Source organism: Dactylosporangium sp. CA-139114 (genome assembly GCF_050955725.1).
Taxonomy (GTDB): domain Bacteria; phylum Actinomycetota; class Actinomycetes; order Mycobacteriales; family Micromonosporaceae; genus Dactylosporangium.
Genome location: NZ_CP192080.1, coordinates 798,123 through 852,271, shown reverse-complemented (window position 1 = coordinate 852,271; position 54,149 = coordinate 798,123). Strand labels below are relative to the sequence as shown.

General features: G+C 72.5%; 61 protein-coding genes (2 of these 61 cut by a window edge). 34 read left to right on the top strand and 27 right to left on the bottom strand.

The features are described from left to right. On the top strand, nucleotides 1-474 hold the 3' portion of the coding sequence (locus tag ACQP2P_RS03955) for a 5-formyltetrahydrofolate cyclo-ligase (RefSeq protein WP_433613364.1). Its footprint begins 192 nt before the window's first position; the window shows 474 of its 666 coding nt (coding positions 193-666); its start codon lies off the left edge, out of view; the stop codon is at nucleotides 472-474. Nucleotides 475-477: 3 nt separating this feature from the next. Continuing rightward, nucleotides 478-813: an FmdB family zinc ribbon protein gene (locus ACQP2P_RS03950; RefSeq protein WP_433613362.1), complete on the top strand. Its 336-nt coding sequence runs from the start codon at nucleotides 478-480 to the stop codon at nucleotides 811-813. Nucleotides 814-946: 133 nt separating this feature from the next. Here the strand turns inward: ACQP2P_RS03950 and ACQP2P_RS03945 are convergent, their stop codons facing one another. After that, nucleotides 947-1,129, bottom strand: coding sequence for a hypothetical protein (locus ACQP2P_RS03945; RefSeq protein ID WP_433613360.1), 183 nt, complete (start codon nucleotides 1,127-1,129; stop codon nucleotides 947-949). Nucleotides 1,130-1,215: 86 nt separating this feature from the next. Between ACQP2P_RS03945 and ACQP2P_RS03940 the strand changes: the two genes are divergently transcribed. Continuing rightward, nucleotides 1,216-1,359 carry a hypothetical protein gene (locus tag ACQP2P_RS03940; RefSeq protein ID WP_433083132.1) on the top strand — a complete coding sequence of 48 codons (144 nt, stop codon included), beginning with the start codon at nucleotides 1,216-1,218 and terminating at the stop codon, nucleotides 1,357-1,359. Nucleotides 1,360-1,421: 62 nt separating this feature from the next. Then, on the top strand, nucleotides 1,422-1,724 hold the full coding sequence (locus ACQP2P_RS03935) for a translation initiation factor 2 (RefSeq protein ID WP_433613358.1): 303 nt from the start codon (nucleotides 1,422-1,424) through the stop codon (nucleotides 1,722-1,724). 10 nt (nucleotides 1,725-1,734) lie between these two features. Here ACQP2P_RS03935 and ACQP2P_RS03930 read toward each other — a convergent pair whose 3' ends face one another. Beyond that, nucleotides 1,735-2,217 (bottom strand): DUF2231 domain-containing protein, encoded by a 483-nt coding sequence (locus ACQP2P_RS03930; RefSeq protein ID WP_433613356.1) that lies wholly within the window; start codon nucleotides 2,215-2,217, stop codon nucleotides 1,735-1,737. Nucleotides 2,218-2,331: 114 nt separating this feature from the next. Between ACQP2P_RS03930 and ACQP2P_RS03925 the strand changes: the two genes are divergently transcribed. From ACQP2P_RS03925 to ACQP2P_RS03915, 3 genes are read left to right on the top strand one after another with little or no spacing between them, the layout of a single operon-like run. Then, complete coding sequence (locus tag ACQP2P_RS03925) at nucleotides 2,332-2,766, top strand: Fur family transcriptional regulator (RefSeq protein ID WP_433613354.1); 435 nt, start codon at nucleotides 2,332-2,334, stop codon at nucleotides 2,764-2,766. 56 nt (nucleotides 2,767-2,822) lie between these two features. Next, nucleotides 2,823-3,578: an oxygenase MpaB family protein gene (locus tag ACQP2P_RS03920; protein ID WP_433618958.1), complete on the top strand. Its 756-nt coding sequence runs from the start codon at nucleotides 2,823-2,825 to the stop codon at nucleotides 3,576-3,578. Nucleotides 3,579-3,605: 27 nt separating this feature from the next. Further along, nucleotides 3,606-5,609 (top strand): hypothetical protein, encoded by a 2,004-nt coding sequence (locus ACQP2P_RS03915; RefSeq protein ID WP_433613352.1) that lies wholly within the window; start codon nucleotides 3,606-3,608, stop codon nucleotides 5,607-5,609. Here ACQP2P_RS03915 and ACQP2P_RS03910 read toward each other — a convergent pair. Together ACQP2P_RS03910 and ACQP2P_RS03905 are read right to left on the bottom strand one after the other, a co-directional pair. Then, a complete protein-coding gene (locus tag ACQP2P_RS03910) occupies nucleotides 5,590-8,406 on the bottom strand; it encodes a glycoside hydrolase family 9 protein (RefSeq protein ID WP_433613350.1) in 2,817 nt (938 codons plus the stop codon). The genes ACQP2P_RS03915 and ACQP2P_RS03910 overlap by 20 nt on opposite strands. Before the next feature lie 82 nt (nucleotides 8,407-8,488). Further along, entirely contained in the window at nucleotides 8,489-8,734 is a 246-nt protein-coding gene (locus ACQP2P_RS03905) for a hypothetical protein (RefSeq protein WP_433613348.1), read from the bottom strand. A 148-nt stretch (nucleotides 8,735-8,882) separates the two neighbouring features. Here ACQP2P_RS03905 and ACQP2P_RS03900 point away from each other — a divergent pair, with 148 nt between their 5' ends. Continuing rightward, entirely contained in the window at nucleotides 8,883-9,458 is a 576-nt protein-coding gene (locus tag ACQP2P_RS03900) for a TetR family transcriptional regulator (RefSeq protein ID WP_433613346.1), read from the top strand. Nucleotides 9,459-9,604: 146 nt separating this feature from the next. On the opposite strand, the gene ACQP2P_RS03895 is transcribed toward ACQP2P_RS03900, so the two are convergent. Further along, the gene (locus ACQP2P_RS03895; RefSeq protein ID WP_433613344.1) at nucleotides 9,605-10,003 is read right to left on the bottom strand and encodes a thiol-disulfide oxidoreductase DCC family protein; all 399 of its coding nucleotides are present in this window, start codon (nucleotides 10,001-10,003) and stop codon (nucleotides 9,605-9,607) included. A 100-nt stretch (nucleotides 10,004-10,103) separates the two neighbouring features. Between ACQP2P_RS03895 and trxA the strand changes: the two genes are divergently transcribed. After that, nucleotides 10,104-10,508, top strand: coding sequence for a thioredoxin (gene trxA / locus ACQP2P_RS03890; RefSeq protein WP_433613342.1), 405 nt, complete (start codon nucleotides 10,104-10,106; stop codon nucleotides 10,506-10,508). Nucleotides 10,509-10,570: 62 nt separating this feature from the next. Continuing rightward, a complete protein-coding gene (locus ACQP2P_RS03885; protein WP_433613340.1) occupies nucleotides 10,571-12,766 on the top strand; it encodes an intein-containing Rv2578c family radical SAM protein in 2,196 nt (731 codons plus the stop codon). A gap of 628 nt (nucleotides 12,767-13,394) precedes the next feature. Here the strand turns inward: ACQP2P_RS03885 and ACQP2P_RS03880 are convergent. Together ACQP2P_RS03880 and ACQP2P_RS03875 are read right to left on the bottom strand one after the other, a co-directional pair. Then, on the bottom strand, nucleotides 13,395-14,252 hold the full coding sequence (locus ACQP2P_RS03880) for an MFS transporter permease (RefSeq protein WP_433613338.1): 858 nt from the start codon (nucleotides 14,250-14,252) through the stop codon (nucleotides 13,395-13,397). Next, nucleotides 14,249-14,683, bottom strand: a complete 435-nt coding sequence (locus ACQP2P_RS03875; protein WP_433613336.1) for a hypothetical protein — start codon at nucleotides 14,681-14,683, stop codon at nucleotides 14,249-14,251. The genes ACQP2P_RS03880 and ACQP2P_RS03875 overlap by 4 nt, the downstream gene beginning before the upstream one ends. A gap of 287 nt (nucleotides 14,684-14,970) precedes the next feature. Here ACQP2P_RS03875 and ACQP2P_RS03870 point away from each other — a divergent pair, with 287 nt between their 5' ends. From ACQP2P_RS03870 to ACQP2P_RS03820, 11 genes are all read left to right on the top strand, one after another. Beyond that, a complete protein-coding gene (locus ACQP2P_RS03870) occupies nucleotides 14,971-15,465 on the top strand; it encodes a MaoC family dehydratase (protein ID WP_433083108.1) in 495 nt (164 codons plus the stop codon). Between the two features lie 33 nt (nucleotides 15,466-15,498). After that, nucleotides 15,499-16,257, top strand: coding sequence for a DUF695 domain-containing protein (locus ACQP2P_RS03865; RefSeq protein ID WP_433613334.1), 759 nt, complete (start codon nucleotides 15,499-15,501; stop codon nucleotides 16,255-16,257). A 123-nt stretch (nucleotides 16,258-16,380) separates the two neighbouring features. Then, entirely contained in the window at nucleotides 16,381-16,881 is a 501-nt protein-coding gene (locus ACQP2P_RS03860; RefSeq protein ID WP_433613332.1) for a hypothetical protein, read from the top strand. Between the two features lie 109 nt (nucleotides 16,882-16,990). After that, a complete protein-coding gene (locus ACQP2P_RS03855; protein WP_433613330.1) occupies nucleotides 16,991-17,614 on the top strand; it encodes a TrmH family RNA methyltransferase in 624 nt (207 codons plus the stop codon). A 58-nt stretch (nucleotides 17,615-17,672) separates the two neighbouring features. Next, nucleotides 17,673-18,314 carry a DUF6758 family protein gene (locus ACQP2P_RS03850; protein ID WP_433613328.1) on the top strand — a complete coding sequence of 214 codons (642 nt, stop codon included), beginning with the start codon at nucleotides 17,673-17,675 and terminating at the stop codon, nucleotides 18,312-18,314. 130 nt (nucleotides 18,315-18,444) lie between these two features. Beyond that, entirely contained in the window at nucleotides 18,445-18,603 is a 159-nt protein-coding gene (locus ACQP2P_RS03845) for a hypothetical protein (protein WP_433613326.1), read from the top strand. 9 nt (nucleotides 18,604-18,612) lie between these two features. Next, nucleotides 18,613-19,578: a PH domain-containing protein gene (locus ACQP2P_RS03840; RefSeq protein WP_433613324.1), complete on the top strand. Its 966-nt coding sequence runs from the start codon at nucleotides 18,613-18,615 to the stop codon at nucleotides 19,576-19,578. Nucleotides 19,579-19,674: 96 nt separating this feature from the next. Further along, the gene (locus ACQP2P_RS03835) at nucleotides 19,675-20,337 is read left to right on the top strand and encodes a SigE family RNA polymerase sigma factor (RefSeq protein ID WP_433613322.1); all 663 of its coding nucleotides are present in this window, start codon (nucleotides 19,675-19,677) and stop codon (nucleotides 20,335-20,337) included. Nucleotides 20,338-20,359: 22 nt separating this feature from the next. After that, on the top strand, nucleotides 20,360-21,568 hold the full coding sequence (locus ACQP2P_RS03830) for a hypothetical protein (RefSeq protein WP_433613320.1): 1,209 nt from the start codon (nucleotides 20,360-20,362) through the stop codon (nucleotides 21,566-21,568). A gap of 19 nt (nucleotides 21,569-21,587) precedes the next feature. Continuing rightward, nucleotides 21,588-22,436, top strand: coding sequence for a PHP domain-containing protein (locus ACQP2P_RS03825; RefSeq protein ID WP_433613318.1), 849 nt, complete (start codon nucleotides 21,588-21,590; stop codon nucleotides 22,434-22,436). Beyond that, nucleotides 22,433-23,200 carry a TetR/AcrR family transcriptional regulator gene (locus tag ACQP2P_RS03820; protein WP_433613316.1) on the top strand — a complete coding sequence of 256 codons (768 nt, stop codon included), beginning with the start codon at nucleotides 22,433-22,435 and terminating at the stop codon, nucleotides 23,198-23,200. The genes ACQP2P_RS03825 and ACQP2P_RS03820 overlap by 4 nt, the downstream gene beginning before the upstream one ends. Here ACQP2P_RS03820 and ACQP2P_RS03815 read toward each other — a convergent pair whose 3' ends face one another. Next, nucleotides 23,201-24,445: a glycoside hydrolase family 18 protein gene (locus ACQP2P_RS03815; protein WP_433613314.1), complete on the bottom strand. Its 1,245-nt coding sequence runs from the start codon at nucleotides 24,443-24,445 to the stop codon at nucleotides 23,201-23,203. Nucleotides 24,446-24,558: 113 nt separating this feature from the next. Between ACQP2P_RS03815 and ACQP2P_RS03810 the strand changes: the two genes are divergently transcribed. Genes ACQP2P_RS03810 through ACQP2P_RS03800 form a run of 3 tightly spaced genes read left to right on the top strand, consistent with a single transcriptional unit; the run spans nucleotide 24,559 to nucleotide 26,789 of the window. Continuing rightward, complete coding sequence (locus tag ACQP2P_RS03810) at nucleotides 24,559-25,176, top strand: MarC family protein (protein WP_433613312.1); 618 nt, start codon at nucleotides 24,559-24,561, stop codon at nucleotides 25,174-25,176. A 26-nt stretch (nucleotides 25,177-25,202) separates the two neighbouring features. Continuing rightward, nucleotides 25,203-26,006 (top strand): RecB family exonuclease, encoded by an 804-nt coding sequence (locus ACQP2P_RS03805; RefSeq protein WP_433613310.1) that lies wholly within the window; start codon nucleotides 25,203-25,205, stop codon nucleotides 26,004-26,006. A gap of 6 nt (nucleotides 26,007-26,012) precedes the next feature. Then, nucleotides 26,013-26,789 (top strand): LLM class flavin-dependent oxidoreductase, encoded by a 777-nt coding sequence (locus ACQP2P_RS03800; RefSeq protein ID WP_433613308.1) that lies wholly within the window; start codon nucleotides 26,013-26,015, stop codon nucleotides 26,787-26,789. A 356-nt stretch (nucleotides 26,790-27,145) separates the two neighbouring features. Here the strand turns inward: ACQP2P_RS03800 and ACQP2P_RS03795 are convergent, their stop codons facing one another. Beyond that, nucleotides 27,146-27,346, bottom strand: coding sequence for a DUF4190 domain-containing protein (locus tag ACQP2P_RS03795; protein ID WP_433083082.1), 201 nt, complete (start codon nucleotides 27,344-27,346; stop codon nucleotides 27,146-27,148). A gap of 99 nt (nucleotides 27,347-27,445) precedes the next feature. Between ACQP2P_RS03795 and ACQP2P_RS03790 the strand changes: the two genes are divergently transcribed. Beyond that, nucleotides 27,446-28,651 carry an acyl-CoA dehydrogenase family protein gene (locus ACQP2P_RS03790; RefSeq protein WP_433613306.1) on the top strand — a complete coding sequence of 402 codons (1,206 nt, stop codon included), beginning with the start codon at nucleotides 27,446-27,448 and terminating at the stop codon, nucleotides 28,649-28,651. On the opposite strand, the gene ACQP2P_RS03785 is transcribed toward ACQP2P_RS03790, so the two are convergent. From ACQP2P_RS03785 to ACQP2P_RS03765, 5 genes are all read right to left on the bottom strand, one after another. After that, nucleotides 28,614-29,042: a CoA-binding protein gene (locus ACQP2P_RS03785; RefSeq protein ID WP_433613304.1), complete on the bottom strand. Its 429-nt coding sequence runs from the start codon at nucleotides 29,040-29,042 to the stop codon at nucleotides 28,614-28,616. The two genes, ACQP2P_RS03790 and ACQP2P_RS03785, sit on opposite strands and share 38 nt — an antisense overlap. A gap of 74 nt (nucleotides 29,043-29,116) precedes the next feature. Continuing rightward, complete coding sequence (locus tag ACQP2P_RS03780; RefSeq protein WP_433613302.1) at nucleotides 29,117-29,818, bottom strand: hypothetical protein; 702 nt, start codon at nucleotides 29,816-29,818, stop codon at nucleotides 29,117-29,119. Nucleotides 29,819-29,861: 43 nt separating this feature from the next. Next, complete coding sequence (locus ACQP2P_RS03775) at nucleotides 29,862-30,572, bottom strand: hypothetical protein (RefSeq protein WP_433613300.1); 711 nt, start codon at nucleotides 30,570-30,572, stop codon at nucleotides 29,862-29,864. A 57-nt stretch (nucleotides 30,573-30,629) separates the two neighbouring features. Beyond that, nucleotides 30,630-31,541, bottom strand: a complete 912-nt coding sequence (locus ACQP2P_RS03770) for an SDR family NAD(P)-dependent oxidoreductase (RefSeq protein ID WP_350612204.1) — start codon at nucleotides 31,539-31,541, stop codon at nucleotides 30,630-30,632. Nucleotides 31,542-31,594: 53 nt separating this feature from the next. Next, nucleotides 31,595-32,548, bottom strand: a complete 954-nt coding sequence (locus ACQP2P_RS03765; protein WP_433613298.1) for an HpcH/HpaI aldolase/citrate lyase family protein — start codon at nucleotides 32,546-32,548, stop codon at nucleotides 31,595-31,597. 51 nt (nucleotides 32,549-32,599) lie between these two features. On the opposite strand from ACQP2P_RS03765, the gene ACQP2P_RS03760 reads away from it, so the two are divergent. Next, a complete protein-coding gene (locus ACQP2P_RS03760) occupies nucleotides 32,600-33,445 on the top strand; it encodes an SDR family NAD(P)-dependent oxidoreductase (RefSeq protein ID WP_433613296.1) in 846 nt (281 codons plus the stop codon). A gap of 170 nt (nucleotides 33,446-33,615) precedes the next feature. Here the strand turns inward: ACQP2P_RS03760 and ACQP2P_RS03755 are convergent, their stop codons facing one another. From ACQP2P_RS03755 to ACQP2P_RS03745, 3 genes are all read right to left on the bottom strand, one after another. After that, nucleotides 33,616-34,110: a hypothetical protein gene (locus tag ACQP2P_RS03755; RefSeq protein WP_433613294.1), complete on the bottom strand. Its 495-nt coding sequence runs from the start codon at nucleotides 34,108-34,110 to the stop codon at nucleotides 33,616-33,618. A gap of 641 nt (nucleotides 34,111-34,751) precedes the next feature. Continuing rightward, on the bottom strand, nucleotides 34,752-35,342 hold the full coding sequence (amrA, locus tag ACQP2P_RS03750; protein WP_433613292.1) for an AmmeMemoRadiSam system protein A: 591 nt from the start codon (nucleotides 35,340-35,342) through the stop codon (nucleotides 34,752-34,754). 18 nt (nucleotides 35,343-35,360) lie between these two features. After that, nucleotides 35,361-36,053: an HAD family hydrolase gene (locus ACQP2P_RS03745; RefSeq protein WP_433613290.1), complete on the bottom strand. Its 693-nt coding sequence runs from the start codon at nucleotides 36,051-36,053 to the stop codon at nucleotides 35,361-35,363. 80 nt (nucleotides 36,054-36,133) lie between these two features. On the opposite strand from ACQP2P_RS03745, the gene ACQP2P_RS03740 reads away from it, so the two are divergent. Continuing rightward, a complete protein-coding gene (locus ACQP2P_RS03740; RefSeq protein ID WP_433613288.1) occupies nucleotides 36,134-37,048 on the top strand; it encodes a DMT family transporter in 915 nt (304 codons plus the stop codon). On the opposite strand, the gene ACQP2P_RS03735 is transcribed toward ACQP2P_RS03740, so the two are convergent. Further along, nucleotides 36,994-37,854: a PhzF family phenazine biosynthesis protein gene (locus ACQP2P_RS03735; protein ID WP_433613286.1), complete on the bottom strand. Its 861-nt coding sequence runs from the start codon at nucleotides 37,852-37,854 to the stop codon at nucleotides 36,994-36,996. The genes ACQP2P_RS03740 and ACQP2P_RS03735 overlap by 55 nt on opposite strands. Before the next feature lie 80 nt (nucleotides 37,855-37,934). Here ACQP2P_RS03735 and ACQP2P_RS03730 point away from each other — a divergent pair, with 80 nt between their 5' ends. The 3 genes from ACQP2P_RS03730 to ACQP2P_RS03720 all read left to right on the top strand — a co-directional run bounded on the left by ACQP2P_RS03730 (nucleotide 37,935) and on the right by ACQP2P_RS03720 (nucleotide 41,185). Beyond that, nucleotides 37,935-39,224: a magnesium transporter MgtE N-terminal domain-containing protein gene (locus tag ACQP2P_RS03730; RefSeq protein WP_433613284.1), complete on the top strand. Its 1,290-nt coding sequence runs from the start codon at nucleotides 37,935-37,937 to the stop codon at nucleotides 39,222-39,224. Continuing rightward, entirely contained in the window at nucleotides 39,217-39,816 is a 600-nt protein-coding gene (locus tag ACQP2P_RS03725; RefSeq protein ID WP_433613282.1) for a DUF1003 domain-containing protein, read from the top strand. The genes ACQP2P_RS03730 and ACQP2P_RS03725 overlap by 8 nt, the downstream gene beginning before the upstream one ends. Nucleotides 39,817-40,042: 226 nt before the next feature. Further along, nucleotides 40,043-41,185 (top strand): P-loop NTPase, encoded by a 1,143-nt coding sequence (locus ACQP2P_RS03720; protein ID WP_433613280.1) that lies wholly within the window; start codon nucleotides 40,043-40,045, stop codon nucleotides 41,183-41,185. A gap of 39 nt (nucleotides 41,186-41,224) precedes the next feature. Here ACQP2P_RS03720 and tatB read toward each other — a convergent pair whose 3' ends face one another. Further along, on the bottom strand, nucleotides 41,225-41,650 hold the full coding sequence (gene tatB, locus ACQP2P_RS03715) for a Sec-independent protein translocase protein TatB (protein ID WP_433613278.1): 426 nt from the start codon (nucleotides 41,648-41,650) through the stop codon (nucleotides 41,225-41,227). A gap of 77 nt (nucleotides 41,651-41,727) precedes the next feature. Next, nucleotides 41,728-43,053, bottom strand: a complete 1,326-nt coding sequence (locus tag ACQP2P_RS03710; protein WP_433613276.1) for a S1C family serine protease — start codon at nucleotides 43,051-43,053, stop codon at nucleotides 41,728-41,730. A gap of 141 nt (nucleotides 43,054-43,194) precedes the next feature. Between ACQP2P_RS03710 and ACQP2P_RS03705 the strand changes: the two genes are divergently transcribed. Beyond that, entirely contained in the window at nucleotides 43,195-43,797 is a 603-nt protein-coding gene (locus ACQP2P_RS03705) for an O-methyltransferase (protein ID WP_433089812.1), read from the top strand. A 54-nt stretch (nucleotides 43,798-43,851) separates the two neighbouring features. Then, nucleotides 43,852-45,258, top strand: a complete 1,407-nt coding sequence (locus tag ACQP2P_RS03700; RefSeq protein WP_433613274.1) for a hypothetical protein — start codon at nucleotides 43,852-43,854, stop codon at nucleotides 45,256-45,258. A 132-nt stretch (nucleotides 45,259-45,390) separates the two neighbouring features. Here ACQP2P_RS03700 and ACQP2P_RS03695 read toward each other — a convergent pair whose 3' ends face one another. The 5 genes from ACQP2P_RS03695 to ACQP2P_RS03675 all read right to left on the bottom strand — a co-directional run bounded on the left by ACQP2P_RS03695 (nucleotide 45,391) and on the right by ACQP2P_RS03675 (nucleotide 50,058). Beyond that, nucleotides 45,391-46,617, bottom strand: a complete 1,227-nt coding sequence (locus tag ACQP2P_RS03695) for a DUF1501 domain-containing protein (RefSeq protein ID WP_433613272.1) — start codon at nucleotides 46,615-46,617, stop codon at nucleotides 45,391-45,393. A gap of 124 nt (nucleotides 46,618-46,741) precedes the next feature. Then, nucleotides 46,742-46,882 carry a hypothetical protein gene (locus ACQP2P_RS03690; protein WP_433613270.1) on the bottom strand — a complete coding sequence of 47 codons (141 nt, stop codon included), beginning with the start codon at nucleotides 46,880-46,882 and terminating at the stop codon, nucleotides 46,742-46,744. A 17-nt stretch (nucleotides 46,883-46,899) separates the two neighbouring features. Then, nucleotides 46,900-48,156 (bottom strand): DUF1800 domain-containing protein, encoded by a 1,257-nt coding sequence (locus ACQP2P_RS03685; protein ID WP_433613268.1) that lies wholly within the window; start codon nucleotides 48,154-48,156, stop codon nucleotides 46,900-46,902. Nucleotides 48,157-48,447: 291 nt separating this feature from the next. Then, nucleotides 48,448-49,239 (bottom strand): enoyl-CoA hydratase-related protein, encoded by a 792-nt coding sequence (locus ACQP2P_RS03680; protein ID WP_433613266.1) that lies wholly within the window; start codon nucleotides 49,237-49,239, stop codon nucleotides 48,448-48,450. Between the two features lie 15 nt (nucleotides 49,240-49,254). Beyond that, the gene (locus tag ACQP2P_RS03675; RefSeq protein ID WP_433613264.1) at nucleotides 49,255-50,058 is read right to left on the bottom strand and encodes a PaaX family transcriptional regulator; all 804 of its coding nucleotides are present in this window, start codon (nucleotides 50,056-50,058) and stop codon (nucleotides 49,255-49,257) included. A 221-nt stretch (nucleotides 50,059-50,279) separates the two neighbouring features. On the opposite strand from ACQP2P_RS03675, the gene ACQP2P_RS03670 reads away from it, so the two are divergent. Both ACQP2P_RS03670 and ACQP2P_RS03665 read left to right on the top strand, forming a co-directional pair. Continuing rightward, a complete protein-coding gene (locus tag ACQP2P_RS03670; protein ID WP_081971220.1) occupies nucleotides 50,280-50,447 on the top strand; it encodes a DUF3117 domain-containing protein in 168 nt (55 codons plus the stop codon). 112 nt (nucleotides 50,448-50,559) lie between these two features. After that, nucleotides 50,560-52,023 (top strand): leucyl aminopeptidase family protein, encoded by a 1,464-nt coding sequence (locus ACQP2P_RS03665; RefSeq protein ID WP_433613262.1) that lies wholly within the window; start codon nucleotides 50,560-50,562, stop codon nucleotides 52,021-52,023. Nucleotides 52,024-52,047: 24 nt separating this feature from the next. Here ACQP2P_RS03665 and ACQP2P_RS03660 read toward each other — a convergent pair whose 3' ends face one another. Together ACQP2P_RS03660 and ACQP2P_RS03655 are read right to left on the bottom strand one after the other, a co-directional pair. Further along, a complete protein-coding gene (locus ACQP2P_RS03660) occupies nucleotides 52,048-53,076 on the bottom strand; it encodes a 2-oxoacid:ferredoxin oxidoreductase subunit beta (RefSeq protein WP_433613260.1) in 1,029 nt (342 codons plus the stop codon). Continuing rightward, nucleotides 53,069-54,149, bottom strand: the 3' portion of a protein-coding gene (locus ACQP2P_RS03655; protein WP_433613258.1) for a 2-oxoacid:acceptor oxidoreductase subunit alpha. 767 nt of this gene lie beyond the right edge of the window; only the last 1,081 of its 1,848 coding nucleotides appear in the window; its start codon lies beyond the right edge, outside the window; it ends in the stop codon at nucleotides 53,069-53,071. Before ACQP2P_RS03655 ends, ACQP2P_RS03660 begins: the two co-directional genes overlap by 8 nt.

Here is a 54,149-nt window from a genome sequence, read left to right as displayed (position 1 = left end):
CCGATGGCGTTCGAGCCGGGCGGCCCGCAGCTGGTCGCCGCCCTGGCCCGGGTGGCCGAGCGACTCCTGCTGCCCGTCCTGCTCGACGACGACGACCTGGACTGGGCGCCGTACGACGGGGCCCTGACCGAGGGCCGCCGCGGCATGCGCGAGCCGACCGGCCCGCGGCTGGGCCCGGACGCGATCGGCCGGGCGGACCTGCTCCTGCTGCCGGGGCTGGCCGTTGCCGAGGACGGCACCCGGCTCGGTCAGGGCGGCGGCTCCTACGACCGGGCCCTGCGCCGGGCCACGGCCCCCTCGATCGTGCTGCTCTACCCCGGCGAATGGCGGCCGCGGCTCCCGGCCGAACCGCATGACCAGCACGTCTGCGGAGCGTTGCTGGGTTATGACACCGCGCACGTCCATTGGACGAAGGGGTGTGCGATAGAGCATCATTGGCACTCGAAGTATCAGAGTGCCAATGATGGAGGCTGAGCGGTGCCTACCTACCAGTACGCCTGCACGGTGTGCGGCCACCAGCTCGAAGCTGTGCAGTCGTTCAACGACGAGCCGCTGACCGAGTGCCCGCAGTGCCAGGGCCGGCTGCGCAAGCAGTTCTCGGCGGTGGGCGTGGTGTTCAAGGGCTCGGGCTTCTACCGCACCGACTCCCGCAACTCGGGCAAGTCCTCGTCCTCGACGTCCACGAAGACCGAGTCTTCCAAGAGCGAGACGAAGAGCGAGTCGACGACCACGAAGACGGAGACCAAGACCGAGTCGAAGCCGGCCAGCAGCACGACCTCGTCGTCTTCCGGCAGTTCGTCCGCTTCGTCCTGATCCCCGGACGCGGCGACGCCCGGCCCGCGCGCGAGCCCGGGGGTTGCCGCGTGTCCGGCGTTGCCGCGTGTCCGAAGGCCTGGTTCATGACCGCGGCGGGGCGCCTCGCTCGCGCCCGGTCACGAACGGGCGCCTAGCCCCAGTGCGGCGGCCGGTCGGAGAGCAGGCGGTCGTCGTTCGTCGCCGCGCGCTCGCCCCAGCCCGAGTCGGTGTCGTCGGTCGTGTGATCCGGGAGCACGACCAGTTCGTCGGCGAAGTCCGCGAAGCTCACTTCGCGCTGCTCATCGGTGGGCGCCCACCCGTTCGTACCAGCCACGGCAGCGAGACTACTCCCGCGAGTTTGCCGGAAAGTGGCCGAATGACGACAGTCGCCTCCGGGGTGCACAGGTCACACTCGGCGGCATGACACAACCCACCCCCGAGCCCGTCGACCCCTTCGCCGACGAGCAGGAGACGCTGCGCCTGCAGCAGCACACGGACCAGCCGGACCCGGACGCCACCCGCCCGATGTCCCTGGCCGAACTGCGCGAACTCGGCAACGACTGACCCCGGCGCCCATCACCGGGGTGAGCCGGTCGGTTCGCCCCGGTGATGGGTACTGTCGAGGCGTGAGCGACGACGCGTACTGGCGACGCCCCGCCGAGGGCACCGAGGCCGCGCCCCCTCCCGCGCCGCCCGGGCCCCGCAGCGTCCCCTACACCGGCGCCCCGCGCACCACCCCGCCGCCGCACGGCTGGCGGCCCCCCGTGGTCGAGCCACCCGCCCCGCCGCGCACGCTGCCGCCCCAGGACGACGAGCGCGTCGACCGCGAGGAGCAGGCGGCCACGATCCTGACGAAGGGCATGGGCATCTTCGCCGGGGCCGTGCTGGTGGTCGTGCTCCTGATCCTCTGCGGCCGCGCCCTGTTCTAGAAGCGCTGTTCTAGAAGCCGTCCCAGACCATCTTGGCGCCGGAGTCGCCGGTCTTGTACACGTAGAACGCCGCGGCGGCCGCCAGCACCACCGACAGCCCGGCGGCCGCGTAGTGCGCCGCGACCGGAGCCTTGATCCTCGCCGCGCCGTCGCGGTTCGCCGGGATCATGAAGGCCATGACCAGGGCCACGATCGCCAGCCCGAGGATCACCCAGAACAGCGTGTCCGCGTACTCCTCGTGGTGCTCGATCGCCGCTCGCATCTGCGGCGACTGGAACGCCTTGTTGGCGCTGAACGACTCCCCGGACTCCTTGGCGAAGAAGACCGAGCCCGGAGCCAGGATCGCCAACGCCACGAGCGGCCAGCGGATGTGCCGGCGACTCGCGGGCCACACCCCGTAGAGGACCGCGACCAGCGCCAGCAACGGCACCAGCACGACCGCCGCGTGGATGAACAGCGGGTGGGCCGGAATACCGGCTACACGATCGAACACGAAGCCTCCTTCTGATACGGATCCTCCCCGCCGGGGCGTACCCGCGGGCGAGTCACGGGGTTCAAGAGTCCGGAAACATTTGAACGGTTCCAGGCTGCGTGGTCTCATGGAAGCGTGTCGGGTGAAGATCTGCTGCGCGCCCGGGGTCTGCGAGTGACGCGACCCCGGCTGGCCGTGCTGGAGGTCCTCGAGCAGTCCCGCGGCCATCTCGACGTCGAGCAGATCGCGGCCCGGGTGCGCCGGCGCCTCGACACGGTCTCGACCCAGGCGGTGTATGACGTGCTCAGCGCGCTGTCCCGGGCCGGGCTGGCCCGGCGGATCGAGCCCGCCGGGAGCCCGGCGCGATACGAGTCACGGGTCGGCGACAACCACCACCACGTGGTGTGCCGCGGCTGCGGCGAGATCGCCGACGTGGACTGCGCGGTCGGCGAGGCGCCCTGCCTGACCCCGTCGCAGGCCCACGGCTTCGTGCTGGATGAGGCCGAGGTCACATTCTGGGGGCTGTGCCCGGCGTGCCAGCTCAAGCGGGCCGAAGAAACGGCGCTGTGAGCGACCACGGCCTCTTCGGTCCGGACTCGGTCACCTGGCGGGTGCACCGGGAGCCGATGGTCACCGTGGGCGGGCTGCGCAGCCTCTACCTGCAGGCCCTGCACCCGCGCGCGGTCGCCGGGGTCGAGCAGAACAGCCGGTACCGCCAGGACCCCTGGGGCCGCCTGGCCCGCACCTCGACCTACGTGACCACCGTGATCTACGGCACCACGGAGGAGGCCGAGCGCGCCGGTCGCCGCGTCCGCGCGCTGCACGCCCGGATGACCGCCGTCGACCGGCGCACCGGCGAGCGTTTCCGCGTCGACGAGCCCGAGCTGCTGCGGTGGGTGCACGTCACCGAGGTCGAGTCGTTCCTGAGCGCGGTCGTGCGCGGCGGGCTCCGGCTCTCCCCGGAGGAGTCCGACGAGTACTTCCGCGAGCAGACCCGCACCGCGGCGCTGGTCGGCCTCGACCCGGCGACGGTCCCCGACTCGGTGGCGGCCGTCGAGGCCTACTACGCCGCGATGCGGCCCAAGCTGGAGCTGACCGCGGACTCGGCCGCGACCGGCATCTTCCTCACCATGCCGCCGCTGCCGTGGGGGCTCGGGCTGACGCCGGTGCGCGGGGCCGCGTTCAGCGTCTCGGCGCTGGCCATCGGCCTGCTGCCGGCCTGGGCGCGCCGGCTCTACGGGCTGCCCGGGCTGCCCGCGACCGACCTGGTGACCTCGGTGAACGCCCGGATCGCGGGCCGCCTGCTGCGCGCGGTGCCGATCGAGTGGATCGAGTCCCCGGCCCGCAAGCGCGCGATGGAGCGGCTCAAAACGCGCAACTGAACCCCGGTCCGCACCGTTCAACCGGGCGTGACCCGCTGGCTCCCGGCGCTCACCGTAGCCGCCGCCGTGACCGCGATGCTGATAGCCCTCAAAACCGACATTTCCGATATCGGGCGATATTACGCCTACGTCGGCGCCGCTGTGGTCCTCCCCGGCACGCTGATCTACCGCGCACTGCGCCGCACCCCGCACAGCCTGGTCGAGGACCTCTCCTTCGGCACCGTCGTCGGGCTCGTCGCCGAGACCGCCGCCCGCCCGATCTGGTGGGCCTGGCCGATCCTGACGGTCATCCTCCTGCGCCGCCACCTGCGCACCCCCGCATACCCGCACCGGCCCACCCGCGGCTGGTCCTGGTCGGTCGCCGCGGTGGCGATGGGCTTCGTGGCGTACCTCACCTGGGCCTTCCTGCGCGTGAACCCCCCGGTGCCGACCGGCCGCCCGGCCGACTACATGATCGACCAGCTCAACCTGCTCGCGGTCGCCGCCGACCTGCGCCACCACTTCCCGCTGGCCGTCCCCGAGCTCGGCGACGAGCCGCTGCCGTACCACTGGTTCGCCTACGCGCACCTCGCCGCCGCGGGCCGCCTGACCGGCGTCGACCTGCCGGTGCTGTGGTTCCGGCTCGACCTGCCGGCGCTGGCCGTCCTCGCGGTCGTCCTGCTCGCCGTGGCCGCCTGGCGGGTCACCGGGCGCGCGTGGGCCGGTCCGATCGCGGCGGCCCTGATGTACTGCGTGGGCGAGGCCGTCCTGCCCGCCCGGGCGCCCGCCTTCTTCGGCACGATCACCGCCTACTACTCCTGGTCGAGCCGCTCCGTGCTGTACGCCTCGGCGCTGTCCATGCCCCTGATCGCCGTGCTCGCGCAGATCCTGCGACGCGAGCACACGACGCGCACCTGGCTGCTGCTCACCGTGCTGGCGGCCGGCGTCGCGGGCGCGAAGTCGACGGTGCTGCCCGTCGCGCTGGCCGGGCTCGTCTGCGCCGGACCGCGCCGGGCGTGGCGGCCGTCGCTGGTGCTCGCGGGGGTGACCGGGCTCGCCGTGCTGCTCCTGTACGGCTCCGAGGGCGGCGGCCTGACCTGGGCGCCCTTCGGCATCATGGCCGACTTCGCGCACGGCCGCCCGGTGGTGATCGCGGCCGGCCTGGGCGCCTACGCCGTCGCGATGGGATTCCGCCTGGCCGGGGCGCTGTTCGTGGCGCGCCCGTGGGGCCCCGTCGAGCGCTTCCTGGCCGGCGCCGCGCTGGCGGGCTTCGCCGCGACCGTGCTGATCTGGCACAACTCCTGGGGCCAGCACTTCTTCGCGATCGCCGGCTTCCCGTTCGGCGCGATCCTGTCCGCGGCCGGGGTGCGCCGGGTCCCGCTCGCCGGCCTGCTCGGGGCCGCCGGCGTGGCGGTCGCGGCCTGGAGCGCGACCGTCCCGCGCACCAACCCGGTGGTCCCGGTCTACGCCTTCGCCGCGCTGACGCTGCTCGTGGCGGCGGCCACGCGCTCGAAGCCCGCCGCGCTGGTCGTCGTGCTGTTCGCGGGCGCCGCCGGGCTGCCCTACGACGCCGTGCACCACGCCAACCTCGGCACCGCCTACCACGTACGCGTCACCCCCGACCAGGCCGCCGGCGCCCGCTGGCTGCGCGCGCACAGCGCACCGGACGAGTACATCGCCACGAACGTCCACCGCGTCGGCTCCGGCGAGCAGGGCCGCCAGAGCCTGGCGTACTGGATCTCGGCCTACTCCGAGCGCCGGGTCCTGCTGGGCAGCTGGGGCTACTCCCCCGAGTCCAACGCGATCCAGGCCGCCCGCCACGGCGTCGGCCCGGCCCTGGACTACTGGGACCCGGCCCGCCTGCGGGCGAACGACCTGGCCATCTACGAGCCGACCCCGGCCCGGCTGCGCTGGCTGCGCGAGCAGCGGGTCGGCTGGATCCTCGTCGACCGCGCGCAGGGCCGGGAGTCGCCGCGCCTGGCGGACCAGGCCTCCTACGCCTGGTCCGCCGGCGACATCGTGATCTATCGGCTCAGCGCGCCGTGCAGGTGAGCGTGGCCGGGGCCGCGTTCGTCCCCGAGTAGCTCGCCCCGAAGCCCGGCGCGACCGAGGCCGCGGGGGCGAGGGTGCCGTTCCAGTCGGCGTTGGCCACCGTGACCGCCGCGCCCGACTGGGTCCACACGCCCGACCAGCCGTTGCTGATCTTCTGGTTGCCCGGGAACGTGAACGCGACCGTCCAGCCCGTCAGCGCCGTGGAGCCGGTGTTCGTCACCGTCACCTCGCCGTTGAAGCCGTCGCCCCACTGGTTGGTGACCTTGTACGTGGCCGAGCAGGACTTGCCCGTCGAGCCCCCGGTCGTGGTCACCGACACCGGGTCGGACGTGGTGGAGAGGTTCCCGGCCGCGTCCCTGGCCCGCACCGCGAACTGATACGCGGTGTTCGCGCTGAGTCCGGTGACGTTGGCGGTCGTACCGGTCGTGGTGGCCACGACCACCGGACCCGCCGTGCCACCGAGGCGCAGCACGTCGTAGCCGGTGACGCCGACCGCGTCCGTGGACGCCGCCCAGGTCAGCGTCACCCCCGAGGCGGTGATGCCCGAGGCCGTCGGCGTGCCGGGCTTGGTCGGCGGGGTGACGTCCCCGGTCTGGGCCGAGGTCGTGACCGTGCCGGCCGGCGAGGCGCTCGAGGCGTTGCCGGCCGCGTCGAGCGCGACGACGGTGAACGAGTACGCGGTCGACGGGGTCAGCCCGGTGATCGCCAGCGACGTCGTGGCGCTGGTCCCCACCAGGGTGCCGCCGTTGTACACGCTGTAGCTCGCCACCCCGACGTTGTCCGTGGACGCGGCCCAGGTCGCGGTGGCCCCGGTCGCGGTGACGTTCGTGAACGACGGCCTGCCCGGCGCGCTCGGCGCCGTGGTGTCGGCGGGCCCCGAGCCGGGCGCGTCGCCCCAGACCTTCGTGGTGCCGTCGAACAGCGTCATGTGGCTGTTCGCGGCCTGGGTGGTGCCGGCCGGCAGCGACCAGTCGTTCGACGGGTCCCAGGAGCCGGCGCTCGTGATGCGGAACTGCACCTCACGCCGCCACGCGGACTGCCCGGCCGGGGCGATGTTCTGCCCGGCGCAGCTCACGGTCACGTAGTACGTGCTGCCGCTGACCAGCGTCGGACCGGTCGGCGCCGAGCACTGGTTGTAGGCGCTCGTCAGCGAGATCTGGCTCGGCGTGGTGGCGCCGTCGAGGGTGAAGTAGTAGCGGAAGGAGCCCTGGGTCAGGGCCCGGGCCGGCCACGCCGACTTGTTGTAGACCAGGGCCTTGACCTCGGTGAAGTTCGTGCCCGGGGTGTTGATGGAGGACTCGATGTACATCTCGGGCCCGTCCGGGGTCTCCGCGACCGGGAAGTTCGCGAGCGCGGTGCCGCCGTACTCGCCGTACATGCGGGCCAGGGCGCTGGTGAACCCGGCGTTGTAGTCGGTGGCGACCTCGTTCATCGTGTAGTCGTTGCGGCTGTCCGTGTAGGCGTCGTTCGGCGCCGCGGGACCGCCGACCAGCGCGCCGTAGAGCGTGTGCCGGGACTGCGCGGGCTCGTTGATGTTGTCGCTCCAGGAGCCGTGCGCGGTGCGGTGGTGCGGGTTCTTCGGCGGGTTGGCCCCGAAGCCGATCATGTAGCTCGAACTGCGCGGGTTGTCGCCGAGGATGTAGTTGATCTGGCGGACGCCGAAGTCGTGGTAGCGCGCCTTGCGGGTCGCGTCCGTGAGGTAGTCGCTGTAGACGAACGCGACGAAGGAGGTGTTGGCGGCGTAGCGCAGCGACCCCCAGCTGTCGAGGACGGCCTCGCCGCCGGGGGACGTCGGCACCTTGGCGCCGTTGACGCCCACGGTCCAGTAGTCCAGCCAGCGGTTGGCGTCGTCGATGTACTTCTGCTTGCCGGTGAGCTTGGCCAGCAGGACGTAGCAGCCGTACGACTTGTCGTCCCAGGCGATCGTCCAGCGGTACGACTTCGTGGTGGTCTGGTTCTCGTTGCTCAGGTTGTCGTAGCCGCTCTCGGCCTTGGCGAGGTAGCTCGCGTCGTTCGTGGCGCGGTACAGCCAGATCGCGCCCCACACGAGCTCGTCGTTGTAGCCGCTCCACGAGTTGTAGTAGCTCGCGGCGTCGGTGATGCAGTCCGAGTACTTCTTGCGGACCGTGTCGGCGAAGGTGTACAGCTGCTTCGCGTGCGTGACCAGGGTGTCCGCGTAGGCGGAGTCGGTCGGGCGGATCACGATCGAGGAGGCGGCCATCGCGGCGGCGGTCTCACCGGCCAGGTCGGAGCCGCCGCAGGTCGCGTCGATCTTGTACGACGGGCGCGCCATCGGCATCACCTCGGCCGGCCCCCACCAGGCGTGGTCCGGGTTGCCGCTGCCGATCTGTCCGTAGAGGACGTTGGCGCTCGGGTGCGCCTTGATGAAGTAGTCGTTGACGAACTTCAGGTTGTTGACCAGGTTGGTCAGCTGGCCCGAGCGGGCGTAGGCGTCGCGGTACTCGACCGCGCCCCAGGCCAGCATCGTGGTCGAGAACGCCATCGGGAAGCCGAACTTCACGTGGTCGCCGGCGTCGAACCAGCCGCCGGTGAGGTTGAGCCCGACGTCGGAGCCGTCGTTCATCGCGGAGTTGCCGCGCCAGTTCACGCGGTTCCACGACGGCTTCGGCCCGGACTGCTGGGCCTCGTAGAACCAGATCGACTTCTGCAGCGCCTCGGCGTAGTTGTACGCCCCGGCGGCGTGCGCGGACGGCTGCTGTATGGCGACCCCGAGCGCGGCGGCCGCGGCCATGCCCACGGCCGCGAGCGCGCTCAGCCACTTCTTCCTCTGTCGCATCGATCTTCCTCCCTGGCGACTGGCGTGCTGGGATTGAACCCAGCGGCGCCCGCCATCCGGAAAGCAAGACCGCGTATTCGCGCTATCGACGCAGGTCAGCACCTGAAAGTTGCACGTCCGTGAGCTGCTGCGACAAGGCCCAGAGCCGCTCGGCGTCGGCCGCGTCGGTGGCCTTCGGGTCGGGCCGCACGACGCTGGGCCAGCCGCGCATCTCCCGCCACCGGTCCGGCCCGATGAACTGCCCGCGCTCGGCCCGGGGCTCGGTGGCCGCGTAGAGGATGTTGAGCGCCCCCTGCGCGGCCGGCATCGCGAACACCGCGTTGCCCATGCGCATGAACCGCGCAGCGCCCCGGTCGGCCCGCTGAGCTGGAGGTTCGTCGCCGGCAGCCGCATGAGTCCTACGATGCACTGGTGGCACTTAGTGCCAATTAAGCTCCTGCATGCCAAAGTTGCCCACGGAGTCGTACGATGCTCGGGTGAGCCTCGTGGAACGCAAGCGCCAGCTCGTCCGGGACGAGCTGGCCGAGGCCGCCCTGAAGCTGGTCGCCTTCCACGGCTTCGAGGAGACGACGATCGACCAGATGGCCGCGGCCGCGGGCGTGTCGCGCCGGACGTTCTTCCGCTACTTCCCGTCCAAGGAAGACGTCATCATCGAGTTTCTGAGCGACCTGGGCCGCAGCCTGAGCGCGGCCCTGCACTCCCGCCCGGCGTCGGAGCCCCCGGCCGAGGCGGTCCGCCAGGCGCTGCGCGTCTTCACCGACAAGTTCTGGGAGCACCCGGAGAAGTCGAGCCGCCTGGCCCGCGTGACGGTGGAGACGCCGGCGCTGCTGGGCCGCTACCTGGAGCGCCAGACCGCCTGGAAGCAGACCCTGACCGCCGAGCTGGCCCGCCGCATGGCCGTCGACCCGTCGGCCGACCTCCGCCCGTCGATCCTGGTGGCGGTGGCGTTCGCGGCCTTCGACACGGCGCTGACGCGCTGGGCCCTCAACCCCGGCGAGGACTTGAACGCCCTGGTCGAGGAGTGCTTCGCCCTCGCCTTCCCGGACTCTTAGGCTTTCGCTCGCGCGGGGTGATCCGGGGGCAGGGCGCAGGCCGCGGTGCCGCCGGGCATGCTCCCGGACTCTTAGGCTTTCGCTCGCGCGGGGTGATCCGGGGGCAGGGCGCAGGCCGCGGTGCCGCCGGGCATGCTCCCGGGCTCCTAGGCTTTCGCTCGCGCGGGGTGATCCGGCGGCAGGGCGCAGGCCGCGGTGCCGCCGGGCATGCGGTGGCGGTTGCGGGCGACCCAGCGGTAGACCGGCCAGGCCAGCGCCGCGATCGGGCGCAGCCCCAGCACCGCCCCCGCCGCGCGCCAGCCGAGCCCGGCCCGGCGCAGCAGGTCGGCGATGGCGACCGGGCCGGCGCTCACCCGTCCGGGGGCGACGTAGCAGACCGCCGAGCTCACCTGCTCCTCGGTCAGACCCAGCTCGGCGAGGTCCGCGAACTGCCACGCGAGCACGTCCGCGGCGGGCCTGATGCGCCGCTCGATGAAGCGGGCGCATGATGAACAAAAGGCACAGTCACCGTCGAAGACGAAGACCGGGCGGTCGGTCGCAGCCACGTGACCATCATCCCTCGGATCGGTTGGGAATGCCGGTAAGGGGTAGCTGGTTATGACGGTGCATACCCGAGACGCCCTGAGGGATCGGAGCTGAAGCAGCATGGCAACCGTAGAGCTGACCGCGGAGAACTTCGCCGAGAAGATCGGCGGGGAGGGCATCACGCTCGTCGACTTCTGGGCTTCCTGGTGCGGGCCGTGTCGCACGTTCGCGCCGGTGTACGAGCGCGTGTCCGAGCTCAACCCCGACATCACCTTCGGCAAGGTGGACACCGAGGCGGAGCAGGTGCTTGCCGCCGAGTTCAACATCCGTTCGATTCCGACGCTGATGATCGTGCGGGACGGCGTAGCGCTGTATTCCGAGCCCGGCGCCCTGCCGCAGCAGGCCCTCGAGTCGTTGATCCAGCAGGCCCGCGACCTCGACATGACCGAGGTCAAGGCGAAGGTCGCCGAGGCCCAGGCGGCTGCGGAGGCCGCCGAGGAGAACGACTCCGTCACCAAGTCATGACCCATGGTAGTGACCCATCCAATCGCCTTGCATCCCGTTAGAACGCGTGTTCGAATGAACTCGTGCGATGGGACAACCTCAAGGCGACTGGCGGTCCTGGCACCGGAGACCCCGGGCGGCCACGAGCGCTACCGCTCGCGCTGCCCGGGGCCGTCGCCCGGACCTTCGACACACCGGAGTTCCGCGGCGTCACGTTCTACGAGGTCCAGGCCAAGTCGCTGATCAACAAGGTGCCGGGCTCGTCCCGGGTGCCGTTCCAGTGGACCGTCAACCCCTATCGCGGGTGCTCGCACGCCTGCGTCTACTGCCTGACCGGCGACACCGCGATCCTCATGGCCGACGGCACCAGCCGGCCGCTGGCGCGGCTGAAGGTCGGCGACGAGATCGTCGGCACGGTGCGTGACGGGCGGCTGCGCCGCTACACGACGACCCGCGTCCTCGCGCACTGGCAGACCGTCAAGCCCGCGCACCGGGTCACCCTCGCCGACGGCACCACGCTGGTCGCCTCGGGCGAGCACCGCTTCCTCACCGACCGCGGCTGGAAGCACGTGACCGGGGCGCGCCACGGGCGCAGCCGCCGGCCCCACCTGACCACCGCCAACCGGCTCGCCGGGTTCGGCGCGCTGCCGCCCGCCCCGCCGGTGGACGAGGCCGCCTACCGGCGCGGCTACCTCTGCGGCTTCGTCAACGGCGACGGCCACGCCTCCCCGGTGCCGGACGGGGTGCGGCGGCGCGCGCACGACTACGCGGCGGCCTGCGGGGGGCTGCACGCACTGACCAACGACTCGCGCGAGTTCGCCGGGGCGAGCGTGCGCGACGCCAGCGCCGTGCTGGGCTGGCCGGACGCGCCCGAGCCCGCGTGGCGCCTCGGCTTCGTCGCCGGCCTGTTCGACGCGACCGGCTCCCTCGCCGGCGGCCTGCCCCGCTTCGACGTGGTCGACAAGGTCGTCGCCGACTGGCTCGCCGAGTGCCTGGAGCGGGCCGGGTTCGCCGTCGCCGCCGACGATCCGTTCGAGGGCGTCCGCGTGCTCGGCGGCCCCCGCGAGCGGGTCCGCTTCGGCCTGCGCTTCGGCCCGGCCCGAGCGGTCGGCTCCCCGGCCGGCGAGCAGGTGCGCGGCGACGACTCCCTGCGCGTGGCCGCCGTCGAGGCGCTGGGCGTGGACGTGCCGATGTTCGACATCACGACCGGCACCGGTGACTTCATCGCCAACGGGGTCGTGAGCCACAACTGCTTCGCCCGGCACACGCACACCTATCTCGACCTCGACGCCGGGCACGACTTCGACTCGCAGATCGTGGTCAAGGTCAACGCGGGCGAGGTGCTGCGCCGCGAGCTGTCGGCCCGTTCCTGGTCGGGCGCCCACGTCGCGATGGGCACCAACGTCGACGTCTACCAGCGGGCCGAGGGGCGCTACCGGCTCATGCGCGACATCCTGGCCGCCCTGCGCGACCACGCGAACCCGTTCTCGATCCTCACCAAGGGCACGCTGATCACCCGCGACCTCGACCTGCTGCGGGAGGCGGCCACGGTCACCTCGGTGAGCCTGTCCATGTCGGTCGGCTTCGTCGACGAGGCCCACTGGCGCGCGGTCGAGCCCGGCACCCCGAGCCCGCGCCGCCGGCTGGACACGATCCGGCGGCTGTCCGACAGCGGCTTCGAGGTGGGCGTCCTCATGGCCCCGATCCTGCCCGGCCTGACCGACACCCAGGAGTCGATCGACGCGACGGTGGCGGCCCTGTCCGCGGCGGGCGCGGCGAGCATCGTCCCGCTGGCCCTGCACTTGCGCCCCGGCGCCCGCGAGTGGTATCGCGCCTGGCTGCTGCGCGAGCACCCGGAGCTGGGGCCGCGGTATCGGGAGCTGTTCGGGGACGGGTCGTATGCGCCGCAGTCGTACCAGCGCGAGGTGGCGGCCCGGGTCCGGCTCGCGGCCCGCCGGCACGGGATGCACACGGGCGGGATCGGCTCGACCCGGACAGACTCGACCAGCACGACGCGGACGGACTCCACCGACACGGGCCGGATGAGCTCGACCGACACGACGCGGACGGACTCGACCGACACGGGCCGGACGGACTCGACCGGCACGGGCCGGATGGGCCCGGGCGGCACGACGCGGACGGACTCGACCGACACGGGCCGGATGGGCCCGGGCGGCGCGGCTCGGAGGGGATCGACCGGCACGGATCGAAGGGGCTCGGCCGGGACGAAGGCCAAGCCGCAGCGGGGGCCCGAGCCCGAACAGCTGACGTTGCTGTAGGACTTGGGACCGCCGTCGCCGATGCGCCGACCCGGGTTCGGCTCATGCGGGGCCGGGTCTGGCCGGGCGGCGGACGCGCAAAGGCGCTGGACTGTCGGCCATGTCGAGCCGAGGCGAGGTCCAGATTCGCGAGGCCACGGCCGGCCTGGCGCGCTGCGCCAGGCCGGCCCGGCCAGGGCGCTGCGTGTGCCCGGCACAGGCCCAGGCAAGGCGCTGCGTGTGCCCCGCCCAAGCCGCTGCGTGCGCCCGGCACAGGCCCAGCCAGGGCGCTGCGTGCGCCCCGCCCAGGGGCCCGGCCAAGCCGCTGCGTGTGCCCGGCACAGGCCCGGCCAGGGCGCTGCGTGCGCCGCGCGCGCTCAGGCAAGGCGCTGCGCGTGACCCGCCCAGGCCCGGCCTGGGCGCTGTGTGTGCCCGCGCAGGCCCGGCCATGCCGCTGCGCGTGACCCGCCCAGGCCCGGCCAGGGCGCTGTGTGTGCCCGCGCAGGCCCGGCCATGCCGCTGCGCGTGACCCGCCCAGGCCCGGCTACCGGTGCCACGCGGAGCGCGGCGGCGGTGAGCAGGCCATCGCGGGGTGCGCGCAGACGGAATCTGGGCCCGTCGCGGGCCGGCCTGATCGGCAGGGCTGTCCCTAGGCGGCGACGGCCGGCTCCGAGGGCTCCTCGGTGCGGTTGCGCCACCGCCGCCACCACGCGATCGGGGTGACCTTCTCCAGCGGCAGGAAACCCGTCATGGCGATCTGGTGCGGGATGAAGGAGATCGTGATCAGGCTGAACGTCATCAGGTGGAACAGGTAGAAGCCGGCCACGATCGCGTAGCGCCACTTCGGTCTCACGAAGAACACGATCGGGCTGAACAGCTCGAAGCCCACGATCCCGAACTGCGACACCGTGGTGAAGCCGGGGACCTTCAGCAGCCACTGCGCCAGCAGCGTGCCGCGCCGGATGAACGCGCGGGTCAGCGTCGCGCCGGTCAGCCACTCCAGGCCGCCGAAGCGCAGCTTGGCGATCGAGGAGAGGAAGTACGTGGCGACGACCGCGATCTGGGTGACCCGCAGCGCGAAGCCGCCCGCCTCGGACGGGGTCTGGTCGCCGTGGCGGGCCTTGCCGGCGGTGGGCAGCGCGGCGAGGGCGACCAGGATCGAGTACCGGTCGTGGTCGATCTTGCCGTAGCTCATCGCGATGAACATCCACTCGAGGTAGAGCGCGAACACCGCCCAGCCGAGCAGGCGGGGGGCGCGCCCGGTCGCCGCGAGCAGCGAGAGCGGGATGAGCGCGTAGTAGATCGCGTCGACGAGCAGGTGGGTCGGCGTGGGCAGGTGCAGCAGCCGGCCGACGATCAGCGGCTGGTAGAGGTTGCCGGGCAGGTTGCCGTGCGACTTGATCCAGGAGCTGAAGAACACCACGTCCAGCGGGATGAACAGGTACACCAGGGTGCGGAAGGCGGCGATGCGCGCCTTGGGCACGGGTGCGAAGAGCCAGCGCGTCACGGGCGGTACCTCGCCAGAACCACCTCGGTGATCTCCCCCGTCGGCTGGGCGTTGCGCAGGTGGTGCTGCACCTCGACGATGTCCACCTCGGCGAGCGGGGGCTTGCCGGGGTTGCGCGCGGCGTAGGACTCGCGGATCGAGGACAGCAGGGACGGATCGGCCTTGAAACGCTCGATCTGCGCCTCGATCTCGGCCCGCCGGACGCCCGCGTTGCCCTCGTCGAGCTCGAACCGGCGCCCGGTCGTGTCGATGCCGTCGGTGCGCAGCACGAGCACCGGCTCGTTGGGCTTGTCGGCGATGGCGAACATCTGGAACGGCGCGAACGGGAACGCCGTGTCGTCGCCCCAGAACGTGCCCGCCAGGGTCAGGGCGCCGAAGACGAGCGTCGCCACGATGCGCAGCACGCGCCCCCGCGCGTTCAACCCTTCCATCGGCTCGGGACTTTACCGCACGGTGAACAGGTCACGCTGTGTAGTGCGAGTGCGGTCACAATGCGTAGTGAACACGTACGACTTTGCTGGACTGTGACGCGCGTCTCTATACGGAGCGTTGCGATCGGGGTCGATCGCGGACCAAGATACTCACCACGAAGCGTGGGCGGCGGGCGCCAGGCAGAGCCCCGCCGCTTGCTGCGTTTTGTCACACTTGCCCGCTTCCCTCTATCGAGTGCCCGATCCGGCCCGGCATGCTGCGCAGACACCTGACAGAGGGGGCGACGATGCAGTTCGGCCGGTACTACGAGGAGTTCGACATCGGCGCGGTCTACCGGCACTGGCCGGGCAAGACGGTCACCGAGTCCGACGACCACCTGTTCTGCCTGCTGACCATGAACCACCACCCGCTGCACCTCGACGCGCACTACGCGCAGACGTCGACGCAGTTCGGGCGCAACGTGGTCGTCGGCAACTACGTGTACTCCATCCTGCTGGGCATGTCCGTCCCCGACGTGTCCGGCAAGGCCATCGCCAACCTGGAGGTCGAGTCGCTGCGGCACACGGCGCCGACCTTCCACGGCGACACGATCTACGGCGAGACGGTCGTGCTGGACAAGCGCGAGTCGGAGTCGAAGGACGACCGCGGCGTCGTGACCGTGGAGACCAGGGGATACAAGCAGGACGGCACGCTCGTCTGCGTCTTCCGGCGCCGGGTGATGGTGCCGAAGCGCTCGCACGCGGGGCCGGAGGCGCCCAGCTTCCCGGAGCCGAAGTCGTAACGGCAGGACCAGGCAAGCGTCAAGGAGGACGGCGTGGGGTTGCTCCGCAGGCTGCTGGGGCGGGAACCGGCGTGGGAGGAGCGCTGGGCGGTCTACCCGGGCGAGGTGGGCGGCCGGCTCGCGATGTACAACATCGATCTCGGCGCGGTCGAGGCCGCCCCGGTCGCCCGGTTCCCGCGGCGCTTCGACGTCGACTTCGCCTATACCGGTGACGGCGCCAGCGGCATGCCGGCCGCCGAGGAGCTGGCCTCCATCCACGAGCTCGACGCCGCCGTGCGCCAGGTCCTGCGCTCCGCCGGCGGCGCCCTCGTGGGCCGTGTGCTGTCGGACAACCACGGGCGCATCACCGGATACCTGCCCGCGGACGGCACCCCGCCGCCGCTGCCCGCGATCCCCGGCGTCACCCCCGAGATGTCGGTCGCGTCCGACCCCGGCTGGACCCGCGTCCGCGAGGAGCTGACGCCGGACGCGTGGCAGCGCAACATCATGGACGACAACCAGGTGGTGCAGGAGCTCGAGGCGCACGGCGACCGGCTCACCGCCCCGCGGGCGGTGGAGTTCCTGGCCTACTTCCCCGACCCGGACCGCGCCGAGTCCTCGGCCCAGGATCTGCGCGAGGACGGCTTCGCGGTCACGGTGGAGCGCGGCGACGAGGGCGACTTCGTCCTGCAGGCCATCCGTCGCGACTCCGTCGAGCCCCCGGCCCTGCACGAGGTGACGTGGAAGGTCCGCGGCATCGTCGAGCGCCACGACGGCATCTACGACGGCTGGGGCTGCATGGTGCAGACCTGACCCCTCCCGCCGCGACCCCGTCGCGGCCGGAGGGTCCGGTTGCGCCCCGGCGCGACCGATCCGCCCGGGCAAATCGCCGCAATCAGCGGATCTTTCGGCATACGCTCGGCGTGGGAGGTCGCCATGCCGAGCAAGCCCGCATCCGGCCCGTCCGGTCGCCCCGGCACCGGGGTCGACCTGCCGCTGCGCCGGCAGGAGTGGGACCTGCTCGTCCGGCTGCCCCGCACCGTGCTCGTCGCGGCCTGCGCCGGCGACGAGCAGGTGGACGCCGTCGCCGGGGTCGAGGCCATCGCCGCGGGTCAGCGCTCCCGCGCGCTGCTCGTGCGCGGAGTGGTCGCCGCCATCTTCGCCGAGCAGCTCACCGACAACGACATCGACGGCCCGTCGCTGGGCACCGCCGCCGTGCTCGCCGACTGCGGGTTCGCGATGCGGCTGCTGGCCGAGCGCCTCGGGCCCGACATCGCCCTCGCCTACGGCGAGTGGCTCATGGACATCGCCGCCAGCGTCGGGCGGACCGCCTGGCAGGCCGGGCGGATCCGCATCGGCGGGGTGGAGATCCCGCTGGCGGAGCGCCGCTTCGTCAACGGGATCGCCCGCGAGCTGTCGCGCGCCCTGCACCGCTGAGGCGGGCAGCACCCCGGCGCGCCGCGAACGCCGGTCGGGTGGGCTGGTCAACCCTTCTCACCCGACCGGCCTCCACCGGGCGGGCCCCGCGCGGTACCGTCGCCGCACCATGGAACCCGAGATCGAGCTCGCGGTCGGCGTAGGCCCCTGGATCGGGCCGTGGCCGGCCGAGCCCCACTACGACCCCGAGCTGCTGGCGGAGGGCGACCGGCGCAACGTCGTGGACCGCTACCGCTACTGGCGCCTCGACGCGATCGTCGCCGACCTCGACACCCGCCGGCACCCGTTCCACGTCGCGGTCGAGAACTGGCAGCACGACCTCAACATCGGCACGGTGGTGCGCAACGCCAACGCGTTCATGGCCGCCGAGGTGCACATCGTCGGGCGGCGGCGGTGGAACCGGCGCGGCGCCATGGTCACCGACCGCTACCAGCACGTGCGCCACCACCCGGACGTCGAGACGTTCCTCGCCTGGGCGCAGGGCGAGCGCCTGCCCCTGATCGGGATCGACAACCTGCCCGGCGCCCGGCCGCTGGAGCGGGCCGAGCTGCCCGAGCGGTGCGTGCTGCTCTTCGGCCAGGAGGGTCCTGGCCTGTCGGAACCTGCCCGGGAGGCGTGCGGCGCGGTGTACTCGATCGCACAGTACGGCTCCACGCGCTCCATCAACGCCGGAGTCGCCAGCGGCATCGCCATGCATACCTGGATCCGCCAGTACGGGGCCGCAAACCCCTGAACGGCCTTACCGTGGGTATATGGGCGTCGCAGTCAGCTGTCCCCGCTGTGGTGGTCCGGTGCGACCGCCAGACCTCATGCACTCCGAGTGGCGCTGCGACACCGACGGCGCGGTGCTGCCGTTGCACGTCGCGCAGCACATCGGCCCCGAGATCGCGGACGCGGCCAAGGCGAAGCTGATCGCCGCCGCGGCGCGGGCCGGGGACAAGCGGCCGACCCCGCTGTGGTGCCCGTGGCCGTTGCCGACCGGCTGGACCGTCACCGGTCTGGGGTGGGTCGGCGACGAGCGCTCGGGGGTCCGGGCGACCGCGCTGGCCTGCAGCGGCCCGGGGCCGGTCGAGCACGGGCCGGCCGACTGCGTGATCATCGCCGAGGAGCCGGGCATCGGGCTCGGCACCCGCTTCGCGGGCCTCCCGGGCACCGACCCGGGCCCGTTCTTCGACGGCGACATCGCCACCACCGTCGCGCACGCGAAGGTCCGGGCCGCCGGCTGGCCGACCCCGCTGTGGATGGCCAAGTCGCCCGAGGATCGATGCGCCTACGTCGGCGAGGCGGCCGGCATGTGGATCTACGTCATCACCTGGCCCGCCGCGGCCGGCTATCTGCTCGAGGAGGAGCTCGACCTGCACGATCTCGCCGACGACGTGCCAAGCCACCTCGTTTACGGCGCGCCGTCGCCTTATCTTCACGGCAAGGCGTAGACACCCGCGACTAGGATCAAGCTCCGATCAGACGCTCGGCGCGGCGCATCTGCACCGTGAGCCGCGTAGCTGATACGCTGAGTTTGGCCGGGGCGTCGGTGCGCGACGTTGCGGGGAGGGATTGACGGCGATGGTCAAGAAGGTCCTCACCTGGGGAGGCATTGCCTTCCTCATTTTCTTCGTGGCCTATCGGCCACAGTCGGCTGCCGAGGTGTTCAAGTCCATCGGCGGCGGCATCATGGACATCGCCACGGGATTCGGCGACTTCTTCTCCAGTCTCGTCGCCTAAGGGCCGGCCATGTCGACCGGCGCCGAGCCTCCCGAGGACGATCCGAACGCCCGGCGATTCCAGGACCGGGACACCGAGCCGATCCCCCGCGCGCGGCCGGGCTCGCGCCCGGAGTCGCGGGCCGACTACACCTCGTCCGACGAGCCGCCGATCGAATACTCGCCGACCTCCGACTACGAGGCCGCGCGGGACTACGAGGCGGCGCACGGCGGCGCGGAGCCGGCGCGCGGGGACTACACCACCGACGGCGACGACTTCAGCTCCGACCCGTATGCGGATCCGATGACCGACGGCGCGCACGCGCGCGGCGCGGCGGCCCCGCAGTACAGTGGCGCCCCGCCGTCGTTCTCGCAGGACGAGTTCGCCCGGCTCCAGGGCGGCGACTCGGTGCCGTCGGTGCCGCCCGGCAGCCGCATGGCGCCCCTGGAGGACGAGGCCAGCCGGCACGCGGCCCGCTACCTGTTCCCGACGGAGAAGTTCCGCGGGGAGTGGAAGCGGCACTGGATCCAGCTCGCGAAGGAGGGCCTGATCGCCATCTTCGCGACGATCGCGATGGGCTACATCGCCGGCTGGCTCACCAAGCACAACCAGGAGCAGCTGCGGACCGCCGTCGTGGTGATCTGGGCGGCGGTGGTGCTGTGGTGCGCGTGGAAGGTCGCCGACTGGTGGTACGACCGATTCATCCTCACCAACAAGCGAGTGATGGTCGTGTCGGGAATTTTCACGCGCAATGTGGCCATGATGCCGCTGCAGCGGGTCACGGACATGAAATACGTGCAGTCATTGACCGGCCGCATGTTCGGCTACGGACATTTCGAGCTCGAGTCCGCGGGTCAGGATCAGGCGCTGCGCAATATCCGCAACCTGCCCAACCCGAATGAGCTCTACCTGCGCATTGTCGAGGAAATGTACGAGCCCGAGGCCGTCGAGGCCCGCCTGGGCCGTGCGGTCACCGGCGAGGACGACGGCACCTGAACCTCAGAGATTCCTGAAAACCTCCGCATTCGTGCAACCCCGCAGCCCCCTCGTGGCGTCTTCGTACGTGGGCGCGGAGGGTGGAGGGGGCGGCCGGTGCCGGACGACGCAGGGTTCCGCGAGGAAGACTTTCGTGATTTCGTCGGGCTCCGTTCCAAGGCGCTGCTGCGCACGGCCTATCTGCTGGCCGGGGACTGGGCCACGGCGGAGGATCTGCTGCAGATCGCGCTGACCAAGACCTTCCTCGCCTGGAAGCGCCTCGGGCACATCGAGGCCGTCGAGCCCTACGCGCGCCGGGTCCTCGTCAACACCGCGACGAGCTGGTGGCGGCGGCGCTGGCACGGCGAGCGGCCGACCGAGATCCTGCCCGAGGGCGCCGCGGCCGACCAGCTCGAGCAGAGCCTGGAGCGCGACGCCATGTGGCGGCATGTGCGCAACCTGCCCAACCGGCAGCGGGCCGTGCTCGTCCTGCGCTACTACGAGGACCAGTCCGAGGCCGAGACCGCCCGCCTGCTCGGCGTCTCCGTCGGCACCGTCAAGAGCCAGACCTCCCGCGCCCTGGCCACGCTGCGCGAGAAGCTCAGCGCGGAGGGTGTGCGTCCCGCCACACGAACCCAGCCCGCCCGCCCTCCCACCGGCCCGCCTCCGGCGCCGATCGTGCCGGATGTCGAGGAGGTTGACGAGGCCGAACAACCTTTCGCCGAGGCTGAAGCGCTTCTACCCGCGGACACCGTGGTCGAAGAACCGGTGGAAGTCTGACCGTGCGGTTGGGTTTGGAGACGTGACGAGCATGCTGGAAGACGAGCTCCGCGACACGTTCGCGGCCAAGGCGGGAAGCCCCCCGCCGGGGTCGCTCGCGTCGCTGGACGGGTTCGCCGACGCCGCCATCCGGGGCGCCGCGCGGGTCCGCCGGCGGCGGCGCGCCGCGGTGACCGGGCTGACCGGGATCGTCGCGTTCGCCGTCGCCTCCGCCGCGATCCTGCACACACTGACCGCCGGCGCGCCCGGCGGCTCGCCGCAGCCGCCCGGGCCGCTCGCCCAGGAGAGCCCCACCCAGCGCCCGTCGACGGCCGGCACCCCGACCGCCCCGGTCACCCCGTCGGAGATGCGCGAGGTCACCGCCATCGGCCCGAGCGCCGAGGCGGCCACCCGGGTGCGGCTGCAGCTGCCCGCCAGGGGCACCGTCACCGCGGCCTACCAGGCCAAGGACGGCTACCTGGTGGTCAACACCCAGCCCGACGGCGACAAGCAGCTCGTCCTGCAGGACGACGACGAGCGGCAGCAGGTGCTGGTCGACGACGCGACCAACATCGTGGTGGCCAAGGACGGCAGGACCGTGGCCTGGGCGTCGAAGGGCACGATGAACGTCGGCACCCGCAGCGACCAGAACGCCAAGACGATCACCCAGGGTCCCACCGCCCCCGTGCCGCCCAACACCGAGCCGGTCACCTTCGTCGGCACGAACCTGGTGGTCAGCAACGACGACAAGGGCTTCGACGTCTGGCACACCGAGCGGTCGTACAGCCCCACCTGGGACAGCACCGTGGTGCGGGTCTTCGGCGGCACCCAGGACAACAACGGCGTCTACGCCGAGCTCAAGCCGGCCGGCGCCGCGGACACCGCGATGTGCCTGGCCCAGCTCCAGTTCGACCAGCCGTTCAAGATCATGAAGAAGGCCTGCGGGCTGCCGGTCGCGGCCCCGGCCGGGGCGCGCATCTCCCCCGACGGCCGCTGGCTCGCCTACCCGGTCGTGGGCCTGAAGCAGGTCGCGATCCTGGACCTGACCGCGGTGTTCGACCCCGGCTTCAAGGCCAAGCTGTGGAACCTCGCCGTCACCACGAAGACCATGTGGCTCAATACCAAGACCTTCGTGGTCGACAACAGCAAGAAGTTCCTGAAGCTCGACCCCACCGGCCAGGCGGACCAGGTCGACCAGCTGGACCAGGAGAGCGACGGGGTCGTGCTCATCGAACCGCTCGCGGCGAAGTAAAGGTTCATAAACTGGGGGCGTGCGAATCGATCTCCACGCCCACTCCACCGCCAGCGACGGCACGTCGACCCCGGCCGAGCTGGTCGGGGAGGCGTCCGCGGCCGGGCTGGACGTCCTCGGGCTCACCGACCACGACACCACCGGTGGCTGGGCCGAGGCCTTCGCGGCCCGCCCCGAGGGCCTCACCCTGGTGCCCGGGGCCGAGCTGTCGCTGCGCTGGCACGGCGGTGCGAGGCCGATCGGCCTGCACATGCTCGCCTACCTCTTCGACCCCACCGACGCGCCCCTGACCGCCGAGCTCGCCCGGGTGCGGGCCGCCCGCGAGACCCGCGCCGAGCGGATGACCCACCTGCTGCGCGCCGACGGCATCGACGTCACCTGGGACGAGGTGCGCGACTACGCCGGCGGCGGCACCGTCGGCCGCCCGCACCTGGCCCAGGCCCTCATGCGCCGCGGCCTCGTCGGCAGCGTCACCGAGGCCTTCCAGCCGCAGTGGCTCGGGGCCCGCTACCGCCTCCCGAAGGACGACATCGACGTCTTCGAGGGCCTACGGCTGATCCTGGGCGCGGGCGGGGTGCCGGTCTTCGCGCACCCGCGGGCCAGCGTCCGCGGCCCGATCGTGCCCGACTCGCTCATCGTCGAGCTGGCCGCCGCCGGGCTCTTCGGGCTGGAGGCCGATCACACCGACCACAGCCCGCGGGAGCAGGCCGAGATGCACGCGCTCGCCGGGCAGCTGGGTCTCGTCACCACCGGCAGCAGCGACTACCACGGCACCCACAAGACCGTCCGGCTCGGCGCCCGCACCACGGCCCCCGAGGTCCTGGAGCGCATCGTCGCGGCCGGGCGGGGAAGCGGCGTGGTGGGGTGACGACGGAGTACAGCGGGACCGGCGATCCGCGGCGCAGCATCGACCTGCTGTGGGGGCGGCTGCCGGCCCCGGCGGCGCGGCGCGGCCCGCGGCCCAAGTTCACCGTGCCGGGGATCGTCGCCGTCGCCGTGGCGCTCGCCGACGCCGAGGGGCTCGGCGCGGTGTCGATGCGCCGGGTGGCGCAGCGGCTCGGGGTGACCGCGATGTCGCTCTACACGTACGTGCCCAGCAAGGCCGAGCTGCTCGACGTGATGGTGGACGCGGTCAGCGGCGAGGCGGTCCGGGAGGTCCACGCGGCCGAGGGCTGGCGCGAGCGGCTCACCGAGGTGGCCCGCACGAACTGGGAGCTCTACCGCCGTCATCCCTGGCTGCTGCAGGTGGCGACGAGCCGGCCGGTCCTGGGGCCGAACAGCATCGCGAAGTACGACTTCGAACTGCGCGCCTTCGAGGGCACCGGCGTGTCCGATGTGGAGACCGACCAGCTGCTGAGCCTGGTGCTCGACTACGTCACCGGCGCGGCGCGGGCCGCGGTGCTGGCCGATCAGGCCGAACAGCGCACCGGCCGCAGCGACACGGAGTGGTGGGAGGCGTGGGCGCCGCTGCTCTCCGAGGTCCTCGACCCGGCCCGCTTCCCGACCGCGGCGCGCGTCGGGCAGGCGGCCGGGGAGGAGTACGGCGCCGGCGATCCCGTGCGCACGTTCACGTTCGGCCTGCAGCGGGTGCTCGACGGCATCGCGCGGTTCATGCCGCCGAGCACCCCGTGATCAGCGCAGGGTCGTGTAGATGGCCTTGGTGAGGGTGCCGTTGGCGTCGTCACCGTCGAGCGACCAGATCATCGCGCCGCCGTAGCCGGCGAGGCGGACGTACAGACCCTTCTGAGCCACGACGACCGGGTCGTCGAAGGTCCAGAACGTCGTGCCGTTGAACAGCCACGCGTGGCCGGACAGCAGGTCGTGGTAGACCTTGTAGCCCTGCTGCGGCAGCGTCGCGAGGACCTTGTAGTCCTCGTTGCCCGCCGCCCACGTGCCCGGCGCCGGTCCGGTCGCCGTCTGGAACAGGCCGTTCTTGGCGTTCGTGACGCCGGTCCAGCCCTGGCCGTAGTACGGCACGCCGAGCACGAGCTGCTTCTTGGGCGCGCCGCGGTCGGTCCACGCCTTGAGCGCCGTCGACCCGCTGAAGTCCGGCGTCGTGGGCGCGTTGCGCGGCACGAAGAGCGCGGACTGCTGGTTGGTGGTGGTCTCCCAGGTGCCGTGGTAGTCGTAGCCCTGGACGGAGCCGAAGTCGAGGTACTTGAAGATCTTGTTCGCCTCGAAGCCGGCGTCGATCTTCGCCGGGGAGGCCGGCAGGAACGCCGTCAGCGTCGCCTTCTTGCCCAGCTGCTTGCGGAACTCCGCGACGAGCTTGGTGAAGTTCTGCTTGTCCTCGGGCCGGATCACGTTGCCCGGGTTGCCCTCGGAGCCGGGCCACTCCCAGTCGAGGTCGAAGCCGTCGAACACGCCGGTCGACATGAACGTGTCGATGCAGGACTTCACCAGCGCCTGGCGCGACGCGTCGGTCAGCGCGGCGTCGGAGAAGTTCGCCGACAGGGTCCAGCCGCCCAGCGACATGAGGACCTTGAGGCCGGGGTGCATGGCCTTGAGCTTGCGCAGCTGGTTGAAGTTGCCGGCGAGCGGCTGGCCGGCCTCGTCGGCCTTGCCGTCGACGCTCTCCGCCGCGGACACCGGGCGCTGGTAGTCGGCCCACGGGTCGGCGGACTCGCACTTGCCGGCCGCGTTGACACCGCCGAAGGCGTAGTTGATGTGGGTCAGGCGCGAGGCCTGGCCGCTGGTCTCGAGGTTCTTGACGAAGTACGAGCGGCCGTAGATGCCCCACTGGATGAAGTACCCGACCCGCTTGTACTCGTCCTGGTGCGGGGCACCGTGGGCGCCGGCCGCCGTCGCGGGCGCGAGGGCCAGCGACGTCACCGCCAGCGCGGCCGCAACCCCCGCCAGGAGCCTGCGTTTGCCCATGAACCCTCCATCTGTAAGGAAAGTTTGCTGTTCTCTGGCAACGTAGGGGCGGCATTCCATGACGTCAAGACCCTGGTATCCGCTCGATACGGGCCTGCTACGACAATCCGGTCGTGGATGTGAAGCTCTTCGGCGAAGTGTTCGTGACGCTGCTCGTGATCCTTGATCCCCCGGGCGCCGTGCCGATCTTCCTCGCCCTCACCGGCCAGCTCGAACGCCGCGACCGCAACCGCGCGGCGCTGCAGGCCGTGCTGCTCGCGCTCGGCGTCATCGTCGCCTTCGCGGTGCTGGGCCGGCAGATCCTGGGCTACCTGCACATCGACCTGCCCGCGCTGCAGGGCGCCGGCGGCCTGCTCCTGCTGCTCGTGGCGCTCGAACTGCTCACCGGCAAGACCGACGACCCGCGGCACGAGGTGACGTCGAACGTGGCCCTCGTGCCGCTGGGCACGCCGCTGCTGGCCGGGCCGGGCGCGATCGTCGCCACGATGCTGTTCGTGCGGCGAGCCCACTCCTTCTCGGGCTACTCGGCCATCGCGGTGGGCATCATCGCCGTGATGCTGGTGGTGTACCTCGTGCTGCGCTTCTCCGGCGTGCTCGTGCGCATCCTGCGGCCCAGCGGCATCGAGGTCGTGACCCGGATCGCCGGTCTGCTGGTGGCCGCGATCGCCGTGCAGCTGCTGGCCGACGCCATCGGGGCGTTCGTGACCACCTATCTGCACTCGCCGCACTGACGTTTTTGTCGTACCCCGATGGCAGGATGCTCGGTGTGGAGCAGTTGGGATTGTTCGCACCGCCGCCGCGCCTGTTCACCTGCACGCCCAGCAAACTCGGCAGCTACGAGGACTGCCCGCGCCGCTACCGGTTCACCTACGTCGACCGCCCCGCCCCGCAGAAGGGGCCGCCGTGGGCGCACAACTCCCTCGGCGCATCGGTGCACACGGCCCTCAAGAACTGGTATGCGCTGGAGCCCGGCCGCCGGGTGCCGGAGGCGCTGCCGGGCCTGCTGAAGGCGACCTGGGTCCGCGAGGGCTACCAGGACGACGCGCAGGAGCGGGAGGTCTACCGGCGGGCGCTGGGCTGGCTCGAGTCCTATGTGGAGTCGCTCGACCCGGCCGAGGAGCCCGTCGGGGTGGAGCGGACGGTCGCGGCCCGCACCGAGACCCTGGCGCTGTCGGGGCGCGTGGACCGGATCGACCAGCGCGGGGACGAGCTCGTGATCGTCGACTACAAGACCGGGCGGGGCGGGGTCTCGCAAGACGACGCACGCGGGTCCCGGGCGCTGGCGCTGTATGCGATCGCGGCCGCCCGGGTGTTCCGCAAGCCCTGCCGCCGGGTCGAGCTGCACCACCTGCCGACCGGCACGGTGGCGGCATTCGAGCACACGGATGCGTCCCTGGAACGGCACCTGCGCCGGGCGGAGGCGACGGCGGCGGACATCCTGGCCGACTCGGACTTCGCCCCGCGCACCGGCCCGCAGTGCTCGTGGTGCGACTACCGCAAGATCTGCCCGGAGGGGTCCTCGTCCCCGCCGAAGGACCCCTGGACAGCGGTGACGGGGTGACGGCGCATGCGCTTCGGCATCTGTGTCTGCACGCTCGGGGACTTCGCGGAGCCGTCGCTGGTGGTCGACGTGGCCGTTGCCGCCGAGGCCGCCGGGTGGGAATACCTGTTCGTCTGGGACCACCTCGCCTTCGCCTGGGGCGTGCCCTCCGCTGATGCCTGGGTGACGCTCGCCGCCGTCGCTCAGGCCACCTCGGCCATCCGGATCGGGACCGCGGTCACGCCCCTGCCGCGGCGGCGGCCGGCCGTGGCGGCCAGCTCCGTCGCGACCCTCGACCGGCTCAGCCGCGGGCGGGTCGTGCTCGGCGTGGGCCTCGGGGGCGTCGATGCCGAGTTCACGGCCTTCGGGGAGTCGGCCGATCTCAGGGAGCGGGCCCGGCTGCTCGACTCCGGGCTGTCGATCGTCGGCGGGCTGCTCGGCGGCCAGAGCGTCTCCGGGGTCAGCCTCGCGCCGCCGCCGGTGCAGCGGCCCCGGCCGCCGATCCTCGTCGGCGGGGCCAGCCGGGCGGCGCTGCGGCGGGCCGCCCGGTGGGACGGGTGGCTGGCGGCCGGGGACGACGAGACGGGGATGAGCGTGTCACCCGCGGCCATCGCCGAGTCCGTCGCATACATCCGGCAGCGGCGGGAATCGCCGTTCGAGGTGGTGCTCACCGGCCACTCCGCCGGGCCGGGCGATCCGATCCTCGCCGGGTATGCCGACGCCGGGGTCACGGTCTGGCTCGAGCACATCCACGGGCGGCGGGGGTCGCTCGGGGAGCTCATGCGCCGCATCGCGGATGGCTGAGGCCTGGGACATGGCCGGCGTGGGTGCGAGGCGGAGAGCGGACTTCGAGACGCCACGGCCAGCCCCGCCGCGCCGGGCCAGGCCGCACCGCACCGCACCGCGCCGGGCCGGGCCGGGCCGGGCCACATCACACCGCGCCGCGCAGCACCGCGCCGCGCAGCACCGCGCCGGGCCTGGCCTGGCCTGGCGAGACCGGGCCTGGCCTGGCGAGACCGGGCCGGGCCGACCCCGGCCAAGGCGCCGCGCGCCTTGCAAAGGCTCGGCTACCCGCGTTGGAACCCACCCTTCGCGCGGGATGCACGCAGAGGGCATCAGGCAGGGTCTCGCGGGGCCCGGCGCGGTGAGGCAACGGGGCGTCAGGCGAAGGAGATGATGGGCAGGCCGCACACGATGAGCAGGACCACGTAGCCGGTGACCATCGCCGCCAGGGCCAGGCCGGCGCCCGGGCGTTGCTCGCGCCGGCACTGGGACCACGCGATGTGGCCCATGAGAATGCCGAACGGGGGTAGCAGGACGGCGCAGATCAGGGCGGCGATCGCCAGGCCGTTGACTCGCACCTGAGAACCATTTCACAAGGTCCATGCCGCCGGAAGCTTGATGCACCCGGGATACCCGCCGGTAACTTCTTGGCAGGAGCCGATCCACGGAGGTCTCACATGGCCCGTCTCGCTCGGACGCCCGGGCTCAGCGATGTCCAGCAGTCGATGCTCGAGACCGTGCGGGCCTTCGTCGACAAGGAGATCATTCCGCACGCGCAGCGGCTCGAGCACGACGACGTCTACCCGGACGACATCGTGGACGGCATGCGCGAGATGGGGCTGTTCGGCATCACCATCGCCGAGGAGTACGGCGGGCTCGGCGAGTCGCTGCTCACCTACGCGCTCGTCGTCGAGGAGCTCTCCCGCGGGTGGATGTCCGTGTCGGGGATCGTCAACACGCACTTCATCGTGGCCTACCTCGTCGCCCAGCACGGCTCCGACGAGCAGCGGCAGCGGCTGCTGCCCCGGATGGCGACCGGCGAGGTGCGCGGGGCGTTCTCGATGTCCGAGCCGGGCACCGGGTCCGACGTGGCCGCGATCCGCTCTAAGGCCGTCGCCGACGGCGACGACTGGGTGCTCGACGGGCAGAAGATGTGGCTCACCAACGGGGCGCGGTCCTCCGTCGTCGCCACGCTCGTGAAGACCGAGCTCGGGGCCGAGTCCGTCTACGGGAACATGACGACGTTCCTGCTGGAGAAGGAGCCCGGGTTCGGGCTCAGCGAGCGCCTGCCGGGGCTGAACATCCCCGGGAAGATCGAGAAGATGGGGTACAAGGGCGTCGAGACCACCGAGATGGTGCTCGACGGCGTCCGGGTGCCCGGCTCGGCGGTGCTCGGCGGCGCGGACAAGGCCGGCCGCGGCTTCTACCAGATGATGGACGGCATCGAGGTCGGGCGGGTCAACGTGGCCGCGCGGGCCTGCGGCATCTCCATCCGGGCGTTCGAGCTCGCGATCGCCTACGCCCAGCAGCGGCACACGTTCGGCCAGCCGCTCGTCAAGCACCAGGCGATCGCGTTCAAGCTGGCCGAGATGGCCACGAAGATCGAGGCGTCGCACGCCCTCATGGTCGGGGCCGCCCGGCTCAAGGACGCCGGGCAGCGCAACGACGTCGAGGCGGGCATGGCCAAGCTGCTGGCCAGCGAGCACTGCGCGGAGGTCGTCCAGGAGGCGTTCCGCATCCACGGCGGCTACGGGTACTCCAAGGAGTACGAGATCGAACGCCTCATGCGCGAGGCGCCCTTCCTGCTCATCGGCGAGGGCACCTCGGAGATTCAGAAGACCATCATCAGCCGGGGTCTGCTGCGGGACTACGGGGCGCGCTGAGCGCGTGCACCGCGCGGACGACCGCGATGCAGGTGTTCTCGAGGAAGTCGACGCCGGCGGCCTCGGCCAGGGTGCGGCCCGCGGGGCTGTAGATGTCCTGCTGCAACCAGATCGCGGGCGCGCCGATGGCCAGCGCGTCCTTCACGACCTGGGTCGCGTCGGCCGACGGGCGGAACACGTTGACCAGGTCGACCGGGAACGGGATGTCGGCGAGCCGGCGGTAGGCGCGCTCCCCGAAGATCTGGTCCGCGAACGGGTTCACGGGCACGATGCGCCAGCCGTGGAGCTGGATCTGCAGGGGCACCGCATGGGCCGTCTTCGAGCGATCCCGGGAGGCGCCCACGACCGCGATCGTCCGGGCCTCGCGCAGGATCTGTTCAGCGCTGCGCATGCCCCCCAACCTAGCTCGCCGCCACTGCCCCGGCCCGTGCCGCGCCCGGGGTGCGTCGCGGGCAACGCGCCGGCTCAGCCGGCGGCGAGGATCGGGCGGGGACCGCCGTGCAGGCCGGCGGCGAGGCGGGCCTCGAGCAGCAGGCCGTGCACGCGCCCGGCCTCGGCCGCGTCGCCGATCGCGCAGCGCAGGCGCGCGTGGGACTGGTAGTAGCCGAGCAGGTCGGTCAGGAACAGCAGGCTCGCGTCGACGCCGGCCGGGCGCAGGGTGACCGGGTGGCGGCGGCCCGCGACGAGCAGGTCGAGCCGCGGGTTGGCGCGGTCGCCGTTGAGCTCGACGGCTTCGATGCGCTCCCACGGGTACGGCCGCCCCCGCACTTCCACCCCGTCCGGGCTCAGCCGCAGCACGGAGGCGCCCACGGCCAGGCGCACCGACAGCTGCACGCCGACGAGGACGGACGGCGTGGCGAGGGCCGCGGCGACGGCCCACCCCGCCGGGTCGCCGGTGCACAGCGGCGCCGCGATCACGAGCGTGACGGCGAGGGCGAACGCGCGCCCGGCCCGGGCCGCGACGAGCCCCCGCGGCGCGAAGAACTCCCAGCCGGGGCGGGCGTCGGGCTCCTCGCGGCGGCGCAGGTCGGTGAGCAGCTGGTCGAGCCCGATGAGCGCGACGGCGATGAGGCCGAAGACGACGTACCCGCCGGGCACGAACGCGTGCACGAGGGCGCCGACGGCCCCCACCAGCACCGACGGCGCGACGACCCGGGCCCAGCGCATGCTTTCCAGGCTAGGAACGGCCGGGGCGGGCCGCGTCGGGCGATCAGGTGGCCTGGCGGGCGAGGGTGCCGCGCAGGCGGACGAGCTCCTCCGGGGTGCCGATCTCGGGGCGCTGCTGCGGATGCTCGACGTACGTGTGGATCGCCCGGAACAGGAACCACAGCGACACGTCGAGCGGCACGTCCTGGCCCGGCTGGAAGCGCTTCAGGCGGGCGCCCTCGATGAGCTCCGGGTGGGTGACCGTCCACAGCTGGTGCTCCGGCCCCGGCCCGAGCGCCGCCCAGGGCACGAAGCTGCGGCCGCCGTCGACCGCGATCCCGCCCCGGGTGAGCAGCAGCGGGCCGCTGCGGATCATGCGGAACAGCAGCAGGAGCACCGTGCAGCCGTTGACCACCAGGATCGCCCAGGCCATCGTGGGCACGATCCGCCCGGCGACCCGCATCCCGTTGAGCGCCATGAGCAGCAGGGCGGCGCTCAGCAGGCCGTTGAACACGCACTGGCGGCGGAACGCGGGCAGCGCGGCGAAGGCCGGCTCCCCGCGGTACACCGTCAGCTTGAAGGTCGACGGCCCCCGGGTGCTGCGGGTGAGCTGGACGAGCCCCACCGCGATGCCCAGCACGGTCAGTGGCTGGAGCACGAGGATCAGCGGCAGGAACGCCTCGGGCTCGCCGGACAGCAGCACGACCTCGCACGCCGCCCCGACGGTGGCCGGCGGCGTCAGCAGCACCACGTAGTCAGCCGGACGAGCCCCCATACGGCCAAACATAGCCAGCGAACCTGGGCATTCGCTGATGACCGGTTCAGGGCGGCGTCAGCGGTACTGCGCCTCCCGCACGCTGTTGCCGCCGTCGATCACGAGCATCTGGCCGGTGATGTACGACGCGCCGGGCGAGCACAGGAAGGCGATCGTGGCCGCGACCTCCTCCGGCGTGCCGGGGCGCCCCATCGGCGTGCCGAAGCCCTGCTTGAGCTCGACGAGGGTGGACGCGCCGGTGTGGATGATGCCGGGGGCGACGGCGTTGACCGTGATCCCGTCGGCGACGAGCTCCATGGCCAGCGCGCGGGTCAGCCCGACGACGCCGGCCTTGGCCGCGGCGTACCCGGCCTCGGCCGGCAGCGCGTTCACCGGCCCGGCGGTCGCGGCGAGGTTCACGATGCGGCCCCAGCCGTGCTCGGCCATGCCGCCGACGAAGGCCCGGCTGACCAGGAACGCGGTGGTGAGGTTGCGGTCGATCTCGGCCCGCCACTCCTCGTAGGTGAGCTGGGCGACCGGGCGCAGCACCTCGGGGCTGGCCTTGCTGGCCAGGCCGGCGTTGTTGACGAGGATGTCGACCGCGCCGAGCTGGTCGAGCACGGCGTCGGCGAGCGCGCCGACCTCGGCCTCGACGGTCAGGTCGGCGACGAAGCCGATCACGCCGAGCTCGCTGGCCCGGTCGTGGATGCGCCGGGTGGTGGAGACGATCGCGACGGCGGCGCCCATCTGCTTGAGCCGGCGGGCCGTGGCGTAGCCGATGCCGTCCGGGCTGCCCGCGCCGGTGACCAGGGCGACCCGTCCGTCGAGCCGGTCGATCGCGGCCGGGGTCTCCTCCTCGGCGGTGTCGCCGGCGAGGTCGGGACCGCTGGACGGGACGGCTCGCAGGGTGCGGCGCGCGGAGGACGGCCGGCTCGCGTCGCGCCGGCCGCTCTTGCCGGCGGGGCCGCTGGAACGTAGGTCGGGTGCCATACGGCAAATCCTGCCTGCCGGACGCGCCACCGGGCAATGCGACGCGCGTTTTCTCAGTTTGGCGGGGTGAAGACGGTGCCGCGTTTCATCCCTGCGGCGCGCCCCTTGGCCGCGATGACCAGGGCCATCTTGCGGGAGGCCTCGTCGATCATCTCGTCGCCGAGCATGACGGCGCCGAGGCGGCCACCCTCCTCGGAGGTGTAGTAGTCGTACGCGTCCAGGATCAGCTCGGCGTGGTCGTAGTCGTCCTGGGCGGGCGAGTACACCTCGTTGGCCGCCTCGATCTGGCCCGGGTGCAGCACCCACTTGCCGTCGAAGCCGAGCGCGGCGCTGCGCCCGGCGACCTCGCGGAACGCCTCGACGTCGCGGATCTGCAGGAACGGGCCGTCGATGGCCTGCAGGTCGTGCATGCGGGCGGCCATCAGGATGCGCATGAGGATGTAGTGGTAGGGGTCGCCCGGATACCCGGGGATGAGCCCGCCCACGACCAGCGACTTCATGTTGATCGAGGCCATGAAGTCGGCCGGGCCGAAGATGATGGTCTCGACGCGCTTGCTGGCCGCGGCGATGGCATCGACGTTGACCAGCCCGGCGGCGTTCTCGATCTGCGCCTCGATGCCGATCGTGTTGCGCTCGAGCCCCAACGTCTTCTCGATCTGGGTCAGCGTCAGATCGAGCCATTCGATCTGACCGGCGCTCTGCACCTTGGGCAGCATGATGGCATCGAGGTTCTCGCCGGCGCCCTCGACGACCTCGATGACGTCGCGGTACGTCCACGGCGTCGTCAGGTCGTTGACCCGCACGACACGCGTCTTGCCCGCCCAGTCGCCTTCGTTGAGGGCCGCCACGATGTTCTTGCGCGCCTCGGGCTTGGCCAGCGGCGCCACGGCGTCCTCGAGGTCGAGGAACACCTGGTCGGCCGGCAGCCCCTGAGCCTTCGCCAGCATCTTCACGCTGGAGCCGGGCACGGCGAGGCACGAGCGGCGCGGGCGTCCCAGGGCGGCCATCGGCGGCTCCTTATCGAGGTTCAGGCGGCTACCAAACGGTAACCTCGACGCGTGAGTACACAGAACTCCCCTGTGGGAGATCTCACCGGCCGTACGGTGGTCATCACCGGGGCCAGCTCCGGCATCGGCCTGGCCGCCGCGATCGACATGGCCCGCCGCGGCGCGAACACCGTGCTCGTCGGGCGCGACCCCGCCCGGCTCGAGGCCGCGGCCGCCGCGGTCTCCCAGGCGGGCGGCGGCCGGACAGCCCCCGCGTACCGCAGCGACTTCGCCCGGCTCGACGACGTCCACGTGCTCGTCGACCACCTGCGCCAGCGCTACCAGCGCATCGACGTGCTGGCCAACAACGCGGGCGGCGTCGTGCGCGGCCACCAGATCACCCCCGACGGCTTCGAGGCGACCCTGCAGACCAACCACCTCGCGGCGTTCCTGCTCAGTAGTCTCCTGCGCGAACAGCTCCGCGGGGGCCGGATCATCAACACCGCCTCGGGCGCGCACGCGATGGGCGCCCTCGACCCCGCCGATCTGCGCGGCGCCCGGAAGCGGGGGTTGTGGCGGCAGTACGGCTCCGCGAAGCAGGCGAACATCCTCTTCGCCGCCGAGGCGTCCCGCCGCTGGCCGGACATCATGTCGGCGTCGTACCACCCGGGCTTCGTGCGCAGCCGCTTCGGCTCGACGATCGGCGTGAACCTGGCGGCGCGGCTGGCCCCGTTCGCGCGCAGCCCGCAGCGCGGGGCGGACACGCTGGTGTGGCTGGCCGCGACTCCGGCGTCGCAGCTGACGTCGGGCGGGTACTACGTGGATCGCAAACTGACCCGGCCGTCCCGCGACACCGACAGCCCCGCGCTGGCGGCCCGGCTGTGGGAGGAGAGCCTGCACGCCGTCGGCCTGGGGTGATGCCTTGGTTACCGAGCGCTTTTTCGATCTTGTCGGAGCGTGATCGATTAGGTTGCGGTGGGTAAGATGAGGTTTGAAAAAGGAGGACGGCCACCGGGCGATCTGACTCCTTCTCGCAGGTGAACGGCCCTTTGCGCCACGGACTTTGCTGGGGGCGGACGGTGAGCGGCTCACCGGCCCCGTGCGCCGCGGACTTTGTGGAGGCGGAACGGGCGACGGGGGATGCGGGTGGCGGGGGTCGGGCGGGGCGGGGCGGCCTGAGCGTCGTCGGGCATGTCCGCGGAGGCGCCGGCCGGGGTGAGACGGCTGACGACGCAGCGCTCGGCCCACCTTCGGACGAGGTCGTCGGCGGCGCCGGAGCTGTTGAGGCGCTTGGCGGCGAGCTGGGGGACGAGTTCGGTCCACGCCTCGTCCTGCGGGGCGATGCGGGTGACGTCGGCGGGGAAGGTGACGATCCGGCCGCCGTGGTCGCCCCGGAGGATCACCTCGGCGGTGTCGGCCTCGGCGAGGCCGGGGATCGCCTGCTCGCCCTCGCCCGTCACGACCAGGAGGGCGCCGCCGAGCCAGGCGCACCAGGCGAGGGTTGGGGGGTTGCCGGCGACGGCGATCCAGGCCACTGCGGCTTTCTTTGCCGCCTCCTCGACCAGTGCGTCCATGTTCGACATCCAATCACGGTCGGGGGTGATGGGGCCGCTGGTGTTGGCCTCGATCTGGGCCGCTGCGGCTGCCAGCGGGGCGCCGGCATGGGGGCGCGTCACTGGCCGGGGCCGCTGGGGTTGGAGGCCGCTGGGGCAGCCGTCGAGGCGTTGACCTGGGGCGGTGCTCGCGGGTGGCGGGGCGCTGCCGGGCGGGTTGGAGCCGAGGCGGAGATCTTGCGGCCTTCGAGTCAGGGGTCTGCGCTTTGGAGTCGGGGGCGGGGATCTTGCGCCGCCGAGGGGCCGTGCGTGTCCTGGCCGCGTTGGCCGGAGTCGCAGCGCCCAGCACGGCCGCCGCCCCCAAGACCGCCCCCGCCCTCCCCGCCGCACGGGCCCGCCCCGGGTGCCGACCACAATTGCGCCCGCTTGACCGTTTTGACCATCAATCAACGTATTTTTCGGGACATCAGGGCATAGCATCTGACGCGCCGCCTGCGCTGCGGCATCCGCGGGTTCGCGCTGCCGGGGTTTGCCGCACTGCGGCACCCACGCCGCCGGCTGCTCTGCGCTGTGGATTTTGAGGCACTCGGCCGCCGTTGACTCCGCGCTCCGAACCGCCCGCGCAGCGCCGAACCGATCCCCAGCATCCGAAAAAGGGCGCAAATGCGGATTTATGCGGAAATTTCTGGTCGTGGCGCCGCATCCCGGTACTCGGTCGACGTGTAGCGCAGCGCCTCGACGTGCACCGGCCACTCCCCCGCCGGCCAACCCCCCTTGCGCAGCAAGGCATCCACGAACCGCTCCGCATCCGGCAGCTTCGCCCACACCGCCGGCAAGAACGTCGCCCGCCGCGCCCCATCCTGCAGAATCAAGCCATCCTCGCCCGGCCGCAATTCCGCCACCAGGGCGGTTCGGGACTCCGCGGCAACCGGCTCGGGCCGGCTCAGCACCGACACCTTCACGTCGAGCCCCGGCCAGTCCTCAACTGTCACCGGAGGCAGCCGAGGATCGCGCATCGCCTGCACAGCATTGCGCACCACGTCACGGTGCAGCGGCTGGACGGCCTCCAGGCTGCCCACACACCCCCGCAGCACCCCGGCCCGCTCCAGCGTCACAAAGGATGCGCCCTCGCGCTGGAGGGGGCTGTCCAGCGGAATCGTCGCAGCCAAAGGCGAGCCCGTGAGCCGTGCGTGCACCGCGTCCGCCGCCAGGCGGGCGAGGTACCGGCCATCCGCCGGCGACAACGCCGCCGTCACGGTCACGCCCCCAGAATAGGCCCGTCAGGCGACCAGCTCGCGAGCGCCCACCAGCCCCGGGACGGACTCGAGGCTCGTCACCACCGGGCCGCGCCAGTCGGGCTCGGCGTGGAAGGTCAGGTGGGCGCCCAGGTCCGGCGCGCGCAGCTGGATCGCGGTCAGGCCGAAGCGCGCCGCGCCCGTGAGCTCGCGGCTGCCGCCGTCGCCCACGTACAGGCAGCGGGCCGGGTCCACGTCGAGCTGGGCGCAGGCGGTGGCGTACATCGCGGCGTGGGGCTTGGTGTGCCCGACCTGGCAGGAGTACACGGCGGCGTCGATCACGTCGGCCAGCGGCGTGCGCGGCAGCACGAGGGGGAGCTCGAACCAGCAGTCGCTCACGATCGCGATGCGCACGCCGGCGGCCCGCAGCGCGTGCAGGACTCCCAGCGTCTCCGGGCGCAGCGGGGCGTCGGCCTGCACGGTGGCCAGCCGCAGCTCCGCCGCCTCGCGTAACTGGGCGGTCGTCGGCTCCGCGCCGAGCTCGGTGCACAGCCGGCGCAGGCCTGCCAGGTGGCTGCCGTAGCCGCCGCGGGCCCGCTCGTCGTAGGTGCGGTCGAGCACCGACAGCCACGCGGCCGGGTCGACGCCGAGCACCTCGGCGGTCCGGCGGTGCCCCCCGCTCCGGCGAACAGCGCTGGTACACGTGTTGTAGTAGTCAAAACAGACAGCCTCTATCACCGTTCGGTCCCCCTCGCATCCTCCGAACGGTCTACCTGGTCCCCGTGGCGTGTCGTGTCGGATCAACGACAATTCGCACCATGCGCAAGGTCAGTCTCTCCACGGTTTTCGCACTGGTCGTCGCGATCGTGGCGGTGTCGGCCTCCGCACCCATGATCGCATTCGCGGCCGCTCCCGCGCTCGCCATAGCGTTCTGGCGCAACGCGCTGGGCGCCGCGGCGCTGGCGCCGGTGGCCCTGCGGCAGGGGCGGGCCCGGCCCGACCGGCGGGCGCTCGGCGTCACCGTGCTGTCCGGGGTGTTCCTGGCCGTGCACTTCGGCACCTGGGTGCCGAGCGCCAAGCTGACCAGCGTGGCGATGTCGGTCGCGCTGGTCTCGACCACGCCGGTGTGGACGGCGCTGGTCGCGGCGCTCCGGGGCGTGCGCGTGCCGGGCAGCACCTGGACCGGCATCGGGATCGCCGTCGCCGGCGTCGCGCTGGCCACCGGTGCCGACCCGGACCTGTCGGGGCGGGCGCTGCTGGGCGACGGGCTGGCGCTGGCCGGCGGGATGGCCGCGGCCGGGTACACGCTGCTCGGCGAGCGCGCACGGGCCAGCCTGACGACGAGCGTCTACGCCTCGGTCTGCTACGGCATCTGCGCGGCGCTCATCGTCGTCGTGTGCCTGGCGACGGGGGCGAGGCTGTGGGGGTACACCTGGAGCACCTGGCTGGCGATCGCCGGCATGACGATCGGGCCCCAGCTGCTCGGCCACACCCTGATCAACTATGCGCTGCACCGGGTCAGCGCCACGACGGTCGCGGTCCTGCTCCTGCTGGAGGTGCCGGGCGCGCTGGTCATCGCGTGGGTGCTGCTCGGGCAGCTGCCGGCGGCGCGGACGCTGCCGGGCATCGCGCTGCTGCTGGCGGGCGTGGCCGTGGTGGTCCTCGGCGGCCGGCGCCGTCAACCGACGAACGGTGGCACGATCATCTCACCGGAGGCGATCGGCACCACGTGACCCGAGACCGTGGCCGACACGGCCGCACCCGCCTGCGCCGTCACCGTGCAGTGCAGGGCCGACGGTCGGTGCATTTCAAGACCTTGCGCGATTTCGTACTGGCTCAGCCCGTCGGCCGCCACCAGCCCGCTCGTCACCAGCCACACGCCGAGCCCCATCGCCGCCGAGCCGGTCGCCGGGTCCTCGGCCACGCCGACCTCGGGCACGAGCACCCGGACGTGCGCGAGCTGTCGCTCGGCGTCCCAGTGCAGGACGCTCAGGTTGTCCACGGGCCGCTGCAGCCGCAGCCGGGTCACGGCCTCGTCGGTGACCGACAGGAACGTGAACTCCAGCCCGCACCCGGCCTTGCGGGGTGCCGGGCCGACGTGGTCGGCCTCGGTGAGCCCGATCGACTCCAGCAGCGGCAGCGGGTCCAGGGCGGGTCCGACGGTCGGGGGACCACCGGTGACGGTCGCGGCGCCGTGCACCTCGTCGACGTGGATCGGCAGCAGCCCGGCCCCGCACTCCTGCACCACGTCGGGGCCCTTGATCACGCCGTTGCGCACGAGGGTCACCGCGCAGCCGACCGTCGGGTGCCCGGCGAAGGGCAGTTCGGTCCCCGGAGTGAAGATCCGGGCGCGGTACGTCGCGGCGGTGCCCGGCGTCGCAGGCAGCACGAAGATCGTCTCGGAGAGGTTGAACTCCCGCGCGATCGCCTGCATCTGCTCGGTCGCCAGGTCCTGGGCGTCGAAGACGATCGCCAGGGGGTTGCCGGTGAAGGGCCGGTCGGTGAAGACGTCGACGATCGCGTACCGCACCATGCTCATGAAGGCAGCCTAGGGGGCACATGTCACTCAGGTTCGGTCCAACGCCTGCTTTGTGGCCTGCTTCAGTAGGCTTGAGCCTCGTGAGCACTGCGCCGCGGGTCTACATCGCGCGCCTCGCGGGCCTGAGCGTGTTCGATCCGAACGGCGACCAGGTCGGCCGGGTGCGCGACGCCGTCGCCCGGGCCCGGCCCGGCAGCCAGCCGCCCCGCGTGGTCGGGCTGGTCGCCGAGATGCCCATGCGCCGGCGCATCTTCCTGCCGATCGGCCGGATCACCGCGATCGAGCCCGACGCCGTGGTGCTCAACACGGGCACGCTCAACCTGCGCCGCTTCGAGAAGCGCCCGGGCGAGCTGCTGGTGCTGGAGGACTTCATGGACCGGCACGTGACGGTGGCCGCGACCGGGCGGACGGGGGCCGTGGTCGATGTGGCCATGGACGCCGATCGCACCGGCGAGTGGTCGCTGTCGCGGGTGGCGGTGCGCGAGTTCACCGGGCGGCTCACTCGCCGCGGCCACCTCAACCAGCTCGAGTGGTCCGAGGTGACCGGGCTCGCCGGGGAGCCGCAGACGCAGGGCACCGCGGGGCTGCTCGCCGTGCTGGACAACATGCGCGCCGCCGACCTCGCCAACGTGCTGCAGGACCTCTCCGAGACCCGGCGGGTCGAGGTCGCCGCGGCGCTGGACGACGAGCGCCTCGCCGACGTGCTCGAGGAGCTGCCGGAGCACGACCAGCTGGAGATCATCACCGCGCTGGAGCCGCAGCGCGCCGCGGACGTGCTGGAGGAGATGGACCCGGACGACGCCGCCGACCTGCTCGCCGAGATGCCCAAGCCCGAGCAGGAGGTGCTGCTGGACCTCATGGAGCCCGACGAGGCCTCCCCGGTCCGGGCCCTGCTGGAGTACGAGCCGGGCACGGCCGGCGCGGTCATGACCTCGGAGCCGATCGTGATGGCGCCCGACGCGACCGTCGCCGAGGCCCTGGCCCGCATCCGGGAGCCGCAGCTGTCGCCGGCGGTCGCGGCCGGCGTGTTCGTCACGCGCCCGCCGATGGCCACGCCGACGGGGCGGTACCTCGGCGTCGTGCACTTCCAGCGGCTCCTGCGCGAACCGCCCTCCGCCCTGCTCGGGGGCGTGGTCGACAACGACATCGACCCGCTGGCGCCGCGCACGACGCTGGCCGAGATCACGCGCCGGATGGCGACCTACAACCTGGTGGTGATGCCGGTGGTCGACGACAACGACAAGCTGGTCGGCGCGGTCACCGTCGACGACGTGCTCGACCACCTGCTGCCCGAGGACTGGCGCGACCGCGACCACGCCGAGCCCCTGCCCATCGCGGTGCCGGGCGCATCGGGCGGCACCCGTGGCTGAGCGCCGGCGGCTCGACCAGCCGCGCGCCTCCCGGATCACGCTGCCCCGCTTCGATCCGGAGGCCTTCGGGCAGTGGTCGGAGGGGATCGCCCGCTTCATGGGCACGGCGAAGTTCCTCGTCTACATGACGGTCGTGATCCTGGCCTGGATCGCCTGGAACACGCTCACCCCGAAAAGCTGGCAGTTCGATCCGTACACCTTCACCTTCCTCACGCTCATCCTGTCCCTGCAGGCCTCGTATGCCGCGCCGCTGATCCTGCTCGCGCAGAACCGCCAGGCGGACCGGGACCGGCTCGCGGCGGAGGAGGACCGCCGGCGCGCGGCCGCGCAGAAGGCGGACACGGAGTATCTGGCGCGGGAGATCGCGGCGCTACGCATCGCGCTCGGCGAGGTGGCGACCCGCGACTTCCTGCGCTCGGAGCTGGCCCGGGTCGCGGAGGAGCTGGACGAGGCGGCCGACCGGCGGGCGAAGGCGGAGCGCAAGAAGGTGCGCAAGGCGCTCGGCTCCCTGGCCGAGCCGCTGGGGGAGGACGAGCCGGACGACGTCGTGGACTCCGACGAGCCGCCGCGCCGCCGCTCCCGCCGGGACTGAGCGGCACCCGGGTTGACCAGCATGTGGGACCGGGCAGCATTACGCCGCGCGCCTCAAGGGGCTAGGCGCGCGGCGTTGTAAACGATGATCCCACCGTCTTCGGCACGCGGACAAGCCCCCTCAGGCGCACACGGGTGACATGCTTCGCTTACCGGGCGTGTGACGCGTTCCTCGTGTGGGGTTGACGCGGCGGATACGGCGGGCTGCCCGACGTACCATGGCACCCATGTCTGCCCCGGCCACCACCGTCGAAGACGCGATCGCCGCTGCGCTCGCGACCGTCGACGACCCCGAGATCCGCCGCCCCATCACCGAGCTGGGCATGGTCCGCGACGTCACCCTCCGCCCGGACGGTGTCGCCGCCATCGGCATCCTGCTCACGGTGGCCGGTTGCCCGCTGAAGGACAAGTTGCGCACCGACATCACCCGCGCGGTCGGGGCCGTCAGCGGCGTGGCCGGGGTCGAGATCGAGTTCGGCGTGATGACCCCCGAGCAGCGCAAGGACCTGCAGACGAGCCTGCGCGGCGACGTGCAGGAGCCGGTCATCCCGTTCTCCCAGCCCGGCTCGCGCACCCGCGTCTACGCGGTGGCCAGCGGCAAGGGCGGCGTCGGCAAGTCCAGCGTGACCGTGAACCTCGCGGCCGCCCTGGCCGCCCGGGGCCTGTCCGTGGGCGTGGTCGACGCCGACATCTACGGCCACTCGGTGCCCCGCATGCTGGGCGCCGACGGCAAGCCGACGCAGGTCGAGTCCATGATCATGCCGCCGTCGGCGCACGGCGTGAAGGTCATCTCGATCGGCATGTTCACCCCGGGCAACGCCGCCGTCGTCTGGCGCGGCCCGATGCTGCACCGCGCGCTGCAGCAGTTCCTCGCCGACGTGTACTGGGGCGACCTGGACGTGCTGCTGCTGGACCTGCCCCCGGGCACCGGCGACGTGGCCATCTCGCTCGCCCAGCTGCTGCCCTCGGCCGAGATCCTCGTCGTGACGACCCCGCAGGCCGCCGCGGCCGAGGTCGCCGAGCGGGCCGGCTCGATCGCGCTGCAGACGCACCAGCGCATCGTCGGCGTCGTGGAGAACATGTCCTGGCTGGAGCTGCCGGACGGGCAGCGCATGGAGGTCTTCGGGGCCGGCGGCGGGCAGACGGTCGCCGACTCGCTCAGCCGGGCGGTCGGGGCGAAGGTGCCGCTGCTGGGTCAGATCCCGCTCGACACGCGGCTGCGCGAGGCGGGCGACGCCGGGCTCCCGCTCGTGCTGGCGACCCCGGACGCGCCCGCGGCGCAGGCCCTGGCCGCGGTGGCGGACCGGCTGGCGTTGCGGCGCGAGAGCCTGGTGGGCAAGCCGCTGGGCCTGAAGCCCGCCGGGCGGTAGTCCAGGTCCGGTCGTCCCGGCGCCCGCCGCGGCGGTCGATCAGGTCACGTCGTCCCAGCTGGCGCGAACCGCCGGCTGGGACGCAGGTGCCGGCGCGGCCGCGGGGGTCGTGGCCTTGCCCACGTTCTTGGCGGCCGCCGCGGCGTCCGAGGCGTCGCGCTTGACCTGGTCGGCGACGCCGCGCACGTCGTCGTAGATGCCCTGCAGGGGCTTGCGCAGCGCGGCCTCGTCCTCCTCGCTGAGCAGGTGCTTGCGCAGGAACGTCTTCGGGTGCAGGTCCTCGAGCTGGATGTCGGTGCCGAGCTCCTTGCTCAGGTCGCCGGTGGCGTTGCGGGCCATCTGGCGGACCTGGCGCAGCATCTTCACGCCGTCGCTGATGGCCTTGGGCAGGCGGTCCGGCCCGAAGATGAAGACGCCGACCAGGATGATGACCAGAAACTCCCAGCCGCCGATGTCGAAGCCCATGTGCCGGCCCTCCCCTTGCTCTCGCTGCCCCAGACTACGCACACCCGGGCCGGTTCCGGGAGGGCCCGGTCAGTCGCTTACTTCGCATCCGCGACAAGGGCCACGGAGGCCTTGGCCTTGGCGGCTCCGCGCAGGTATTGGATCTCCACGGTGTCGCCGGGCGCGTACTTGCGGATCAGGGCGGTGAGGTCCCACGACTCGTCGATCGGCTTGCCGTTGACCGCCATGACCACGTCGCCCGCCTTGAGCCCGCCCGCCGCGGCGGGGCCGCCCGGCTCGACGGTGGCCAGGCGCGCGCCACCCGCCGGGTTCTGGTAGGCGCCGTCGACCTGCACGCCCATCACCGTGCGGCGCGCCTTGCCCGTGTTGATGATGTCGGTGGCGACGCGCCGGGCGTGGTTGATCGGGATGGCGAAGGCGAGCCCGACGTTGCCGGCGCTGGCCTGGTCCTCGGAGAGGGTGCCGATGACCGAGTTGATGCCGACCACGCGCCCGGCCGCGTCGAAGAGCGGCCCGCCCGAGTTGCCCTGGTTCACGGCGGCGTCGGTCTGGATCGCCGAGTAGTACCGCGCCGTCCCGTTCTCGCTGGTGCGGATGGGGCGGTCGAGGTAGCTGACCACGCCGTAGGTCACGGTGCTGGTCAGCCCGAGCGGCGCGCCGACCGCGACGACCGGGTCGCCGACCTGGATGGTGTCGGAGTTGCCGAACTGGACCGGGGCCAGCTGACCGTCCGGCAGCCCGTTCGTGTCGATCTTGAGCACCGCGATGTCCGACTCGGGGTCGGTGCCCACGACGCTCGCCGCGGCCACGCTGGCGTCGCTGAAGCGGATCGTCGCCGCGCCGGTGCCGCCCTCCACGACGTGGTTGTTCGTGATCACGTGGCCGTCGCCGCTGACGACGAAGCCGGAGCCCAGGGAGGTGCCGTTGCCGACCCGCATGCTGATCGTGACGACGCTCGGGAGGACCTTCTTGACCAGCCCGGCGATCGACTCGGGGGCGCGGTTGTTCAGCGGGGCGTTGCCGACCTGGCCGGAGCCGAGGGTGGCGCCGCCCCCGCCCATCGCGAAGACGTAGCCCAGGGTGCCGCCGAGCGCTCCCGCGAGCAGTGCGGTGACGATCGACACGACGAGGACCAGCCCGATACCCACCCGCGGCCCGGGCGAGGGCGGCGGAGGCTTCTCGAGCTCGGGCGACTCGTCGGAGGGCGGCTTGACCACCACGACCGGGGCGTCCGGGTCGCGCCAGGGGTCGGCCAGCGCGTCGGACCACCAGCTGTCGGGCGCCGGCCTGGGGGCGGCGGCCTGGGGGGCACCGGGTGTGGCCCATGCGGGGCGCGCTCCCCAGCCGGTGTTGCTGGCCGGCGCGCCGGGGCCCGGCTGACGCCAGGCCGAACCGTCTGTCACGATCGGCTCCTCCGTCCGTTTCGCATCCAGCATTACACGCCCCGGCTTCGAGCATGTGGGGGCGAGGTCTCCTAGGCTTGCGGTCAATCGACTTCTCTTAAGGGGTGTCCCATTACCGCCTCCGCCCGGACCGCTGACTTCATCGACGGCTTCGTCGCCGAGGACCCGGTCCTCGCGACCGCTCGCGAGCAGGCGTTCGAGCTGGGCATCAGCGCGGTGAGCCGGGGCTGCGGGGCGGCGCTGCGGGTGATCGCGGCGGTGAGCAACGCCAAGGCGGTCGTCGAGGTCGGCACCGGCACCGGGGTGAGCGGCGGCTGGCTGCTGCGCGGGATGCGCCGCGACGGGGTGCTCACCACGATCGACTTCGAGGCCGAGCACCAGCGCATCGCCCGGCGGGTGTTCTCCGCGGCCGGCAACGCGCCCTCGCGCACGCGGATCATCACCGGCCGCGCGCTCGACGTGCTGCCGCGCCTGGCCGACCGGGCCTATGACCTGGTCTTCGTCGACCACGATCCCAGCGAGTACGGTCCGGTGATCGCCGCGGCCGAGCGGCTCCTGCGCCCCGGCGGCACCCTGGCCCTGGCCGATGCCCTGGCCGGCGGCCGCGTCAGTGATCCCACGGTTCGGGATGCCGAGACGGTACTGCTGCGTGAGGCCGTCAAATCCCTCCGCGAGAGCGAGGCGTGGATCCCGGCCCTGCTCCCCCTCGGCGACGGACTGCTACTCGCAGCTCGCGCACAGTAGCGACCGGCGGGCCGCGAACCCGAAACTGTCGTACCGGCGTCCGAAGATGCCCCCATGACCGAACTCGGCATCATCACCCACACGATCCTGTCCGCCACCGCCCCCTTCGACCTCGGCTGCTCCCTTCGCGCGCTCGCGGACTTCCGGCCCGGCCGCCGCGACATCTCGCTGCGCCCCGGCGAGCGGGTGCGCCGCGCCTTCCCGCACCCCGCCGACCCGGACGCGGCGGTCGTGGTCGAGGTCGCCGAGCGCGACGACGGCGCCCCCGGGGCCGGGCTGACCGTGTTCAGCGCCGAGCCGCTCGCCGGGCCCGACCTCGACGCGGTGCGGGCCCGGGTCTCCGGCTGGCTCGGGCTGGACGACGACCGCGCCGAGTTCCTGCGCCGCGCCGAGGCCGACGAGTGCGTCCGGCCGCTGCTCGAGGTCGCCCGGGGCCTGCACCAGGTGCGGTTCTCGAGCCTGGCGGAGGGGGTCGTGTATTTCACGCTCCTGCAGAACTCCACCCAGTGGTATGCGACGCTGCACAAGCGCCGCCTCACCCTCTACCTCGGCGCCTCGGTGCGGGCCGGCGACGAGGACTTCACCGCGATTCCGGACCTGCCGCGACTGGCGCGGCTCTCGCCGGCCGAGGTGCTGCCCTACGTCGGCGTGCGGAACAAGGCCGAGCGCCTGACCGAGGTGCTGGGCGGGGTGGCCGCGATCGACGAGGAGCTGCTGCGCACCGGCCCCTACGACGAGGCCCGCGCCGCGCTGCTGGCGGTGCGGGGCATCGGCGACTACACGGCACACGCGCTGCTGCTGCGAGCCCTCGGCCGCCCGGACGCGGTGCCGCTGGAGATGGAGCAATACGCGCACACGGCCCGCGCGGTCTACGGGGCCGCTCAGCCGTCGCCGGACGAGCTGCGGGAGCGCTACGGGCCGTTCATCGGCTGGTGGGCGTACACGTGCCGGACCGCCCTCACCTGGCTGGAGCAGGACGAGAAGGCACGCGAGCGCTCCGCCCGGCGCCGGCCCCCGGCGGCGCGACGGCCGCGCTCCACCGCGGGCAGCACCCGCCCGCGGTCGGCTGCCCGGCACCCGGCCCCGTGGAGCCCGAACGATCCCGGCCCGGCGCTCGCCTCGCTTGAGCCGCCGGCCGCGTCGTTCGCGCTTTCGCCCACTTCCCCGTCCTCGCCCTCGCCCTCGCCCGCCGCTGTGCCCGGCTCCCCGTCCTCGCCCTCACCCACCGCCGTGCCCGGCTCCCCGTCCTCGCCCTCACCCACCGCCGTGCCCGGCTCCCCGTCCTCACTCTCGCCCGCCGCCGTGCCCGGCTCCCCGTCCTCGCTCTCGCCCGCCGCCGTGCCCGGCTCCCCGTCCTTCTCCTTGCCTGCTTCCTCCGCTTTCTCGCCCGAGGCTGAGCCGGATCTCGCCATCGAGCCGTCGCCCGACGAACTGGTGCCCGCGGAGGTCATGGTGGGCTGAGCCGCTCCGGGTCCGGACCCGCACCGCCGCCGAGCCGGCGGCTGCGGGTCCGGCCCGTCTCGGGCTCACCGCCGGCCGGACGTCGAGGCACCGCACCACGCCCAGCACCGGCCCCGCAGGCCCGGTGCGGACTCAGAGGATGCCCGCCAGCTGGTCCTTGTAGCCGAGGATCTGCTCCGGGTCGGCGTCGAGCACGTCGCGCAGCAGCGTCGCGTAGACCTTGCGGAAGTCGGTCGTGAACTTCAGGTCGCCGTTGTCCAGGTCGGCGAGGCTGGGCTGCTCGCCGTAGAGGCCGCCCTTCACCGGGCTGCCGAGGATGAACATGTTCGAGGCGGTGCCGTGGTCCGTGCCGTCGGAGCCGTTGGCGGCCACGCGGCGGCCGAACTCCGAGTACACGGCGACGACGACCTTGCGGCCGGCCTCGGTCTTGGCCATGCGGTCGGCGAACGTGGTCAGCGCCTCGTCGAGGATCTTGAGCAGGATCTCCTGCGAGTTGCGCTCCTCCGCGTGCAGGTCGAAGCCGCCGAGGGAGACGGAGAAGACGCGGGTGGCCACGTTCGCCTCGACGCAGCGGGCCACGAGGCCGAGCTGGGCCTTGAGGTCGGAGCGGCCGCCGGTGCCGGTGCCGGTCGACGCGGACGTCTCGCCGTCGCCGTCGTGGTCGTCGACGCTGTGGATGAGCGCGTCGACCTCGACGAGGTCGGCGAAGGCGCGGGCGGCGCGGGCCTGCAGCGGCGGCTCGCCGTCGGAGGTCTTGCCGAACGCGGTGAGCGCCTCGGGCTTGACCCCCTTGGGCAGGGTGAGGCCGGAGACGGGCACGGCGGCCCCGGCGGTCGTGGCGCCGGCCAGCAGCGGCGGCAGCACCGGCTCGAACGACACCGCGTGGCGCGGGTCGCCGCCGAACGCGTCGAGCCACCGGCCCAGCCAGCCGGTGTTGCCCGGGCGGTCGGGCTGCGCGGTCTGCCAGATGTCCATGGACCGGAAGTGGCTGTGGTCGGGCTTCGGGTAGCCGACGCCGCGGACGATGGCGAGCTTCTTCGCGTCGAACATGCGCTTGAGGCCGGCGAGCCCGGGGTTGAGGCCGAGGGCGTCGTCGAGCTTGAGGACCTCCTCGGGCTTGTAGGCGAGCTCGTGGCGGGCGGGGGCGTAGGCCTTGTCGGCGTACGGGATGACGTTGGCCAGGCCGTCGTTGCCGCCGTAGAGCGTGACGAGCACGAGCGTCTTGGCCTCGCCGGGGCGGTCGTCCCAACCGGCGGTGTCGAAGATGTCGCGCAGCGTCCAGGCGCCCCCGGCGACGAGGGCCGCGCCGCCGGTCACGCCGCTGGCGATCAGGAACTTCCTACGGGTCAAGGCGTCCATGCCGCCTCCTTTCAGCGTCGGTTGATCAGCAGGCGCCGGTCGCCAGCCGCGGCCGGAGTCAGCGCCGCACCCACGCCGCCCCCTTCCGGCATCAGCAGGCGCCAGTCGTCAGCCGCGGCCGGAGTCAGCGCCGCGCCCACGCCGCCCCTTCCGGCATCAGCAGGCGCCGGTCGCCAGCCGCGGCCGGGGTCAGCGCCGCGTCCATGCGGCCCCCTTGCGGCGTCAGCAGGCGCCGGGTCTCGTTCCCGGCCGGGGTGGCGTCCATGCCGTCTCCTCTCCGCGTCAGTTGATCGCGTACTCGGGGCTGGCCAGGCCGAGCGTCAGCAGCCGCCGGGCATCGTTCGCGGCCGGGGTCAGCGCCGCCAGCGTGCGGTCCGTGAACGCGTCGATCACGAGCAGCCGGGCCAGGGCCATGGGGCGCTGGGCGGCGGGGACGGCGGTGAGACGGTCCAGTACCGGCTGCGCAGCCCGCGCGGCGAGGATCTGGGCGAGCTTGATCCGGCCCTGGGTGGCCGAGGTCGTGAGCCACGCCGCGCCCGCCGGCCAGCCGCCCACGCTCGGCGGGCGCAGCGGGACCTGGCCCAGTTGGTTCAGGGCGTTCAGGAGCTGCTTGCGCTGGGCGTCGGGGAGCTCGCCGGGGCGGATCCGCAGCTGCCGCAGGGCGCCGACCAACCACTCGACGGGCTGCTTGACGAGCTCGGCGTGGCCGTCGGCGGCGAGCAGGGAGCGCAGTACCGCCGCCGTCGTCTTCTGGGTCTTGGCGGCGTCGAGGACGTCCTGCGGGATGGGGGCGTCGCTGCAGTAGCGCAGCCAGAGGCGCCTCGCGACGAACTCGGGGCAGGCCGGCTGGGCGAGCAGGACGTCGGCGAAACCATCGGCGTCGAAGTCGGCGGTCCGGCCGAGGATCGTCTTGGGCTTGTCGTCGTGGCGCTTGGCGTTGAGCGTCGCGGTGCCCGCCTTCTGGTCCACCACCCAGCCGGTCAGGGCCCGCGCGCCCTCGCGCACGTCCTGCTCGGTGTAGTGGCCCACGCCGAGCGTGAAGAGCTCCATGAGCTCGCGGGCCAGGTTCTCGTTCGGGGACTTGTCGGTGTTCTTCTGCCCGTCCAGCCAGATGATGAGCGCGGGGTCGCGCAGCATCGCGTGCACCTGGGCGGCGAAGTCGCCGAGGGCGGTGCGGAACAGGGTCTGCTGCTGGCCGAGCATCAGCGGACCGGACTTGACCTTGTCGGCGGACGTGGCCCAGTGGCCGTGCCAGAAGAAGGTCAGCTTCTCGTGCACCTGGTGGTCGGCCTGCACCATGCGGTCCAGCCACCAGGTGCCGACGGTACGGATCTGCTCGGCGCGGTCGGTCTTGTCGTTGAGGACCGGGCCGAGCTTGGGCAGTGGCGTGCGGGCCGCTCCGGCGTCGGGGTCGGGCGGGCCGAACAGGGCGTCCAGGGTTGCCGCCGGGCCCTTGGACTCGGCGGCGTCGACCTCCTCTGCCGTGGGCCCGAACGTCGCCCGGCGCAGCAGATGCGCAACCTTCTCACGATCGGCCATGGGCCCCACGCTATGGCGCGTTTGTACGAGGCACGTTAAGCCAGGCTCAGCCGTCGTTGAACAAGGATCGCCACATATGCGATAAGTCCGATATGTCGCGGCGCGCAGCGCCCGACATATCGCGCGGGGGCGAGCCGCGCAGAGCGAGGGCGAGCCGCACAGAGCCAGGGCGAGCCGCACAGAGCCAGGGCGAGCCGCACAGAGCCAGGGCGAGCCGCACAGAGCCAGGGCGAGCACGGTGGTGGGCACGCCCCAGTCAGTGCGAACCGGGCCAGGGGCCGCGCCCGACCGTCAACGGCCCTCGTACACCGGCTTCTGCTTGGCCACGAAGGCCGCCGTCGCATTGCGGTGGTCCGCGCTGTGCCCGCACAGCGCCTGAGCCTCGGCCTCGACCGCCAGAGCGTCCGCCAGCGAGCCCGAGCCGCCCGCCGCCAGCTCGCGCTTGATCTGGGCGTACGCGACCGTCGGCCCCGCGGCCAGGCGCCCAGCCAGCGCCAGGGCCGCGGGCAGGACGTCCTCGTCGGACTCGGCCAGGCGGGTCAGCATGCCCAGGGCGAAGGCGGCCTCGGCCCTCACCGGCTCGGCCAGCAGCAGCAGCTCGGTCGCCTTCGCGTGGCCGACGATCCGCGGCAGGCTCCAGGAGATCCCCGTGTCGCCGGCCAGGCCGACGTTGGCGAAGGCCATCAGGAACGCGGTCTTCGGGCCGCCCACGCGGAAGTCGGCGAGCAGGGCCAGGGACGCGCCGGCGCCGGCGGCCATGCCGTTGACGGCGGCGACGACGGGCTTGGGCAGGCCGGCCAGCTGCGTGGCGATCGGGTTGTAGTGCTCGGTGACGGTGGACAGGGACGCGCCGGTGCCCGCCTCCAGGGAGCTCGCGTGCTCGCGCAGGTCCTGGCCGCCGCAGAACGCGCGCCCCGCGCCGGTGAGGACCACGGCGCGCACCGAGGCGTCGTCCGCGATGTCCTTGAGGGTGTCGCGCAGGGCCACCTTCAGCCCGTCGGTCAGCGAGTTGAGGGCGTCGGGGCGGTTGAGGGTCAGGATCGCCACACCGGTCTCGGTGCGCTCGACGAGCAGGTCATCCATGGCTACTCCCAGGGGTCAGAGGGTCAGGCAGGCGTCCACGAACCGGTCGGCGGCGGGGCGCAGACGCAGGGCGTGGTGGTCGAAGAAGGCCGCCGCCGCGGTGCCGGCCCAGCGCTCGGGCAGCAGCTGCGGCGGCAGCTGGGGGTCGCGGAAGAGGAACCCGCGCCAGGCGTGGACCAGCGTGAACCGGACCGCGTAGGCCTGCTCGTCGGGCGTGGCCGGGCCGACGGACTGCACCAGCGGTGTGAGGCGCTCGACGAACTCGCCGTAGGCCGCGGCGATCGCGTCGAGGTCCCAGGCTCTGGCGACGAGATGCATCGCCCCATCGGTACCGCCGCAATGCTCCGCCGTAAAGCGGTCGTAGCGCACACCGGCCTCCGTGAGCAGCGCGTCGACGCCCTCCCCCGGGCGCGGGGCGATCCAGGTGGAGCCGTCGACCGAGCCGTAGCCGAGGAATCCGAGGTTCGCCACCAGTCTCGCCCGCGCGCCTCGGTGCGCGGGCGGTTCCAGCGTGATGAGATCGAACCTGCCGGTCCACGCGCTCCCGGGGCCGCCGGGTCGCTGGGTGCGGTAGATGCGGGCACCGGCGGCGTCGAGGCGGCGTGCCGCCTTGGGGGTGATGCCGTAGCCGGGGCCGGTCGGCAACCGTAGGGGATGCAGCCAGCCCTGCCTGACCATCCGCGACACCGCGGTGCGGACGGCCGGCGCGGCGATGCCGAGGGGAGCGAGCAGGCGCACGAGAGCGGCGACGGCAGCCCGCCCGCCACGCGGGCGCAGATGGTCGCCGTAGAGGTCAAAGAGGGCGGACCGGGCCTGCATGGCCGCTTATTGTGACAGTTGACCGGCATTTCCCGCCAGGAGTTGTCACAAGGTTCGCGCCCCGGTTTGGGTCTTGGGGCCATCATCAGGGAAAATCAACGGTTGGTGCGTACCTCACGGGGCCTGCGGGTCCGGTAGAGGCTCCGTGAACAGGCGCGCCGGCATGCGGGGACGGCTGTGCCACCTGGTGTCTGGGACATCAGGGAGCGAAGGGAGACAACATGGCGGCCATGAAGCCGCGGACAGGCGACGGTCCGCTGGAGGTCACCAAGGAGGGCCGCGGCATCGTCATGCGCGTCCCGCTCGAGGGTGGTGGACGGCTCGTCGTCGAGATGACCAAGGATGAGGCCAACGAGCTCAGCGAGGCGCTGAAGACGGCCACTGGCTGAGTCTTCCTGCATACGGCTCCGCTTTCGGGTTGACTGGGTTGGGAGGAGCGGCCGGTGTGCGGTCGCTCCCGTTGCTGTGCGCACGAACTGCGCCGGAACATGGAGGGTCTCCTTGCTGGACATCAGGTTCGCCACGGGTCGCGGCTCCTCCGGCGCGGTGGCCGTCGTGGTGACGTCCGGCGACCCCGAGTCCGCCGTCGACCTGCTGCACCTCGGCCCGGCCGACCTGGCCGAGTGCACGGCGTTCCTGGAGGACGTCGAGCACACCGGGTCGGCCGGCACCGTGCACAAGCTGCCACGGCCCGGCCGCAAACCCTCGCCGCTGCTGTTCGCCGGCATCGGCGAGGGCGACGAGTCCGGCTGGCGGGCCGCGGGCGCGGCGCTGGCCCGGCAGGCACGCTCCGAGGCCTCGCTGCGGATTCTCGTGCCGGCGGACACCCCGCCCGCCGCGATCCGCGCGCTGGCCGAGGGCCTGTGGCTCGCCTCCTACCGCTTCCGCCTGGCCGAAGCCGAGCCCGACCCGCTGCGCCGCGTCACCGTGGCGCTCCCGGCGAGCGACGAGCTCGACGCCGCGCTGGAGCAGGCCCGGGCGATCGTCACCGCCACGACCCTGGCCCGCGACCTGACCAACATGCCCAGCGACCGCAAGACGCCGGCCTGGTTCGCCAAGCAGGTGCTCAAGGCCGCCGCCGGGGTGCCGGGGGTGACGGTCGAGGTCCGCGAGCCCGCCTACCTGCGCGAGCACGGCTTCAACGCGATCCTCACGGTCGGCCAGGGGGCCGCGGCCGGGCGCGGGCCGCGCCTGGTCGAGGTGGCGTGGCGGCCCCGCGGCGCGAAGCGGCACGTGGTGCTGGTCGGCAAGGGCATCACGTTCGACACCGGCGGCGTGTGCATCAAGCCGCTGGCCGGGATGAAGCTGATGCGCAAGGACATGGGCGGCGCGGCCGCGGTCGTGGGCGCGACGCTGGCCGCCGCCGCGATGCGGCTGCCGGTGCGGATCACCGCGCTGGCGCCGCTGGCCGAGAACGCGCTCGGCGCCGACAGCATGCGCCCCGGCGACGTGGTCACGCACTACGGCGGGATCACGTCGGAGATCCTCAACACCGACGCCGAGGGCCGGCTGGTGCTCGGCGACGCCATGGCCTACGCCGTGCGCCGCCTGCGCCCCGACGTGATGATCGACCTGGCCACGCTCACCGGCGCGCAGGGTGTCGCGCTGGGCAAGCGCACCGCGGCGATGTACAGCCACAGCGACACCCTCGCCGCCGGCCTCGCGGCCGCGGCCGAGGCGTGCGGCGAGTCGGTGTGGCGGATGCCGCTGAGCGAGGACTACGCCGGGGAGATCCGCGGCGACCTCACCGACATCATCAACTCGACCGACGTCGGCGCGGGGTCGCTGATGGCCGCGCTCTACCTGCGCGAGTTCACCGGCCCGCTGCGGGACCGCTGGGCGCACTTCGACATGTCCTCGCCCGCCTGGGCCGACTCCGGCGACGGCGAGCTGACCAAGGGCGCCACGGGCTGGGGCGTGCGGACGCTGACCCGGTGGCTGGAACAGGAAACCGCCGCCGCCTGAGCGGCGGCGGTCCCGTGCCGAGCGTTACAGGATCGTCCAGGTGTCGCCGCTGTTGAGCAGCGCGCCGAGCTCCTCGTCGGGCGTGCCCTTCGCCTTGGCCTTGGCCGCGACGAGCTGGTCGCGCACGACGTCGTCGTAGGCCGGCCGGTCCACCGAGCGGAACACACCGATCGGGGTGTTGCGCAGGTCGAGACCGGGCAGGCGGGACAGCGCGAACGCGTAGGCGGGGTCGGCGACCGACTGGTCGTGCACCACGATCTCCTCGGGCGCGACCCCGGCGGTCGGCACCACGGAGAGGCCGAAGGCGCCGGGCGGGTGGGTGACCGCCCACTCGCCGTCCTTGCCGAACGTGATCGGCCGGCCGTGCTCGAGCCGGATGACGAAGTCGTCGCGGGTCGAGGGCTCCTTGAGGGCGTCGAACGCGCCGTCGTTGAAGATGTTGCAGTTCTGGTAGATCTCGACGAACGCGGAGCCGCGGTGCTCGGCCGCGGCGCGCAGCACCGACTGCAGGTGCTTGCGGTCCGAGTCGATGGTCCGCGCGACGAAGCTCGCCTCCGCGCCCAGGGCCAGGGAGATCGGGTTGAACGGCGAGTCGGCCGAGCCCGCCGGGGTCGACTTGGTGATCTTGCCAACCTCGGAGGTGGGCGAGTACTGCCCCTTCGTCAGGCCGTAGATCTTGTTGTTGAACAGCAGGATCTTCAGGTTGACGTTGCGGCGCAGCGCGTGGATGAGGTGGTTGCCGCCGATCGACAGCGCATCACCGTCGCCCGTGACCACCCAGACCGACAGGTCCGGCCGCGACACGGACAGCCCGGACGCGATCGCCGGCGCGCGGCCGTGGATCGAGTGCATGCCGTACGTGTTCATGTAGTACGGGAACCGCGAGGAGCAGCCGATGCCGGAGACGAACACGATCCGCTCGCGCGGGATGTTGAGCTCGGGCATGAACGACTGGACCGCGGCCAGGATCGCGTAGTCCCCGCAGCCGGGGCACCAGCGGACCTCCTGGTCGGACTTGAAGTCCTTCGTCGTGAGCTTCAACTGCTCAGGCATTCTTGACCACTTCCTCGAGCACACCCTCCAGCTCGGCCGCGGTGAACGGCAGGCCGCGGACCTGGTTGTAGGCGATGACATCGACGAGGTATCGCGACCGGATCACGCCGGCGAGCTGGCCGAGGTTCATCTCCGGGATGACGACCTTGTCGTAGGACTTGAGCACCTCGCCCAGGTTCTTCGGCATGGGCGAGAGGTGGCGCAGGTGCGCCTGGGCCACGGCCAGGCCCCGCTGGCGCAGCGCGCGGGCGGCGGCGCCGATCGGGCCGTAGGTCGAGCCCCACCCGAGCACCAGCACGCGGGCCGAGCCGTCCGGGTCCTCGACCTCGACGTCGGGCACGTCGATGCCCTCGATGCGGGCCGCGCGGGTGCGCACCATGAAGTCGTGGTTGGCCGGGTCGTAGGAGATGTCACCGGTCTTGTCGGCCTTCTCCAGACCGCCGATGCGGTGCTCGAGGCCGGGCGTGCCGGGGACGGCCCACGGGCGGGCGAGCGTCTTGGGGTCGCGCAGGTAGGGCAGGAACGTCTTGCCGTCCTCGCCGTTGGGCTCGGTGGCGAACTGGACCCGCAGGTCGGGCAGCTCGTCGACCTCCGGCAGGCGCCACGGTTCGGAGCCGTTGGCGATGTACCCGTCCGAGAGCAGGATCACCGGGGTGCGGTACGTCAGCGCGATGCGAGCCGCCTCGAGCGCGGTGTTGAAGCAGTCCGCGGGCGAGCGCGGCGCGAGCACCGCCACCGGGGCCTCGCCGTGCCGGCCGAACAGGGCCATGTTCAGGTCGGCCTGCTCGGTCTTGGTCGGCAGGCCCGTGGAGGGCCCGGCCCGCTGCACGTCGATGATCACCAGCGGCAGCTCCAGCGCGACCGCGAGCGAGATCGTCTCGCCCTTGAGCGCGACGCCGGGGCCGGAGGTCGTGGTCACGCCGAGCGCGCCGCCGTAGGAGGCGCCCAGGGCCACGCCGATCGCGGCGATCTCGTCCTCGGCCTGCACGGTGGTCACGCCGAACTTCTTGTGCTTGCTGAGCTCGTGCAGGATGTCCGACGCCGGGGTGATCGGGTAGGCCCCCAGGAACACG

Coding starts and splice junctions, on each gene's coding strand:
- ACQP2P_RS03940 (WP_433083132.1), top strand. CDS start 1,216: ATGACACAACCCACCCCCGAGCCCGTCGACCCCTTCGCCGACGAGCAG.
- ACQP2P_RS03920 (WP_433618958.1), top strand. CDS start 2,823: ATGGTCACCGTGGGCGGGCTGCGCAGCCTCTACCTGCAGGCCCTGCAC.
- ACQP2P_RS03910 (WP_433613350.1), bottom strand. CDS start 8,406: ATGCGACAGAGGAAGAAGTGGCTGAGCGCGCTCGCGGCCGTGGGCATG.
- ACQP2P_RS03905 (WP_433613348.1), bottom strand. CDS start 8,734: ATGGGCAACGCGGTGTTCGCGATGCCGGCCGCGCAGGGGGCGCTCAAC.
- trxA (WP_433613342.1), top strand. CDS start 10,104: ATGGCAACCGTAGAGCTGACCGCGGAGAACTTCGCCGAGAAGATCGGC.
- ACQP2P_RS03875 (WP_433613336.1), bottom strand. CDS start 14,683: ATGGAAGGGTTGAACGCGCGGGGGCGCGTGCTGCGCATCGTGGCGACG.
- ACQP2P_RS03870 (WP_433083108.1), top strand. CDS start 14,971: ATGCAGTTCGGCCGGTACTACGAGGAGTTCGACATCGGCGCGGTCTAC.
- ACQP2P_RS03860 (WP_433613332.1), top strand. CDS start 16,381: ATGCCGAGCAAGCCCGCATCCGGCCCGTCCGGTCGCCCCGGCACCGGG.
- ACQP2P_RS03855 (WP_433613330.1), top strand. CDS start 16,991: ATGGAACCCGAGATCGAGCTCGCGGTCGGCGTAGGCCCCTGGATCGGG.
- ACQP2P_RS03845 (WP_433613326.1), top strand. CDS start 18,445: ATGGTCAAGAAGGTCCTCACCTGGGGAGGCATTGCCTTCCTCATTTTC.
- ACQP2P_RS03840 (WP_433613324.1), top strand. CDS start 18,613: ATGTCGACCGGCGCCGAGCCTCCCGAGGACGATCCGAACGCCCGGCGA.
- ACQP2P_RS03815 (WP_433613314.1), bottom strand. CDS start 24,445: ATGGGCAAACGCAGGCTCCTGGCGGGGGTTGCGGCCGCGCTGGCGGTG.
- ACQP2P_RS03805 (WP_433613310.1), top strand. CDS start 25,203: ATGCTCGGTGTGGAGCAGTTGGGATTGTTCGCACCGCCGCCGCGCCTG.
- ACQP2P_RS03800 (WP_433613308.1), top strand. CDS start 26,013: ATGCGCTTCGGCATCTGTGTCTGCACGCTCGGGGACTTCGCGGAGCCG.
- ACQP2P_RS03790 (WP_433613306.1), top strand. CDS start 27,446: ATGGCCCGTCTCGCTCGGACGCCCGGGCTCAGCGATGTCCAGCAGTCG.
- ACQP2P_RS03785 (WP_433613304.1), bottom strand. CDS start 29,042: ATGCGCAGCGCTGAACAGATCCTGCGCGAGGCCCGGACGATCGCGGTC.
- ACQP2P_RS03780 (WP_433613302.1), bottom strand. CDS start 29,818: ATGCGCTGGGCCCGGGTCGTCGCGCCGTCGGTGCTGGTGGGGGCCGTC.
- ACQP2P_RS03775 (WP_433613300.1), bottom strand. CDS start 30,572: ATGGGGGCTCGTCCGGCTGACTACGTGGTGCTGCTGACGCCGCCGGCC.
- ACQP2P_RS03770 (WP_350612204.1), bottom strand. CDS start 31,541: ATGGCACCCGACCTACGTTCCAGCGGCCCCGCCGGCAAGAGCGGCCGG.
- ACQP2P_RS03765 (WP_433613298.1), bottom strand. CDS start 32,548: ATGGCCGCCCTGGGACGCCCGCGCCGCTCGTGCCTCGCCGTGCCCGGC.
- ACQP2P_RS03755 (WP_433613294.1), bottom strand. CDS start 34,110: ATGTCGAACATGGACGCACTGGTCGAGGAGGCGGCAAAGAAAGCCGCA.
- ACQP2P_RS03740 (WP_433613288.1), top strand. CDS start 36,134: ATGCGCAAGGTCAGTCTCTCCACGGTTTTCGCACTGGTCGTCGCGATC.
- ACQP2P_RS03735 (WP_433613286.1), bottom strand. CDS start 37,854: ATGAGCATGGTGCGGTACGCGATCGTCGACGTCTTCACCGACCGGCCC.
- ACQP2P_RS03720 (WP_433613280.1), top strand. CDS start 40,043: ATGTCTGCCCCGGCCACCACCGTCGAAGACGCGATCGCCGCTGCGCTC.
- tatB (WP_433613278.1), bottom strand. CDS start 41,650: ATGGGCTTCGACATCGGCGGCTGGGAGTTTCTGGTCATCATCCTGGTC.
- ACQP2P_RS03700 (WP_433613274.1), top strand. CDS start 43,852: ATGACCGAACTCGGCATCATCACCCACACGATCCTGTCCGCCACCGCC.
- ACQP2P_RS03695 (WP_433613272.1), bottom strand. CDS start 46,617: ATGGACGCCTTGACCCGTAGGAAGTTCCTGATCGCCAGCGGCGTGACC.
- ACQP2P_RS03690 (WP_433613270.1), bottom strand. CDS start 46,882: ATGGACGCCACCCCGGCCGGGAACGAGACCCGGCGCCTGCTGACGCCG.
- ACQP2P_RS03685 (WP_433613268.1), bottom strand. CDS start 48,156: ATGGCCGATCGTGAGAAGGTTGCGCATCTGCTGCGCCGGGCGACGTTC.
- ACQP2P_RS03680 (WP_433613266.1), bottom strand. CDS start 49,239: ATGGATGACCTGCTCGTCGAGCGCACCGAGACCGGTGTGGCGATCCTG.
- ACQP2P_RS03675 (WP_433613264.1), bottom strand. CDS start 50,058: ATGCAGGCCCGGTCCGCCCTCTTTGACCTCTACGGCGACCATCTGCGC.
- ACQP2P_RS03670 (WP_081971220.1), top strand. CDS start 50,280: ATGGCGGCCATGAAGCCGCGGACAGGCGACGGTCCGCTGGAGGTCACC.
- ACQP2P_RS03660 (WP_433613260.1), bottom strand. CDS start 53,076: ATGCCTGAGCAGTTGAAGCTCACGACGAAGGACTTCAAGTCCGACCAG.